We start from the raw sequence: 54855 nt of genomic DNA, 5'->3' as shown, positions 1-54855 counted from the left end.
GCTGCCCCTGACCGGAACACTGATAGACGTACCAAGCGCCTCCTGGCCCCTGCGCCGGCACCACATCCTGGGGCCTCGGACCGGCCAGTGACACGAACTGCACCGCATTAGAGCCCCAGCGGTGTCGGTGTAAGCGGATCGTCTGCACACCGTTTGCCGGTGGCTGGTAGTTACTGCGAACGTACGAGCAATCGGCTTGGTTGTTGTCGCCGCCGACAACCCGGTCGCCGAGCGGCGGAGCGACTTTGCCCTGGTTGCCTGCCCGCGATTTCGGGCCACCAGGTTTCAGGCCGGGAGCTGGGCCAGGGATGGGAGCGGAGTGGCCACCACGACCAGCGCCGAGATCACAGGACGGGTTTCCAGCTTCACCGCACCTGACGTTGCCCCAACCGTCGGCCAAAGCCGGACTTGCCGCAGCGAGACAAAGGACGATCGCCGCGGCCGCCGTCAGCGCGGTCCTGCTTATCCGGTGCATGATCCGACCTCGTGTACCGCAAAGGTCGTCACTTTCCAAGAACCGTCGACGGCCTTCTTCACCAAGGCCTCGATTTGCCTGCGTCCGCTTGGCCCGTCGTTGGCTGGTTGACCATTTTCAGCCCGGTACTTGAGCCAGTTTGTCGAGTCGCCGCAGTCGGTGATTGTGACCGAAGTCGGGTTGTCCAGCGGCTCTACCGAAGATGGCTTCGGGTAATTGACAGGCTGCCCTTTTGTGACAAGGCCATTGTAGTGATCGGCGTACAAACTTCGGGAAATGGTCTGCAGCGCCTCGCCTGTAGCGTTTTGAGCCAGTTTTGGTGATTGCCAGTCAGAGGTTGTCGCGGCTTCAGCCATGTCGCTCCACATGCCCAGGTAGGCGGTAGCGGCCTTCTGCTTGGCGATTTCGGAGGGCGAGGCGGGTGTGGCGCTGGGCGCGATTGGCGGAACTGACGGCGCGGATGCCGGGGTTGTACTGTCGTCCGAGCTGCAGGCGCTCAAGCAAAGTCCGGCCGCAGCGGCAAGGCCGGCCAGGGCGAGGCGGGTGCTGCGGCAGTGGGTCATAGCGGTCCCCCGTTTTGTCGACGATCGCAGATCAGTGTGGGCGAGCCGCATCGCCGTGACGCTCCACAGCAGCGGGTCCGCCTCGAGAACGACTTTCGTGGTGATGGCGCTCCGGACAGCAGCTCTCGCGTGAAGTTCACCCGTTGGGTTGAGAGCCGGTCGGCCTGAAGATCGGACGGGCAGGATGGCGTACAAGGTGATCAGACGAGGTGTGGAGGACTTGTGCAGCTGATGGCGAGCAGCTGGTGGTGGAGTTGTGGCGCCGCAGCCGGCCTGGTGCTCGGTGCGGCGGCGAGCGGGCTCACGCGCCGGTTCCTGCGTCAGGAGCGCAAGCTGGCCGCAACGTGGTGGTTCGGCGCGGTGCTCACGGCCGCCGCCCTCGGCTTGCTGGGCTGGCGAGTAGGAGCACGCGGCGAACTCGCCGTCTACGGGTTCGTGACCGTCCTGGCGGTTCCCCTGGCGGTAATCGATTGGTGCGAACACCGACTTCCCCGGGCCTTGATGGGACCTCTGCTTGCCAGCACCATGGTGGGGTTCGCGGCGCTGTGTTTGGTCCGTCGCGACCCCGCGCCGGGTGCACGAGCGCTTGCCGCACTCGTCGCTGCGGGTGGACTGTTCCTTATTCTCGCCGTGACCACCGGCGGAGGGATCGGTGCCGGCGACGTCAGCGCCGCTGCCGTGGTCGGTCTGGTGGCCGGTTGGATCGGCTGGGCCCAGGTCGCCGGGGCGCTGCTTACGGCCTCGCTGCTCGGGTCGGTCATGGTCGCTGTGCCCGGCGTCCGACGCCGTGCTGAAGACGGTGCCGTGGCAGTGCCGTTCGGACCGTGCCTTCTGGCGGGCGCGCTGGTTATGGTGCTGGCGAACGGTTAGAACGCCTGTCGCCGTGGGATGTGACTCAACGCGTGCCTGGCTCGTCATCGTACTTTCCTGCTTTCCTGACAAAGCTGGTAGCGAGGCTGTCCTACCTGCTGGCCCTGTGCACTTACGGGGGTGCTGGGGTGGCGCTTGAGGGGAGGGGCGCCACCCCAGCGGCTTCCGTCGGTCCCCCGGTGACACCGACGGAGCACTTATTGCCGAGCGGGCAGTAGGGGTGCGGCGTGACGGGCCAAACTGGGGCGGAGAGCTTGGATTCCGCCACGCCGCGTCCGGGGTGCCTGCTTCCCCGGAGCGCCAGAGCAACCGCCGATCAGCAAGTCTCAGACCGGTGATGACGGCTCTGGCCAGTCTTGATCACGCGGGGCCGTAATAGCCTGGGATGCAGCGGGTTCCTCCGTTCCACCACGCACCGGTCACCCGCCATCTGATGACCGGCTGAAGATTGGTCTTGCCGGGCCCGACGCAGTAGCGGTAGAGATTGCCCCAGATATCCTCGACGTCCAGCATCACTGTGGATCCGGTACCACCGTCGCAGTGCCGGTACTCTCCCCAGCCCAGATAGCCACATCCCTCGCTGACGGTGACGGGACCGCGAGCCGCCGCTTCCCTTGTCGTGGCAGCGTTCGCCGTCACACCTGACCCCGCGACCGCGAGCGCAGCGATCGCTCCAGCCAGACCATATCGAACCGCACGATTCCGCAAAATTCCAAGCATATCCTCAACCTTTGAGAGTAATGGAAGTGAAATAGCAGAACTTTGAGCCGCCGATCATGCGCAGACTAAATGAAACTGATCCGCAACGACCCGCCTTGTTCTGCCATTAACTATCCATCACTACGCGAAATACGGGAACCCGCCAGGCGAGCACAACGTTGTGCCGATTCTGTGTTGATCTTGCCATGACCCTGTCAAGGCGGAAACGGTTTTCATCAATTAGGAAGGAAGCTGGACTTCACACGACAACAAGGCGCTGGGCACTGGGCGCTGGGCGCTGGGCGCTGCACAGCCAGCCTTTTATTACCGGTCTCCGCTAAATGCCAGATTTATAGACTAGAGAGTGCGTGCCCAGATTGGCAGCACGACCAGCTCGAACCAAGACGCTAAACCGCGCCTACGACGCTTTACCGCACCAACAAAAGAAAGCGACGTACTGCACCTGCAGCCTCGTTCTTCGCTGCCTACTCAGGCTTTCCGCTCAACACGGCGCGCGCGCGAACTTCGTGGGCTCGGGAGTCGCGGAGGATTTCTAGTATATCGGCGGCTTTTTCGAAGGCGGCAGAAGCCTGCGGGCGAAGTCTCAGGACTAGCAGGGAATCCGCTCGGGCGATCAGCGTGTCAGCAAGGTTCCATTGTTGCCACGGACCCTGCCGAAGGGAGGCTGCGGAGTCGAAGTGCGTTAGAGCCGTCCTATGTTCACCTCTGCGCTGCAGCAGAAGGCCGAGACTGTGGTGCGCAAGGCTGTGGATGCCGTCAGAGTTGTGCCTTTGTGCGAGGCTCAGTGCCTCGCGCGCGGTGTCGATGGCTCGCTCGCGATCACCGACCTCGTGGAAAGCAAGCGCGAGTGCCGCCCGGTTCATGACGACGCCGATGCCGTGGTGAAGTGCCTGCAACCGGTCGTCCGCCGCGAGGAACTGAGCGATCGCGTCTCCGTGCCGCCGACTATCGGCGAGGGCGAGTGCCAAGCCATGTGCGCTCCATGCCGCGGGCAGCTCGTCGCCCAGCCCGGTGAAAAGCTCGAGGGCTTGCGTGAGATGTGAGATAGCTTCAGTCGTCCGGCCGAGGTCACGCTCGGCCCAGCCGAGGACCTGCAGGCTGCGAGCGGTACCTGCGGCGCTTTCCGCAGCGGCCGCGGCGTCGAGTCCGTCGTTGGCGGCAATGAGCCAGTCCGTCCAGCTGCGAGTGATGGCGAAGTATGGGAGAAATGCCGTCGGCAGGGCCCACAGGAGGTCCTTCGCGAGGTGGCTGCGGGTGTTCTTCGCGATTTGCAGAGCGGTCGCGACCTCGTTCTGACACCATGACATCGCCTCGTCGAAGCCAGTCCTGTTTTGGTCGAACTCCGCGAGCAGGCTGTTGATCGTCGAGTCACGCCAGTTCGGGATGAGCGAGTTGTTGGCGGCAAGCGCTCGTGCCGTGTACCACCTGAGAACCCGGTCTTGGGCCCTCTCGATATCGCGGAGGTGTTCCTCGACCATGGCGCGCTGATGTGCGTACGCCCGGAGAAGGTAGTCGATGCGGTAGCGACCATCCGGCGTGGGCGTTACCAGGTGAGCCTGCCGAAGCACGGTGAGAAGTGATTCCGCGCGGTCGGGTTCGATGTCGGCGAGGACGGCAGCGGAGCCCGCACTGACGGTGTACGCGGGGCTGATCCCCAGCAGGCGGAACAGCCGTGCCGCAGCCGGTGGCAGAGCGAGGTAGGACAGGTCGATCACGCCATGGATGTTGACCGTGGGATCCGGTGAGGTGAAAAGTTCCAGCCGCTGCCGGTCGGTCGCCAGCTGGGCAGCGATCTTGCCCAAGCTGCTACCTGGCCGCTGTTGGACGTGTTCAGCGACGATCAGGACCGCCATGGGCAGTCGGCCGCAGCGCCGTACGACCGCTTCCGCAGCCACGGGGTCCGCGGCTAGCCGATGACGGCAGGCTCGGCTTGCGAGCAAGGTCAGTGCGTCGGCGACTGGCAAGGCGGGCAGGTCGAGCGACACGCCGCCAGTCCGCAGCAGCAGGGTGGCTTGGTGCTCGCGGCTGGTAGCAACGACGACACTGCCGCCGCCGGGCAGCAGATGCCGCACCTGGCTGTAATCTGCGATGTTGTCGAGGACCACCACGGCGGGGCGTTCGGCGAGGATCGATCGGAATCGTGCGGCCCGGACCTCTAGCGCGCCGTTCAGGTGTGCCTGACCGGCGCCCAATGCCTGCAAGAAGCCGTCGAGTACCTCCTCCGGCGTCCTGGGTGCACCAGGGCCGAGCCCGCGCATATCGGCGAAGAGGCAGCCGCCGGGAAACCGATCCAGGTTTCGGGCGACCCAGTGCACTGCCAGGGCCGTTTTCCCGACCCAGAAGCCTCCCTCGATCACTATCGTGTGGGCGCCCTCCTCTGCCCGGCTCGCGAATGCGGCGTCCATCGTGCGCAGGGCATCTGCCCGTCCGACGAAGCCTGGGACCTCGGCGGGCAACTGCATCGGCTTGTCCCCGCCCGCTGCCCCTTCGGAGCGTTGTTGTTCGGCGAGGCGTTCGAGTTGCCCCTTCGCGTCGAGGACCGTGTCGATCTGCCGCACGACCTCCGGCAGAAGGCGCCGGTGGCCGTGGAGCAGCTTCGATAAGTAGCTCGGGCTGTAGCGAGCTTTCGCGGCCACATCACCCAGGCTCATTCCCCGCTCACGGCGCAGCCGATGTACCGCCTCGGCAAAGCTGTTGATTTGTCGCATCTGCGCCTCCCCATCCGCAGAGCAATCGACCGCGCTAGGCGCGAGCCGCTCTTGCCCCGCTGCGCCGGGGCGAGCCCGGACCTGCCTCCTGCACTGGCGCCATTGCGGTCACCATCAACTTCCTCCGACCTTGAGGCTCCAAGTTCGCTAGCCCACCTGGGTGGCGAACTTTCTCCTCAGTTGAGACTTCGTAGCCCCGAGACTATTCTCAGGAGAAAGTACTTTTCAACTGACGAGAAAGTGATCACCCGATTGGGTGTCTCATCAGTGAAGACACGGCGGTTGTCATGGAGGCCTGGGGTGGCAGAGCAAGCGACGCGAACGCTCGCCGCGAAGCTGAACGACCTCTTCGCGACGAAGAAGCGATCAGAAGGCAAGGAGTACAGCAACGAGCAGGCCGCCGAATTCATTGTTGCCGGTGGGTACGCCAGGACAGCGTCTCAGAGCTACATCTGGGGACTCCGTAACGGCACGAAGACCAATCCAACGAAGAGCTACCTGGAAGGGCTAGCTGCCTTCTTCGAGGTCCCGGTCGCATACTTCTTCGATGACGACGACGAGTTGGTGCGGCAAGTCGACCAGCAGCTGGAAGCGCTGAAGGCGGAGCGCGCCAGGATGGCCAGCGTCTCGGGTGATGAGGAGATTCAGCTGCTGGCGATGCGCGCCGGTCAGCTGTCACCCGAACGCCTGAAACTGGTAAAGGACATGCTCGAACTCGTCTACCAGCAAGAACAAGCCGAGAGGCCTCCGCCACCCGATGGAGGGCTTCCAAGCATCTAGGACAGACCGGCCGTAGCGATTTCTGAGATGCTGCCTGAAGTCGCAGCTGCGAAGGGAGGGTGCGGATGTCAGAACGGCGCATACGCCGACAATGTCGTGAGATGCTGAGCAAGCTTGATATTCGCCCGCCCCTGGACGTCACCGAGCTGTGCCATCAGATGGGCGAGATCCGCGGCAAACCGATCCGTCTGATCGCCTATCCCATCCCAGTCCCCGGCCCTTTCGGCATGTGGATCTCCACACGAGAAGCGGACTACATCCTCTTCCAGCAGGAAACGTCCAAACTGCACCAGGACCACATCGTCCTGCACGAACTCGGCCACATCCTCGGCGGCCATCAGGGCGCTCTCGACAGCGACGTCCTTCCCGAGGGGCTCACAACGCCAGGCACACAGTCACTGAGCGAGCAGTACCCGGATATCGGTGATGACGCGGTGAGACGAGCGCTCCGGAGAACTGCCTACGACACCGAACACGAACGGGAAGCCGAAGCAGTCGCGACGATCATCCTCGAATGGGGGTCCATCCTGAACATCGCGGCCCCACGGCCCTCTGACGGAGCCGCGCGCGGCATGGACACAGCCCTCGGGGCCCGGATCGGCTGGCTATGAGCTGGCTCATCAGCGCCGCGCTGATCTGCTGCCTCTTCGGCGGCCTCGTCTGGAAGGGCTATCAGCTCAGCCGGCAACCGTGGAACCTCCCCCTCCAGGGCATCGTCGGCTTCCTAGCCTTCGCACTTATTGGGCGCATCCTGCGTGACATAGTCGGCGATGCGTCGCTCGTGCGCGGGGGTCCGGTGTGGTCTGCCGTCGCATGGCACGCTCCCACGTCGGCCGCTGTTTTCTCCCTCCTGTTCTTCTTCGATGCGGCGACGCTGCCTCGACAGGTGGCCAAACGCCGCACTCGTCGCAACCTGATGGTGCTCGTCACCGCCGAACTCGTCATGATCGGCACGGCCGCCTCGGCGCCGGCGTCACGGTCCGTTCCGCACATGTCGATCATCTACTTCGCCGCCAATCTCTTCATGGGCTGCGCGCTCGCAGCATGCGCGGTCTCGGCACTGCGCTACGCGCGCCAGGCCGAACGACGGCTGAGCATGGGACTCCGCGTCGCAGCCGTCGGCTTCGTCCTGGTTGCGGTGACCAGCGGAATATTCGCCGCGATCGACGTCGAATACTGGTTCACCGGGACCCTGTTCATGGACATAGTCGGCGTGAACGGGACGCTTTCGTTCACCGGCATCGTCGCGATCGTCGGCGGCCTCCTCTATCCGGCGGCCCGCATGCGGCTGACCGCCATACGTATCTGGTGGCGGCAACGTCGCGCCTACGAAGCACTTGAGCCATTGTGGACAGCTCTCCACCGCGCATTCCCTGAAGATGAATTTCTCCGTGCCTCCACCACGCCGTGGGACTCCCTCCGCGTATGGGACGTACACCGGCGCTACTACCGTCGGATGATCGAATGCCGAGACGGACTCGTCCGAATCAGCCCACGCGTAGCGAAGCTCCGCGAAGATCACCCAGCCGACACACCGCTGTCAGAGCTCATCGCCGAAGCGCTCCACGGATCCCCCAACGACCACGGTGAGCATCAGCGGGCCGTCCCTCTCGCAATCCCGGACACCAACTCAGCACACGACGAGGTCGACGAACTCGTAGCGCTCTCACGTGCTTTTGCTGCCAGACACTCAGCTACCTCAGGGAGGGCCGCGTGACGCATCACGCGATCATCGTCGGCGGCGGCATCGCAGGATCCGCAGCCGCCATCGCGCTGCGCAAGGCCGGCATCACAGCCGAAGTCTATGAAGCTCGGCACGACGGAGGCGACTACAGCGGAGCCGCACTACGTCTTCCACGCAACGGTCTCAACGCCCTGCGCGCCATCGACGCACACGACATCGTCGCCGACATCTCCTACCCCGTCGCCAACACCGAACTCAGCTCGGGCACCGGCCGACATCTCGGCACGGTCTCCTTCACCGGCAACGGACACGACGACGTCCCCCGCACGATGCCCCGCGCCCGCCTCGCCCGCGTGCTGCGCTCCGCGGCCGCCGACCGCGGAGCGGCCATCACCATGAACAAGCGCCTGATAGCCGCTACGAGCCGCTCCGGCAGCGTCATCGCAACCTTCGACGACGGATCCACTGCCGAAGGAACCGTGCTCATCGGCGCGGACGGACTCCACTCCACAACCCGCAGGCTGACCTTTCCCTCCGCGCCAGAACCCCACTACGCCGGAAACCACCTCGTCTACGGCTACGCCCCCGCGAGCACCGCCGCACCTCCGTCGCCGGACGCCTTTCACATCTACTGGGGGCGGAAGGCAACGTTTGGCTACACGACGGCCGGCGGCGACATCTACTGGTATGCCAATATCGCTTCACCAGAGCCTCTATCACCAGAGGAGCCGCGCGACACCAGCACCTGGCGCCAACGTCTCGTGAAGCTCTTCCGGCGCGACCGTACGCCAGCTGTGGACATCATCCGAGCCGCCACTGTCATCCTCCCCTCCAGTACGCGCACGCTCGACACCCTGCCGACCTGGCACACTGACCAGATCGTCCTCATCGGCGACGCAGCCCACGCCGTCCCACCAGCCACAGAACAAGGCGCAGCGCTAGCCCTCGAAGATGCAGTTGTCCTCGCCCAGCAACTCGTTAGCAGCCGGGTAGCGACGGCACTCGAAGCGTTCGAAGCCATGCGACGCGAAAGAGTAATTCGAGCCGGGGCAAGCCGCCGCAGCCGCACGACACACCGACGCGGCAAACCACGATGGATCGAACAGCGAAGCCGCGATCGCAGAATCGCCCAAGCCGTCCAAAGCGGCGCCATGGACCCACCAACGTGGCTACACGAGCATCAAACCGTTTGGAACTAAGCAGATTCAATCATCTCTGCCTGAATCATTTCTATAGCCACCGCACCGCTACAGAATTCGACCGAACTCAGCATAATATGTCGAACCTTCAAGAAGTGCTCGATGCGCCAGGCTCACTCGTCGAGCCATTGATGGGCGAAGGTGTTGTTTGGCTGCGTCAACGTGGAGGAACTCAAGACGGCTGACCTCGTTGGCCGCCGGTCGAATCGCGTCGATCTGTTCGCCGCTTAGGACACCGCCGTCAAAAATGAGCTGGACACTGTCTCGCCACACGCCATGAGTCGGCATCCAATCGAGAAGTAGCTGCCGACCGATCTGCAAATCGATCCCGAGTTCCTCTTGAACCTCGCGATAGCAAGCGGCAAGCGGCGATTCCTCGTCCTCTGTCAAGCCTCCCGGTATGTCCAGAAACGGCTTGTAGGTCGGTGATATGAAGAGGATCCGACCCGAATCGTCACGGATGAGCACACCGGCTGCAACGTTCTTTCGCGGCAGCCGCTCGGCGATTCCCACGTTGAACTCAGGCTCTGGATCGCCTTCGTCCTTCAAGTCGTGCTGGAAGACCGTGCGATCGCCGCAGTGACTGGGCTGCTCATGCGTCAAGGTGCCTCACTTGGTAGGAGCGTGGCCACCGTCTCTGTCAACTCGCGTACAGGCCGCAGCTGCCGATGCCCTTCAAGCTGGCTGAGCAGGTCGCGGACGATGTGATGCGAGCGCTTCGAGTTGGCGGCCGCAGCGGCTTCAGCCGCCATCGTGCCATAGTGAGCACATCGCTCCACATCCTGTTCGAGCAGGGCAGCCTTAGCGCGTTGCCCAGCTGCGAAAACCTCGCGACGCACCTGCCCCTGGGTCCTGCCCGCCAAGACCTCCAAGTACGGTTCCGCCGCGCGGACATCGCCTAGCTCTAGCCACGCCGAGCTGGCGAAGCTCGCAAGCACCGCGTCGTCCCAGTGGGCCATCCAGTAGGGCGTTTCTTCTGCTGAACCGTGATGGTCGTACGACTTCTCACCTCGACGTAGGGCCTCGGTACTCCCCCTGTAATCACCAAGGGCCGCTGATGCAGTTGCTTCGAGCATGGCCGCTTCGGTCTTTACTGCCGCGATGGAGCCGGACGATGCAGTCTCCTGTGCAGCCCGCGCAAGGGTCAACGCCTGGTCAGGTCGATCAAGGTATAACGCCTGATGGCTCATGGTGGCGAAAACGAACGATCCATATGCAGGATTACCCGCTTCTTTGGCAAGCCGGAGAGAGTGTATAAAATAGTGCTGCGCGAGACGGTGAAGCTGAGAGTCATAAGCCATGTATCCGACAACCTCGGCTAATACTGCCGAGGCTTGGAATAGCTCGCGGCGCACCGAATCAGATGCAGGCCTCCGAAGCACTGGCAAAACACGGCTGACTAGATACTTTACCGCCAACCCGCGGCAGTAGTCTCCACCAAACTGGCGGTCGAGGCGATCAAGCGCAGCGGTCGTCGCTTTGATCTCGTCGATGTCGCGCACGCTTGCCGGGGCCCCGGTCGTCGGCACATCGAAATCCTCCGCACCTAAACGCCATGCGCGGACCGCCTGAGCAGGAAGGCGCCCCTCAAAGACACGCATACTGGGCTTCGTGTCCGCCCCATTGTCAACGCGAACTACTGCTTCCAAGGTACTCAAGGCATCATCAAGTGACTGGGCATACCGGGGTGACGCCGTTAGCTCTGATGACGGAGCCAGCCGGGAAGGGAAGAGCAGGACCTCCAACTCGGCCAGGCTCACTTTGAGCAGCTGGGCAATGCGCGGCCGTCGGTACGGCTGCGGAGTCAAGGCGCCCCGTTCCCAACGCCCGACGGTTGAGAACTCCACCCCGACTGCTCTTCCGAAGCTCTCTTGGGTGTAGCCCATCTGCTCGCGCCGGTCAGCGAAGGCAACTCGCTGGTCCCCCATGAACATCACCTCACCCGTCGGTCAACGTCACGATAGCCAGCTATCCGTCAAGTCTGATCACCCGCTCGATGAGCTTTACCCATTCGGACTACGAGCCCACATTAAGGTATTTGCGCAGTTCAGACCCAGTGACGCCTCATGGTCGCCTCATAGTCGCCTACTAGCCGCTCTGGCTTTCAGGTGATCATCGAGCGTTCACTAGCTTCTCCGCAATCTGGACGGACGTGCGCCGCGCGGGGTGGATGAGCGGCGTCCGCGGATGTGGGCGTCTCGCTTGGTAACCCAACTGCGAGTGCACCCACAGCAACCCGTGTCAGACGATCCGGAATCGGCCGCAGGCGTGCGTATAGCGCTGACGTCAACACGCCTCTATGGAGGAGTAAATCCATGCCCCACTCGCACGATGCCGTCACTACGGCTCAGCTTCACACCGTTAGCGGCGTCGACTACGCCGCCGTGTTCACCGCCGCTGCCGTGTGGTTCGCCGAGCCGGCGCAAGCTGACGTGGCGATTTGGAGCCTTGAGCTAGACCAGCAAGGTCGGCTGTACGTCGAGTCCGACGAACGTCTCTATCTCGAAATCTATTATCAGCGCTTTGACAAACCGCACCTCCAACGGGAGGCGCATTGAGCTGGGCAGCAGGTGCACCGATGCTGATTTCCCATCCGCAAAGCTTCGAAAACTGGGCAGGTCAGCGTGGGAAACGACCTATGTACGCCCCATCGCCGCCACATATCCGCTCTGGACCAGGACCTATCACGAATGTTTAGCTAATCTGCGCCCACGGACCGCCGCCAAACCGGTACCGCATAAGTACTTAACACCGTGAGGCTTACAAGAAGGCTTTAATAAACCTGCGCGGATAAGAATCCGACGCAACAAATCAATTAGGGACTCGCTGACTATTGGAGTACTGATGCTCTTCCAGCGATTCGTGGCGCCACGCGCGTCACGATACCCAAAGACTCAGCTCGCTGTGTCGTGTTTGTTCGTGCAGCCGGTGTGTCGACGGGAATGGAGTAGGGACACCGCGCGAGGTGGTGCCGAATGACGAACACCGAATCCTGGTCCATCGCGTGCCGTGACGTGACCGGACGTGAACGGGAGCTGCGTGTTGCCGTGCGCGACTCGGAGGTGGTAGTCGTGACTCCCTCAGGGGGGAGCGCGATCCTCGACTACGGGGCCGCCGTGGAGTTCCGCTCTGCCGTCGTGAAAGCCACTGAGGTGGTAGCCGCGCCCATGTCGGCCACATCTGACGCCGTAACAACCACGGACACGACGAGCACGGCAGAGCAGAACCTTGGCGACCTTCCCCCAATCGCCGAGGAGCGCCCTGATCTGTCGTCATGTCGCGGCGGGGCCATGACCCCGCTATCTGGTCCCGCCGCGATCCCCGCCGCCGAGGGCGAGGGCGCATGATCCCCTTGGGCATAACGGCGAGCGCCGCGCTGACCTTCATCTGTTGCCTGCTGCGGATGGCATGGCGGCGACGGCAACGAGCCGAGTCCGCCTACGCGGGTGCGCACCGCCGCGCGCCGCGCCAGCCCCCCAACCGGGTCCTGAGGTATGCGATCGCGACCGCCGGGACCCACGGCCTCGGCTTGATCAGGAAGACCGAAGGCTCATGAGGCGGCCAAGTCCCACCCTGCCCGCCGCCGCCTTGCTTCGTCGGCTGGGTTGGCAGCACCGCAGGGTCCACTGCCGCGACGGCGACGGCCAGAGGTCCGCACTGCACCTACGGCGGCGCACTTCCGCGGACGTCGAAATCGAGCTGCCAGGCGGGCGACTCGCTCGGCTGACCAACGTTGAGGCCGGGCAGCTCCGTGCGGCGCTGCGCGACGTCCTGCTCGCGGATCAACCGTCGCACCGAGCGGGCGCCGTCTAGCCAGACCACGCGGGCCATGCCTTATCGGCTGAGCACGTCCGCGACACCGACTGCGGTCGGGCGGGAGCGGTTACACGACGCCTCCCGTTCGGCCGCGCCCAACGCCCAACTCTTTCGAGGAGAAACGAATCATGACCACCGTCACTGACGCTCCACCCGCGCGGCCCAAGCAGGAACCCTGCCAGCGTGTGCGGGACTACCGCGACGTATTCGCGTGGCCAACCACCATCGACAGCGTCTCCGGCGACGTCTACCTCCAGCTCGGCACCACCGTCGACGCGCTCATCATGCGCGCCGGGTTCGGCGCGGAGGTCAACGGCTTCCTCACGCGGCACATGTTGCGCGTGCCCGTCATCGTGGTTCCAGGTGACCCCAGTTCCTGGATCTTCCTTACCCAGCCACGAACGACCATGCGCATGTCATCGTGGGGTGACCTGGTGCGTACTCAGGTCGGTTGGAAACGACACGGCGACACTGTTCTGCTTCCCGCGTCGGACAACGTGACTGACGGTGTCCGGTGGCTTGAACGACCACAGCCGCACATGACACTTCCGTCGTGGACCACGGTGGCCGACGCTGCCCGCTGGACGTCCTCGCCGTGCGGGACGTGGTGAGTATGCCGTTCGATCCTCCTGACCAGCACCCGCGGCACGCCATCGTGATCGCTTCGGGAGGCCTGGACTCGACTGTGCTGGCGTACTGGCTCGCTGCGCTCGGTACCAAGCTGACGCTGCTGTCGTTCGATTACGGTCAGCGGCACCGGGTCGAACTCGAACATGCGGCGGAGATCGCACGGCTGCTCGACTGTCCACACGAGATCGTCGACCTGGCGGTGCTCGGCCAGCTGCTGGCAGGTTCGGCCCTGACCGACGGCGACGTACCGGTGCCCGATGGCCACTACACCGACGCGTCGATGCGGGCGACGATCGTCCCGAACCGGAACGCGATCATGCTAGACATCGCGGTCGCGCTGGCCGTCGTCCGCAAGGCCGACGTAGTCGCGTTCGGCGCCCATGCGGGAGACCACGCCGTCTACCCGGACTGCCGCCCGGAGTTCGTCAAGCAGTACTCCAGGTCCGCACGTATCGCCAACGACGGGCTTCTGGACGACAGTTTCGAGATCCTCGCCCCGTTCATCACCCAGAGCAAGACCGACATCGTCCGCCTCGGCGCGGCATTCGGCGTGCCGTTCGAGAAAACGTGGTCGTGCTACCGAGGTGGGGCGACGCATTGCGGGACCTGCGGGACCTGTACCGAACGCAGGGAGGCGTTCCAGCGGAACGGCATCTCCGACCCCACCAACTACGGCAGTGCGTGAGGAGATGACACCGATGGTGGAGGCGGAGTTCGGATCACCGATGGGGCCTGGGCGGGGCCGTCGTTCCCGGTCCCACGGCTCGCGCGTGTCGGGTAGCGAGCCGGTACAGCGTGGCAACGGGATCGTTCCTGCCGCCCAAGCACTTAGCACGGTAGCGCACCGGGACATACTCGCGCCAGCGTCCCCGGCCGCCCTGCCGCAGTCGCACTCGCTGATGCCCCTGCTGTCCGAACCGCGCCTGCGCCGCGCGTTGCGCCAGTGCGGCCGGCGGGCCTCCTCCCCGGGTGCCGACGGCATGACCTGGGGGCGTCTTCGCGGCGAGGCCGACGTGCTGCTGCCGCATTTGGCCCTCGAACTCGCCGAGGGCACCTGGCTGCCCGGTCCAGTCCGGGAGGTGGAGTTATCCACTTATACCGGCAAACGGATGCACACCTTTATCCCCACCGTGCGGGATCGCCTGGTGCACCGCGCGCTGCGCAACGCGATCGAGCCGGTGCTGGAAGCCAGTGCTTTTCACGACTGGGTCTCGGGGTTCCGCCGACGCCGCAATCGCATCACCGCGTTGCGCCAGGCCGTCGCGCATCATCAGGGAGGATTCCGATGCGTCGCCGATCTCGACGTCGCGTCGGTGTCCGAAGGTGCGACGATCGACGAGGTCATCGACTGGCACGCCGAGCACATCCACGACGGCACTTTCCTGGCCCGGTTGCGTACAGCGCTCGCCGCGATGCCAAGCCCGATCACGGCAGGATCCGGCCTGGCTCCGCTGCTGATCAACCTGCGTTTGTCCCAAGTGGACAAGCAGTTGGCGCAGCTTCGGGTCGTCCGCTTCGCCGACAACTACGCAGCTTTCACCCCAACGCGCGAGGAAGCACACGCGGCCTTTTGCACCATCAGCGACGCGCTGCTGAGACTTCGGCTCCGCCCCAACGAGCGCAAGAGCCGTATCCGGAACGACGCCAATGTCGAAGACCTGTTCCTGATCGGCGGCTGAGCCATGCACCTGGAATGGATCAAGATCACCGGCGGGGTGTGCGCGTACGGGGACGCCGGGCGCCCCGTCAAGGTCCCGACCCTGCTGTGGACACGCACCCCGCTCGCCTACGGACACCTCCCGAGTGATCAACCTGGTTCCGGGTGGCGATATCCCGTCACCGAGATCAGCCACGCCGAAGCGATCCAGATCGCCGGTCGCTTGGGCGGCCGGCTGCCTCGCTCCGCGGAATGGGAATGGATGGCCGCCGGGTCCGTCCGCCGCCGCTGGCCGTGGGGCGACGCCTCCTGGCAACCGGCGCTCGCGAACCTGCGCGATTCCCTGCACGACACGGTTACCCCGGTCGACACGCATCCTGCCGGGGCCACACCCGAAGGCATGCTCGACGTCGCGGGGAACGTGTGGGAGTGGACCGTCAGCACCGCGATGGGCGACGGAGTCATCATCCGAGGCGGTTCCTACTCGGCGCCGCCGCTGTACGCGCAATGCACGTTCCTCAACGCCGCCCCCGCTGAATTGCGCTCGCGTGGCATCGGCATGCGGGTGGTGCGCGAACTATGACACCTCTTCCGCCTAACGGGCGCGTCCTCGAACCCGGCCGCGGGCTGATCATCCTCAGCTGCTCACGGCGCAAGATCGTCACCGCCGCGCCGGTCGCGGCGCTCGACCTCTATCAAGGCGGGTGCATCCCGAGCGCGCGGGAACACTTCGCCGCGGACGCCGCGCTCCGAGCCCGGATTCGCATCATCTCCGGCGCCCACGGCCTGCTGCGCCCTGAGACCCTGATCAGCACCTACGATCACCGGCTCACGACCCGAGCCGAAGCCACCCGCCTGCACGAGCAGACGGTCGCTGCGCAGCTGGACGCCGAACTCGCCGAGACACCCTCGCCACGGCATGTGCTGATCCTGGTCGAGCCGCTGTACCTGCACGCTCTCCAACGTGTGTTCGACCACACCGCCCGATTCCGACAGATCACGATCATCCCGGATCCGAGTGCATGGCATGACGGACTGCCGCATCTTCGAGACTGGGGATGGGCATGAGCACGCTGCACGAAGGATTACTGCACCGCAACAACTTTCACACCAGCAGTACCCGAAGCTGGGAAGCGACGTCGGGCATCGGCTGGCACGAACCCACGCCCTCAAGCCTCCCGCTAGCCGCCGTACGCGCCCTCTCGGTCGTCATCCCGGCCCGCAACGTCGGCTACTGCCTTCCGGCCGTGCTCGACGCCTTGGAGGGCCAGCACCACCGGTACAGGTTCGAGGTCATCGTCGTCGACGACGCCAGCACCGACGCCACAGTCGCCATCGCCGCCGTGCACCCCATCGTCACCACCGTCCTGCGGATCCCCGAACGCGCCGGCGCGGCCACCGCACGCAATCTCGGCACCGCGCTCGCCCGCGGGCAAACCGTCCTCTACCTCGACGGTGACATGGTCCTGCCTCCGCACGTGATCACCGACATCGCCGCCCGCGCGACCGACACCACAGTGCTCGTCGGGTTCCGCCACAACCTCCCCTACGACCTGCACCAGGGCGGGCGCCGGGTGCTGGCCGAGCACCCGGACCTCGCGGCGGACCACCGCGTCGTCTGGAGGCCACCGGTCGGCCGACCGCTGCTCTACACCGGCATCACCCTGGACAAGCCCCTCGACGGCCGTCCACTGGATCACACCCACGACTTTCTTGACCTCGGCTACGGCCGACGCTACGTCGACTGGGATCTCCCCCGCATGGTCGTCACCGCCCTTGCCGCCGTTCCCCGCGCCGCCGTCCTCGAGGTCGGAGGGTTCGACCCCGAGTTCGGACGAATCGGCTGGGGCATGGAAGACACCTACCTCGGCGCGTGCCTGATCGCGGCCGGGCTGCTGGTCATCCCGCTCCGGCAGGCCGTCGGATTCCACCTCGATCCCCCGGACGCCGACCGGCAATGGCAGCACAAACTCGCCAGCTGGCCCGCCACCCTCGCCCGCTACTGGGACCTCATGCGGTGCCCCGCCCCCTCCGGCCGCTCCCGAGCATTCATGTCCGACATGACCGAACTGCTGCACACCTGCGAGGTACTGCGATGACCCCGTCAATTCCAGCGATACCCACCACGATGCGCACCTTCGCGGCGCGCAAGCACGGCAACGAGTACGTCGTCCATGACCCCCTCAGCGGACTGACCCACCGCGCTGGCGCCGCACTCGGCTCCGGACGCGTCCGGTTGTCCAGTACTGAGGTCGCTTCCTGGCCGGAAATCCACCCTGCGGCCGTCCAGACGGGCATGCCGATCAGCGTGTGCTGGTCGCCCCTAGTGCGCTGCAACCTGGCGTGCCCGTACTGCCTGGACGACAAGGCCGTGCCCGAACTGGCCGGGCCCGAGCGCTACCGCATCGCGAACCTGCTCGCTGAGTCCGCGATCCTGGGTGTGGACATCTCCGGCGGTGAACCGCTGCTGCTGCGCGACCTGCCCGAACTGATCGACGTACTCGTCGCAGGCGGCAGCGCCGTCAGCGTGACGACCAACGGAACACACCTGGCCCGCCGAGCCGACGCCCTGGCCGCCCGCGTGGACGCCGTACGGGTAAGCCTGGACGGACCAGATGCGGAACGCCACGATCGGTGGCGCGGTGCAGGCAGTTTCGATCACGCCATCGCCGGTATCCGCGCGGCGATCGCCCTCGGCATCCCCACACAGATTCAGGCCGTGCTCCTGCGTTCCACGGCCCGGGGCAGCGTCCGAGCGATGGTCGACCTGGCCGCCACTCTAGGGGTGACCGGGGTGACCTTCCTGCAGATGCTGCCCCTCGGGGAAGGCGCCGCCCTGGCCGAAACCGAGCAGCTGACCGATGACGAAGCTCTCGCTCTCCTCGCCGAGCTGAGCACCGTGACCATGCCCGTACGCCTGCGTACTCGCGAAGCCGCCGGAGGCTTCACAGTGATCCGCGCCGACGGCCAGATCTGGCGCAACCAGCCGGGCGCACACGCCATCAGCTCCCTCTATCCCCTGCGCACGGCCAGCGATCTCGCACTGACCACACGGGACGGCTCAGCGTGAACGGCCCAGCAGACCACGTCGAATCGGACCAGCTCGCAAGCACACGCCGCATCACGGAGGGCAGACCATGAACACGCCGACAAGCGAACAGCTCGACCAGTTCGCGCGCGCCCTGGGCGATACCCTGCGGTCCGCGCGGCGTGAACGCGGCTGGACACGCAAGCAAATGCGAGCCGCGATGTACGCACGCGACGATGACCTTTCCTTGCAAACGCTCGCCAGCTATGAGCTCGGAACACGCCGAATATCCGTCGAGCGGTTGATCGAAGTATGCGCCGTGCTGAAAAAGCAACCGGACGAGCTACTGCGCCACGCGACCAACCTGGCGTTCAGCGGTCACTACGGCACTCGCATCACCGTCGACCTTCTTGGCCTCGCGCACACCACTGATCCCAGGTTGCGGCCTCTCCAGCAATGGGCGCGGATCCGGGTCCAGCAGTCCCCGGCGGCGGAACGGGCCCTGGTCGAAGAGTTCGACGCCACCGCGCTGTCGGCGATGGCCAGCATCGCCGAGACCACTGTGTACGACCTCGTTCAAGCCCTGCAAGAGCTCCGTACCACCCACGACCGAAGCTCCCAGCCAGCTGAGGCGCTATCTCCCGCACTGTAAGGAACGAGCCGCGAATGACCACAGCACACCGCGACTTCGATTACCGCCAGGTCTGGCGTGTGACACCAGAGACTCTCCGCGACGCCACAGCGCTCCTGACGGACGCGATCCTGCGTGATCACGCATCGATCGAGCGTGTCATCGGTCTTGCCAACGGTGGGATCTCACCCGCGCACCTCATCGCCACCACCCTGGGGATGAACGCCCGCATCGTCCGTGCCCGCCACAACACCAGCGACGGCGCCTACCAGCAGGCAACGGGCGAGGTGTCCCTCGATCTCACCCCGCTGACCCGCACCCTCAACGGTCAACGGCTCAAAGGCCGTGTGCTGGTAGTGGACGACATCTGCGGCAGCGGCGCCACCCTGCGCCGCGTCCACGACGACCTCACCCCCTTGCTCAGCCCGGGCGCCCAGCTCCTGACCGCGGTCCTGTGCCTCAACACCGGCGCGAGCACGCTGCCCGACTACTCGATCTGGACCGTCTCCGACTGGGTCGTCTTCCCCTGGGAACAGCCACCCGCCGACCACGACACCACACCGCTGCCACCGCCGAAGAAGGCCCTCCGCCATGCCTAGCGCTCCCCCGCTGACCGTCGCGTTCGTCCTGGCCTCCTACACCCCGAACGCGCCGGCCGGGATCGAACGCGCCACCGCCGCTCTCGCCCACGGCCTGCGCCGGCTCGGCCACCGCAGCCTCATCCTGACCGCCGCCCCCATCGACACCCCGGACGACACCGTGATGCGGGTGACCTCGGTAGGCGTCACCTTTCCCTGCGACGACAACGAACTGCGCGACGCGATCACCACCCACGGCCAAGACGCCCTGCTCGCCGCCGAACTCTGCGAGATCTACCGCGAACACCGGGTCGACGTCGCCGTCTACACCGACGGCTTGTGGGGACTCGGCAGAGCCGCACCGGTCAGCCGGGCCCGCACGGTACTGGCGATGCACGTCGTCGGGCACGACCAGGACCTCGAGCCCGCCCTGAACCGTGCAGACCTGGTCATCGCGCCGTCTCAGACGGTGCTCGCCCAGGCGCGCGGTCGCGGTTACGACACCAGCGGCTGGCAGGTCGTGCCCAACGCCTTGCTGCACGCCCCGGCACCACCACCCGCCTCGCGACGCGAGGCTCTGCGACGGCACGGCCCGATCCGGGTCCTGTCCAGGCTCGGGCCGGAGAAGAACGTCCGGGCCTTACTCGACGCCGGACGGCTGGTTGACCGCACGGTCGAAGTGATCGTCGGAGAGGCAGGGTTCGAGACCACTGCCGGTGGCCAGGCGGCCGAACTGGACCAATGCCGCTACGCGGCGGCGCACCTCACCCTCGGCACCGTCTGCGGCGACGGCCTCGACTGGGATCGGGTGCCGGCCTGGCTCGCGCAGGCGGCGGTGGTGATCGTGCCCTCGCTGCGCGAGACCTTCGGGCTGGTCGCACTGGAGGCCATGAGCGTCGGGACCCCGGTCGTCGCCTTCGACGTGGGCAACCTGCCCGCCTTGGTCGGCACCGGCGGCGACGCGGGCGGAGCGATCCTCCCCCGATCGTGGGGTGAGCACGGCCTCTGGCGCGCCGCCGAACAACTACTCGCAGATCCAGTACGCTACGCACACCTATCCAGGGCTGCGTACTACCGCTCGCGGGACTATCTGCCCACCACAGTCGCCGAGACATTCGTAAAGGCGGTGCGGTGATGCCTGCTGGTGTCCCTTTGCTCCTCGTAGACGGTCACAACTTGCTCTGGCGCGCGGCGTTCGGGTTCCCCGCCGCGATCCTCTCCCGCGACAAAACCCGCGACCTCACCGCCGAGTTCGGGTTCTTCGCCCTGCTCCGCGTCGCGATCCGCGAAGAACTACCGGAACCACCAGAGGTTCTCGTCGTGTTCGACGGCGAGCACGGCGCCGCCGACCGCAAGGACAGCGACGCCGACTACAAAGCCAACCGCGTCATCGACGAGGCCGCCCTCAAACCGTTGCGCGCGATCCCGCACGTCCAGCAAGCCCTGACCGGCTACGGCATCGCCTGGATCGAGATCGACACCGCCGAAGCCGACGACGTCATCGCCACCCTCGTCGCCACCACCCGCGCACGCGAACCCGGCCGCCGGGTCTGGATCATGTCCGGCGACCGCGACTTCTACCAACTCGTCGACGAGCACGTCCGCGCGCTCAACACCGTCATGAAACGCGGCCGGCGGCACATCGGCCCCGCCGAGGTCACCGAACGCTACAACGTCACTCCCGCGCAATGGCCCGACTTCTGCGCCCTCAAAGGCGACCCCGCCGACAACATCCCCGGCGTGCACGGGATCGGTGAGGGCACAGCGGCCACGCTGCTGGCAGGCGGGCTGCACCTCGACCAGCTCTCCGGCTCCGGACGACTGACCGGCGCCAGGAAGGCCAAGGTCACCGAGACCTGGGAACAAGTACTCGCCTGGCGCGAGCTCATCCGGATGCGCGCCGACCTCACGCTCCCACTCCATCCGACCGGCGATCCCACGCGCGAACTACCCAGACCAGCCGACGTCATCGAGAAACTCGGACTCTGGTGAGCAGCGTGCCGTTCACCACGCCAGCGTCCGTGCTGACCGTGATGGCTCACCCCGACGACGCCGAACTCTGGGCCGGCGGAACCCTCGCACGCTGCTCCGCCTCCAGCGCCGCCGTCACCATCGCCGTACCGCACCACACCGAACCAGGACGGGATACCGAAGCCGCGGCAGGGGCCGCGGCTCTGGGGGCCACGCTGTACCAGTACGACCACCCCGCCGCGGCCACGCTGCGGGAACTCCTGCTCGAGGTCCGGCCCGAGGTCGTCATCACCCACCCACTGCGCGACGTGCACGCCGAACACCGCACGATCGCCGACACACTCGTCGCGGCCCTACCCGACGTCGTCATAGCCACCGGATATCCACGCCGGGTCTACGCCGCCGACTCCTACAACAGCCTCACCCTCGACGGGCCCATTCCCCCGCACACCATCATCGACATCACCGATACCCACGAACAAAAACAGCGCGCCCTCGCCAAGCACGCCTCCCAGCCGATCACCGATCACTTCGGACCGATGGCCGAGACACTCGCACGCCTGTGGGGAAGCCGCATCGGCGTCACCCATGCTGAGAACTTCGTCCCGCTGCCCGTACTCGGACGCCTCCCAGCCGCCCCCACGCTGTGATCCGCTGCTTCACGTCGTGTAGCGAGCAACCTCATCTGTCCATATCGGACGTGACTGCGCCGCGAAGGGCGGAAAGAAGGTGCGACCAGTCGAAGGTGGCCAGGCCGTCCTCGGCACGGGTGGTGATCGTGTCCGGGTCAAGCAGCGTCACACCGGCTTTCGCGAGCCGGGCGACGCTGTCCACGTAAGCGGGATGCCTGCGAAGGGCAGGTTTGACGCACGGAGCCGCGACGATGGGGGCTTCAGTGCCGAGCATCTCGTTGAGCACGCCCAACGCGAACGAGTCGCTGATACCTGCAGCCCACTTGTTCACCGAGTTGAAGGTCAGTGGCGCGGCGAGAACAGCATCGGCTCGCGGAAGCGACTTCTCCTTCTGGCGAGGCGGCCGCGGATGTACCCGTGTCACACATCCCGTCGCCGCAGCCAGAGCGTCGAGGTCAACCCATGAGGCGGCCGTCAGTGTCGCGATCACGCATACTGTCCAGCCGTCGGCCGACAGCCGGGGAATGAATTCCTCGAGCCGCAGCACCGGCGGCGCTGCCGAGGCCACCAGATAGAGACACTGTTGCGCAGGGGTCACACCGCGGCCCCTGCTCGCACCGCGAGTCCACGCAGAGCGGGCACCTCGACGCGGCGCTCGCGGGCCAGCAACTCCGTGATCAGCGATCGCGCGTTCGAGTTGGCCTGAACCAGTTCAGGAGCCACACGCTCGGTCTCCAGCAGATGGATCACCGCCTGCGGGTCTTCATTGAGCCGTGTATGCGCCCACGCGCTGTCCAAGTGGAACTGCGCCTGGCGACCGTTCAGGCCGGCCGGCAACCCAGTGATGTCCAGCTGCTCCGCTGTAGCCAGCGCCCGATGGGGATCGTTCAGAGCGACAGACACCGCCGTACGATGAATTAGCACGTTCGACGGACCGAACGCGGTCCACCCGATGTTGCCGTCAACGCCGAGTCGCACCGCGAGTTCGTCAGCGTGGTCGAGCCGTTCGTCCGCTTCGGCGTGATCAGCGCGGCGCGCAGCGATGACAGCGCCGATCAGGGTCAACGCGCCCCGCCAGGTCGTGCTCGCCGCGTCCTGATCTCGCAGAGCGGCAGCGGCGGACACCGCCAGCTCCTCGGCGTCCCTCATCTGTTCGGATCCCTCTGTGCCGCTCGTGCGCAACAGAGCACAAGCTCGTTGATACGCCGCCGCAGCAAGACCGAAGGTGTCCTCAGCGGTTTCAGCCGCCATGCGCGCTAGCTCAGCGGCAGCCAGCCCCGCTTCGCCGTCACCCCTTTTCGTCGCCAGCTTGGCCGCGACGATCTCCAGGCTGCACTGCAGCCTGCGTGCTTCCCGTCGCTTCTGCGCTGGTATCTCGATGATCAGGTCGTTGACAGCTTCCCGGACCGATGGCAGTCGCTGGGCGACATCGGCATAGCGGGCGGCCTGATATCGCCGGTGAAGGTCCGCAATCCGCGCCGACAGTCCCGCAGGGTCCAGCCGGCTACGCCGCGAATCCTCGCCGCGCTTGCCAGCACGGTGGCTGGCCGGCCCCTCCGCGAGAAGAGCGTCATCCACCATGACCTCGCGCCGGTTCGACGTGGCTGCCCTAACAAGGTTAGACGCCGGGTTGAGGAGGACGTCGAGTTCGTCGAGAGATACACGAAGTAACTCCGCTATACGAGGACGCCTCCAGGCCTGCGGGGTCTGCGTCCCGCGCTCCCAGCGCCCCACCGCCGAGAGTTCCGCCTTGAGCTGCTCGGCGAAGGTCTGCTGGGTGAAGCCGAGCGCCTCGCGCCGTTTCGCAAACGCTTCTCGCTGATCGCCCATGAATGTCACCTCGCCTCGCCGGTCGCACGCCACCCTAACCGGCTACTGATCAAGGCCGAGGACCTGCACGGCGAGCTGCACCCGTTCGGACTACCACACTCCAGCAGCCTGGTCGAGAGATCGCCATATCTTCAGCGCATCGTGCGCATCTATCGCGCTATCCCACATTCGACGACGCAGCGTATAGCACTCAACGCCGCACAAACGCCTCATGATCGCTTCCTGCGCGCTCTGGCAACTCACGGCGGTAGGCATTCTACTGGCACTCTCCAACTATATCGGCGATAAATCAGAACGGCAGCCCACGGTTCCCCAGTTCACATCGCGAACCAATGCGCGGAAGCAATTTCTCCGCGCGACTATTTCAGGAAGGGAAGGAATTCGATGCACGCGCTCGCCCTAGAGGTGCGATACGGCAGCATGGCCTGTCTTGCGGTCGTCGTCACCCGTAGCCGCTCTCATGGGGAACGGACGTCCGCATCAGCATTTACCACGCTCGGCGACGGGCGATCAGCGCGATCGAGAACGACCGTGTGTCACGCAGGGAGCAGGCGGGCATGACATCAGCCTCGAAGGTCCCAAAAGGAAAGCAGGTCACCGGGGCCGCGAGATCCCGTATGTGCTCGGAACTGAAGAAGATGTACGAGCGCGGGTCCAGCATCCGCGATTTGACCGAGCTGACTGACCGCTCCTACGGCTTCATTCACCAGCTGTTGCTTGAATCCGGCGTACAGCTGCGTGGGCGGGGCGGCCGCCCTTTCACTCACTCGCCGAGGCGTCGCGCTGAGCGCGTGGCTCGCCGGAATGGCGCCAGGTAGATGCCGCACGCTGTGTTGCGCGGTTACCGCTGGGGTGGCGCCAGCGCGGAGTATGATCAAGGCGTTGAGCCCGCAGCTCGGTCGACGGCCCGGTTCGAGTGCTCGCGCGGTCACGTGTTCACCGTGCCCTTCGCGGCGGACGCCGAGCTTCCATCGCGCTGGAGCTGCCGACGACATGGGCTCGAGGACTGCGCACGGATCAAGGACACGGCCGTCGACTCGATCGGGGGCCATCGGCCCAAGCCGCGTCGGACGCACCTGGACATGCTGCATGAACGGCGCAGCGCGGCCGATCTGGAGAAGCTGCTCGCCGAGGCCCTGACGGCGATCCGGCGGCAAGGAGGTCCGCGGCCGGGCCGTGTACATGTCGGAGATAGGACGTACTCGTTCAGTTACGACAGCTGACCTCATTCGCCCGAATCGCCCGTCGTAAGAACACGACCCGGTGAATGCACGCCAGCGAATATGCCCTTCGCCGTCGCCTCGCTTTCCTGGTCATGGTGAGCGACGCACTGTCGACGCCTTATCAACGCCTCGTCGGCGCTCTGGATCACGCTGACTATCCGTCGTTGACTGTCGTGGTGTGCGGCGGAAGACCCCTCCCGCCCCTCGATCTTCCGCCGCACACCACAGCCATCTTCCACATGGCGAGACAAGCGAACTGCACTCACGGGGAAAGGATCCGACACTCACGATGCACGCCACGAACGCAAACGGGCAGACCAGCCCCGCGAGCGAGCAATCCGCGGTGGCCGCTGTCGCGCCGGTGGCTCACCAGATCAGCATCGAGCACAGCTTCGAAACCGCGCATCGGCTACCGCAGTTGCCGGGCAAGTGCGCCAGCCTGCACGGTCATTCCTGGCAGGTCACGGTATCCGTGTCCGCTCCCGCTCTGTGCAGCGACGGGACAGTCGTGGAGTTCGGCGCCCTTAAGGCCGGAGTCCGGCAGTGGATAAACACCCATCTTGATCACGGAACCATGCTCGGCATCCGGGATCCTCTCGCGCTGCACCTGTACACCGCTGGATCCAAAGTCTTTCGCTTCGGCGCCGATGACCGGGAGGCCGTCGGCGACGAGGAACGGCTGGCCTTCGACTTGCCCTGGCCGACTGTCGAAGCAGTAGCCGTGCTGCTGCGGCGAGTGAGCCAAGCCGTGCTCGTCGCGCTGCCCAGCGCTCCCAACGCCTCGATCGGACGGGTACTCGTCCGTGAAACGCACCTCAACACAGCGGCCTACGGCCCGGCGGACGCGCTGTGAAGCCACCCACTGTGCTCGATCCGGACCGAGACCTGGTGGTCAACGAAACCTTCGGCCCTACCTTCCAAGGTGAAGGACCAAGCACCGGCCGCTACGCGCACTTCATCCGCTTGTTCGGCTGCCACCTGTCGTGCACGTGGTGCGACACCCCGCAAACCCACGACCCGAACCGGTACGACCTCACCGCCGAGCAGCGGATTCTCTCGATCGACGACATCCTCTCCTGGCTCGCCGCCGCTCCGGTCGACCTGCTCGTGATCACCGGCGGCGAGCCGTTGCTGCAGCCGCGCGTCTTGGAGCGGCTGCTGCGTGCGATCCGGGAGAGTTCGCTCGCCACCGATATCGAGATCGAGACCTCCGGCACCATCCCGCCCACGGACCTGATCACCGCGGCGGTGACTCAGTTCAACGTATCACCGAAGCTCGCGCATTCGGGGCTGCGCCGACATCAACGCATCCGCCCAGCAGTGCTGCGCCACTTCGCCGGCACCAGGAAGGCCGTCTGGAAGTTCGTCGTCCAAGAGATCGACGACTTGGACGAGGTCGGAGAACTGGCCGGCGCCTACGATCTCCACCCGGTCTGGATCATGCCGGAGGGCACCGACAGCTCCACCGTATTGGCACGGATGCGACTGCTGGCCGAGCCCGTACTGTCGCGCCGCTGGTATCTATCTCCCCGACTTCACACGCTGTTGTGGGAGAACGATCGCTGCCGCTAACACCGGCATTCCTTTTCCTCAAGCAAGTAGTGCACCTCCGGGCGGCAGAACCGACAACGCGAAGTCTGAGGAATCACATGGCACATCAGCTTGATCTCACGTCGGCACTCTCCAAGGCCCACAACGCAATGGACCTCGCTGTAGAGCACGTGCTCGGCCACCGTCCACGTCAGATCCGCTACAAAGGCGACCGCGACCCCGTTTCGGATGTCGATGAGACCGTCGAGCGGCTCGTACACCAATACTTGGCTACCGACGACACCGACACAGGTTTCCTTGGTGAAGAGACAGGACCGATCGGCAATCGCGACACCTACTGGGTCCTCGATCCCATTGACGGCACGATCAACCACCAGCACGGCAACCCACTCTGCGCGATCGCACTCGGCCTGGTCCACAACGGACAACCGTGCTAGGGGTCACCGCCTTGCCGTTTCTTGGGCACCGGTACTCGGCGGCTGAGGGCGGCGGAGCCGTTCGTGACGGCGAGCCGATCACGCCCTCGGGCACCGATAGGCTGGATAAGGCTTTGATCGGTCTCGGTGACTACGGCAGCGGTACCGACGCGGGTTTACGTGACGTCCTGTGAGCCTCACTGGACCACTCCTTTACCGCACGCGCACAGGGACTTCGCCGGTACGGATCCACCGCGCTCGACATGGTATGGGTCGCCGACGGCACCCTCGACGCCTGCGTTCTGCTCGGCAACCGCACCTGGGACACCGCGGCCGGCGCCGTCATCGCCCGTGAGGCCGGAGCTCTCGTTCTCGACTCCGACGCCACTCCACACTCCGTGCAGTCCCGTTGCGCCGTAGCCGTCAGTCCAGGACTGTCCGAGGAAGTGATGCCCCTGTTACGCCTCCTGCGGGGAAGCCCGTTTTGGCCCAGCCACAACAAGGCTGACCGAGGTCGTCTCGCCTCCCCAACGCACATCGGCACCGAACCGTCGAGCCACGACTTCCCTTGAGGGACAACGTGAACCATGAATCCTTCCTCCAGGAAGGCCGTCTATAGGCCATACCTATGCATCCCAGCGGGTGCGGGACCGTCGAGTTCCTGTGCACCCACGCCATACACAGCCTTCAACCACCCGTGATCCACGACTGGATGCGTGCCTGATGTCCCAAAGCAACCGGGCTGGCGATGAACCCGGCCCTGCCTGTGTGCCTCGTGGCCGTCCTGCTGGTGGCTGGCGCGGTTCTTGCCCTTCGAGCCCGCGCCCGCCATCGACGTCGGTGCTGGAACGCCCGCCCAGACTCCGTAGCGGGTATCACCGAACGCATCGCGGCCGAGAGCCAGCAACCTCACCCGGCCTGGCCCGAAGCCGACCGCGACCTCCGGCGGACCACGGCCGAACACGACCCGCCGACTCTCCGCTTTCCCCGCATCCGTCAGCCGCGGACACAGCAAAGACCACGATCCCCCTAGCAACGACGTCCGCACCTTCGGTTCCCAGGCGGAGCAGGACGGCGAACTGGGTGGGCCTTCACTCGCCGCGAGTAGAACACCCCGGACGTGCGCCGCCCTGCCACAGGTAGCGGCACCTCAACGCACGGTTCACACCCCTTCATCAACAGGAAGACAGCACCTTGCTCAGAAAGACTTGGTCGTTCGCGACCGCCGTGGCGATGGGCATCGCCACCACGCTGGCCGCCCCTACTGCGACGGCCGTTCCCGCCACACCACCGCCACCGATCGGACCGATGCTTATCGGTGCCCACCCCGCCGCGATCGCGCCGCCGGGGATCACCTCGCTGCAGTACGACGCACCGGTCCACGGTGAGCAGTACGTCGACTACCACACCTGCGGCGCCGCCCTGGTGTTCCGCGGCTGGGTGTTCACCGCCGCGCACTGCGTCACCGACCCGCCCACCGAGGCAACAGCCCGAGCGACCGCCATCCAATGGTTCAACGCCGACCCCGCGCCGATCCCGACCGCGGACAAGAACTTCCACGTCCGGGTCGGCAGCCTCGACCGGCTCGCAGGCGGCGAGACCGCCACAGTAAGCAAGATCGTGATCCACCCCGGCTGGCAATGGGGCAAGGACGCGCCCAAGAAGAAGACCTTCGATGGCGCGATGCTCAAGCTTGATCATTTGACCCAGCAACCGACCGCGCAACTCGCCCGCGACGCCGCCCGGCGCGGCGACAAGATCTCCGTGTACGGCTGGGGCGTGACCGAGCCCGACAGCACCCGCTCCGGTCTACCGAGGCATCTGCAGCAGCTCGACACTCGCGTCACCGCGCCGTCGCGCTGCGCGGCCGCCTTCCTGTCCGCCAGCGAATTCTGCGGCGACAATCCCAGCGGCACCGACGGCAGCTGCTACGGAGACTCCGGGACACCCGCGCTGGCCACCATCGACGGCATCCCCCAGCTCGTCGGGACCGCCAGCCGCTCGGCCGACCCCAGGTTCTGCGGAACCCAGCCCGACGTCTTCACCAGTGACCCGGAGCTTCGGGACTGGATCTACCACGTCGCCCGCACCGGCAACGCCACCTAGCAAGCGACCTGGGGGTGCCGCCTCGTCGTACGCGAGAGGCGACACCCCCAGGCTTGAGACATTTCAGCGCCAAATGAACGGCTCAACCAGAACACCCCCAGTCACCGTCACCTGCACCCCGGGGCCGTCATGGGTAACCAGAACGCGCACACCGCCTCGTCACACCGCCGCCGGAACCTACGCCCGCCACCGGGGCTGAGCGTCCGCTACCAGGCAGGTGCCAGCCTCCGCGAGCTCGCGGACCTCTATCGCATGTCCGTCCGGACGGTGCGCGCCTTCCTGATCGCGGACGGAGTCCAGATCCGTCGTCCTGGCCGCACACCCACTCTCACTGCCGCCACAGCGGCCGAACGTCATCCCCCACGTGGTGCAACGGCGGTGCTAGTGACCGTGCACCCGCTCCGCCCGCTTGCCCGGCCCCCTGAACCACAGCTCGGCACGGACACGCCGTACTGGCCGCGCTTCGATCCCCCGCACGGGCCGGGCGCGACACAGCTCCTCGCGGCAGCCACTCCAGGCCAGCAGTGTGTCGGTCTCACAGCCCCGTATGACGTGCATCAGGTCGACGACAAGCCGATGCCGATCCACGCCGGCGAGTACACCGCGGTCCTGACCCGATGCGCACGCATCGGACTCGTCGACGCACCCCTGCCACCGGACGCGCAGCTTTGCGCCGCATGCCACCCCGAACCGCCCACCCCGTGAGAGACCACCGTGCCGAACCCGCTCCCGTACGACCTGACGAACGACGAAGCCGCCGAGCACTACATCCGCGACGCCTTCAGACCACACCACCGCGGCAGATGGGACGCCCTGCTCGCCGACGACCGCGTCACGCAGACCTACCGCGTACTCAAGAACATCGAAGCCAACGCAGACCACGCAGCCACCCTCCGCCGCGACCAGATCAAGCTCGCCGAGAAACAACGCGACGCCGGACTCATGACCCCCGTCGAACACACCCTCCGATATCGCGACTTCGTCGCCTGGCGGGAGCGCGCCAGCCTGTTCGGCACCGCCCTCCACCAATACCTCGCACTGGCCGCCGACCGGGTCCGCAAGCTCCACCGCGACAGCGTCGTGGAGTCCCTGCGGCACTCGCTGCTGGCACTGGCAGTCGCTGTCGACGACCACCGCCAAGCCCACAACGGTGAAGAATCCCTCGCCGACACCGCGCTCTGGGCCCGGCTACAGCTCCTCCCCTGGCCCACCTCCGACAACTCCAGCCACCTGCTCGCCGACGCCGTAGAGGCCGAGCGCAGCCGCCGCGGAGCCGCCCGCCACATCGAGAACGGGCTCATCGAGTTCCAAGGCACCTACGTCACCGGCGAAACCGTGGACATCGCCGACCTCATTCTCCAGGTCACCGACCACACCCAGCCAACCTGCGACCGCACCCACCTCATCGAACTCTGGCACCAGCGAACCCCAGACCTGCTGGACTCGCCCGCAGCGAAATTCGCAGCGACCAAGCACAACGGCCGCTACTCGACCCAACGACTCAGCAAGTCACTCGCCTATCTGGAGTCTCAAGGACTTATCGTCCGAACGACGCGCGAGAAGAAACCCGAGATCACGGTGATCAATCGAGCCGCCCTGATCAGGCTACGGCAGCAATGGAACAAGGAGTACTTCCCACTCGACGACGCCGACTTCTAGAAGTCCCGCCTCGCACCAGAACTTACTTCGCCGACACGCTTGACCGCAGTAGCAACTGAAGGCTGGATGCGGAGCCACAAAAGACCCGGCAGCGAAGGGGAGGGGCTGCCGGGCCACTAGCTAGGTCGCGGAAGGCTCGGCGGGTGTTACCGCGTTCCGCGCACCTTTCCACGTCTCGCAGGCGAGCACGTTCACCGCGATGTCACTCCTTGCCGGGCCCCGACAGTGCAAACCTCAGCCCGCACGAACGGCGGGAATCCTGACATAGGTCATGACCATTACGCCCCCGGAAATCGACGGCAATGCACGTCGCGGACTTCCGAGGACACCTACGGCGGGATGTGCTCGCGCGGCGTGGGCCGATGGCAAACGGATCTCGCCGACCGGTTCTACCCGTGTCCCGATCGCATCCGATCGACAAACGCAGCGAGTCCACGGCGGCGGTTGCTGCCGCTGCCCTCTGCGGCGCCGATGTAATGCGTGAGGTCTCAGCGCGCGGGAATCAGTACTTCGCTCATACGACAGGCGATTCCCCGACCTGTGTCCGCAGTGACTCGGTGATGCAGCGTGGATCACGCCTTGCCACCGCCTTGCTTGCCAACGAACCAGCATCAGGTTGCGCTCTCGGGCTCCCTTACTGCTTGGCCCTCGCGGTGTGGCGGCGTAGCGTTCCGGGCGGGTGCCGGTGACCCGGATTCTGCCAGGGGCGGGCTTTCCGGAGGGATCGCCTGCGTTGCAAATCGTTGCAGCATCATTCAGGTTGGAATACCGGCTGGTAGAGGTTGCGAGTGGTACCGCCGCTCCCGGAGTATCGGCGACGCACCAGCAATCAACAGCTTGGCTCGCGGCCGGCTGTGCAGTGCTTGAGGAGGGCGGGAAACCGTGGCGAGCATCAGAAGTCACCTCGGATGGGTTCCACAGCCGGCGCGTGCGGTTGCCATGACGTCCGCGGGTGGCACGGGGGGCTTCCTCTTCGTGGAAATGATGGCTCCTGCGGCGCCGATCGGCCGGCTCTTCTCTTGGTTTTCGAGTATGTCGGTACATGTCCATTCCGGACCGTCCACAGAGGTCGTTCCAAGGCATGCGCTCCGGATGGCTTTCCATGATGAAGTCGAGTCGCGCGAAGCCGAGGGCATTCGGGCGTTGGTGAGTATGGGGATGGATCTCGTGCTCTCGTCTGCCTTATCATTTGCGGTGATCGTGCCGGAGCAGGAGCTGGGTCCGAATCGCCTGCCCGACGCGGTCCGCTACTCGCCGCGCTCCGCGCCAGGGCAACCGCCCGCACGGATCGTCAGGGATACACCTCTCAGCAGCGCCGGTCCGGGCTCTTGGCCGCTGTGGCCACTGCGGCGGCAGGATGCCGGCCTCTCGTGCGGATGCTGGGCAGAGAACTCTCACTACTTCTGCCCCGACGCAACCGGTGGCGGAATGGTATCGGCGATTGCCAGACTTGTGGATCCCTCCTTCCGAGAGCGGAATCCACTGCCAGTGTGGCTTGAGGCCCTCTCTTTCATTCTCGAATGCCAGGACGAACTCGGGATCGGAGGGACAGATCGAACGAGCAGGCGAGGCTCGGTTGCTGCTGCGGAGAACCAGGATCTCGGAATACACCACGGTCACATCCCGTTCGACGACTCCGCTCAACGGTCGGACAGTTCTCCGCTCGACGTGTTCGTCAGCCTCTCCGGTCGCGGCAAAAGCCACTTGCTGCAGTGGCTATGGCTGGAGCGCCACGCAGAACACGCCGATCAACTCGCCGCACTAGACCAGTGCAACCGCCGGGCCGCCCGCATACGGCGCCACAACAAGTACCTGATAGGCATCTCTGGTGCCGAGCCTGGCAGAGGGTCCGGCCGGCCGGTGTCCGGGAACGAGCAGTACGAACGGATTGCCGTGCAGAACCCACCGTGCCGATCTCTGGCTGGACAACGACAAGCCAGGCCTTCGGGCCACGCTGGGATACTCGGGGTGACAGGTTTGCAGGCGGATGTGGTCGCGCTCGATTCCCAGCCTCAGCTCGGTGCCCGAACCAGCGGAATCGTTGTCATCGACCATGGGGCAACCAACGTCGATCGTCTGGACCTCTTCCGGACCGCGCTGGTGGAGTGGCCGCCGCCCGTTGGTGAAGAACTACGCGGAAGTCCGTTGCTCCCCAATCTCTCAAACACCGTAGTCACGGTCGCGGCAATCGGAGCCAGGCCAGCGGCTGAAATCGACGGAGCACATCGGGCCTGGGGGCCACAACGCTGGCACGAATCGTTGGCCTCGCAACGTGGCAGCTGTGCCACCGTCGGCGACGTGCCCCTCGGTCATCGAGGAATGCGAGGACGCCGGACTCGAGTTCGTTCTTGCGGTCGGCGAGTCAGCCAGCCGCGTCGACGTGCACGAGCCGGTCGGTTCGCGATCTTTCACTGCGACGGCATCAGTCAGCGGTCCCGGCCGACGCCGGGAATTAGTAGGCGTGCGAGTCGACCCGGGCACCCGGGGAGTCGGCCCGACCGAGGAGCGGCACGCGGCGATCGGGTCCGGTCGTACGCCGCGCGTGCTGGGACGGCTGGCATGGTGCGGGGGTTTACACCGACGCCGGGAGCCCGCAGCGCGCGACCAGCATCCTCTCTCGCTGCGATGTCGGCGTCGGCATCCGCAGGTGACTGGCTGCAGCCGCGGATCGCGCTGGGGTCGGCTGCGGCACCTGCGATGACATGCCCGGTCGAGGGTCTGTAGTGGAAGTGTTGTTGCGGCTGCCACCTTTCGGACGTACCGTGGGAATGGGTAACCATGACCTCCGCAGGAGTTTCTGACCTGCGCTGATAGAACTCCATAGTCTCCCGTTCAAATCCAATCCGTGGTGCGGTTGAGTTTGCTCGGGGATCAGGAAAGCCTCCGCGTCTCGTCAGCGCAGGGGGCTTTCCCCTTTTCGAGGCAATCGTTTTCGCTATGCGAACCTCGTGACGAGGCGACGGCCGATGGTCCGAAATATAGAACGTTCCCAACTGTCGTCATGGTCATGACATTTTGTTGCGGACGCACTCTGCGAGCCCGTCACGTTATTGGGCCAGAATTGACCCAAATTTAGGCTACCCATCTTTCGACATCGCTCGAATTTGGAGAGCTACTTTCCGGTTGGCTGACGCGAGGGGATTCTGAGCGCCCGCTCCGGATGCAGCTCGATTCTTACTGAACGTGACATGCGGTTGTCGATGAATAACCGTCCGCCTTTTCATGGCGTCTCAGAACGTTCCAGTTTCCGCTCATCCTGATATCTGACTAAGAGTTGGGCCTGCCCCGATTGCCGGGATCGAAGCGATTCAGGTATTAATTGGGGTGGCGAGTCGGTTGCTTTGACGGGCAGCCGATGGTCTCGCCGAAAAATCCGCACCACGGACTGGATTGAATGGGAAGGAGGTGATCTTCCATGAACATTCGCATCATCGGTGTCGTCCTGGTACTCGGGACGATGCTGCTCTTCCTCGCGGAAGCGATGGCCTTCGGGCATGACCTGGGTACCGCTGTCGGCTTCGCCGGCGCGGTGGCCTTGGTGGCCGCAGAAGTTGTTCGCCGAGGGCTCGGCGGCGGAGACGGTGACGGGTTCGTCCCGGCTATCCGTCAGCGGTAAGTCCGAGTGAATGCCGTGAGGTGAGAACGTCCGGCTGGACGTTCTCACCTCACGGCGCGGCTACGCCATTCTTCAGTCGCATCAGGGAGATCACCATGTCAGACCGTAAGTTCAGGCCAGACGTCGGCGAGGTCGTGCAGTTCCTGCGCGACCTCGGAACGATCAAGGTGTACGCCGGCGATCCGTCGCTGGCGACGATCAGGAAGCGCGGCAAGGACCTCACGATGAACGGCCGGAAGGTCACCGAGGTCTCGAACGCGACGCTGAGCCGGATGTTCACCGGGACGGCGTTGCCCAGATGGGAGTCCGTCGAGTTCTTCCTGCGCGCGTGTGGGATCGACGAACGAGAAGTCGAGACTATCTGGCTGCCGCGGTGGGCCGTGCTGAAGGCCGGGCCGGACGCGGCGGCCCGGCCCGGCGCGGAACCGTCGCGACCGTGCGGGCACGTGTGCGAGACGTGCGAGACGGAGACGTCCCCGAGCACGGCACCTCGTCCACAGCTGACCGTCGTGACGGCCTAACCGGACGCACTGCCAGCAGGGGCCCCGCCGACGACCAGTCGACGGGGCCCTGTCGTTTCACGGCAAGGAATCATGAGCCTCCGACGCGCTCGTCCGGGTCGAGCGTCCACATGAAGCCGACCAGCGAAGTCTCCGCCGCCCCAGCGATTCCTATGGCGCGACCGTCGAGATTGACCGCTGTGGTCTCGGGAGCCAGAACCAGGTTCGACCATCGTCTGCGGTTCCGTCGTTGTCAGGCTTTGGGGATCACGATGGTCCGGTGGTCGGTTACGGTGATGTCTTTGCCTCCGGGAAGACCGTTCTTGTTGCGTGGATCGGCCTTGTTCGTGAGCGAGCATCGGCCATCTCCGCAGTCGTTTCGGTTCTGATCGAGTTGTGCGCCGGCGAAGAGGTCTTCCACAAAGTGCCGTGTCTGGGCGGCGGTGACGCTGAGCACGGTGAGGGTGACCTGGCGGGAGTTGCTTTTGTCCTGCGCCAGGGTGACGGGGCACGTGAAGATGATGCTGCTGATGTCGACGGTGCATGGTCCGCGCAGGAGCGTGAACTTGCCGGAACGATCGGCGTCAGGGTTGCCCCCGTCATTGGCGAACACCCAGAGGGTGTCTCCCGCGCGCAGCGGGCCCAGGAGCCTGCCTCGCAGTTCGAAGCCGCCGGTGACCCGCTGATTGTCCACAGGAGATTCGATGGTCAAAACGGTCTGTGCGCTGGGGTTCGGCCCAGGGGGCGGAGGCGATGCGGTCGCCGCGCTGGGGCTGACGATCGCTACCGTGACCAGCGCGCTGCCCACGGATCCCGCGACGAGACAGCTCAGCACCCTCCAGGTCGTCAGCCTCTTCTTCGCAATGGCGCGCACGGAGAAGGCGACGCAGAGGATCACCAGGCCGACGCCGACGACCAAGCCCTGGAGCGGGTCGCTGCTGTAGGGCCAGATGTGGTGGGCGGAGGCGAAGTTGAGGCAGGCCACGGCTCCTGGAATGGCGCCCAGCACCGTGATGAGCGGGGCGATCTCCTTGACTTTGTCCAGCCTGGAACGCTTCGGCGGATCATCCAGGGCTGTCTGGGGACTGTTGTGATCACCCATGGGCGGCGTGACGGGATGGTGGTCGCTGTTCATCTACTTCCAGACCTGGTCGATGGCGTATCCGGTGCCGGCCCCGGCGACAGAGCCGGCGATGACCAGTACCGCGATCCCGACAGGACCGGTGCCGACGCCGAGCCCGATGAGCGCTGCGGTGGCCAGGCTGGAGGCGGCGAAGCTGGCCCCGCCCTTGACACCGGCCTTGACCGGCGGTGTGCCGGAGGCGACGTCGAGTCCGACACCAACCGCGGCCAGGACTCCGTTGGAGACCGACACGGAACCAGTGAGAGACTTCAGCCCGGCTCCGGCGGGGTGGACGTAGTTGCCCAGTCCATAGGTCAGCGGCCCACGGGCCGCCCGGGTGGCATCGTCGACGGCGACGGCGGGCCCCGTGGAGAAGACGGTGTCATAGGACGCGGTACGCAGGACTCCTTCGAAGTTGTCGGCGACTATCGCCGCGCCGCGCAGCGACCGAGCACGATCTTTCACCTGCTCCAGATACTCTTCGGTCCCGGTGGAGAGTGTGAAGACGCTTTTACCCGCACTGTAGGGCCGTGTCGCGGAGAACAGCGCGTCGAGGAATGTCTGATGCTTCTTCAGCGCTGCCGCCAGGGCGTGGTGCGCCGCCTGTTCGCGTAGCCGGACGGCCGAGACGATCCCGGTCACCGCGCCGCTGGGACCACCGAACGCGGGGTTCGCCAGCGGGATGGGGAACTGGATGGCCGTGTCAGTGACGCGGGCTCCGGTGCTTCTGGCGAGCGCCTTCGCGTCCGCCATGGTATTCCTGACCGCGGCGATCTCATCGGCAAAGGTGTGGATCGCCTCCGAATAGTCGACCGCGGCGCAGTGCAGCTGATCGGCGCGTTCGCGGGCGCGCGCGAGCTTGCCCCGGAACGCGTCACCGGCGGCGCCCCGCCACCCGGACTCCGACTGGCGTGCCGAGCATGTGAGGTCGTCGATGAGTGTGGCTACGGTCTGCGCGAGCGCGGCGAGCCACGCCGCCGCAGCGTAGAGCTGGCCGGTGTCGCCGTCGACGATCACGCTGAGACTGTGGGCACCGCGTGACGCGGCTGGGACGTGGAACAGACCTGCGGGTCGTGTCACGGAAGACGCCTCTCTGGATCGAGCGGGGCCGGATACAGCCCGGGCGGCGAGCTGGTACCGGTGATCGTCCGCAGCACGTCACCCCGGGCTCGCGTGTCGGCGTCTTCGTACCAGGTTCGGGAGTGGCCGAGGTTGCCGATCAACTCGTCGAGGTCGTCGAGTTGGGCCGAGGCGCCCGCGATGACGCGGACCAGTGCCTCGCTGAGTTTCTCGGTACTGATTCCCGCGTTGGCAGGGCCGGGCGGGAGATGGTTTCTCTGCTGGTTGAGCATGTCGCCGGCACTGCGAAGTCGTTTCGACATCGCCTGTAATTCACCGGTGTCGACGTCGAAGCCGTGACCCATGTACCTATACCTCAGTTCGACGGATTTCGGGTGGAAGCTCGGTGTCCCAGATGATCACGTCGGCGCGAGTCATCATCTGGAGCCGTTCGACAGGAAGCTCGGATTTGATCGCGACCCACGGCTGGGCCCGGCCCATGCACGACACCAGGCTGTTCAGGGACGAGAAAGCGAGTAAGGCAACCCTTCCGTCCTCCAGGGGGAAAATTTCGGCTTCGACGTTACCGTCGGCGTCCGTGGTTCCAGGAAGAAACGTCGAGCCTGCGATCAGCGTTACCGGGTCCTCGGCGACGCGTTCCAAATCAGCGGGGTCGAAAGCCTTGGGAAGGCCCTCGCTCCAGAACGTCGGATCCTGCTGGCTCATCGGTCAACTCCGACCAGTCTACGAGTGATGGGTGCCATCATGGACGCGGGCTCTGTTGCGCCGCTATTCGATCCGCGTTTTCTGAGGGAAGATTTAAGGTTACTGATCGGTCGCTCGGCGGGCCCGGAAGATCGTTTCTGGGATTCAAGATCGGTTCTATTGGGTAGCGGGGCCGAATGTCCGTTCAGCGCGCACGTGAATCGATTTCACTAGTGGCCGCCTTGGTTTCGCCGCGTCGCGCAGGTCCGCGGCAAGCACCAGCGCAGCCGTTCTACGGACCCCAAGTACAAGAACGCCGGTCCCAGTCGCGTGACTAGGACCGGCGTTTGTCGCACCCGGCATGCCCGTACCGAGGGATCGCCGCCAGACACTCCGTCACTCACGTTCAGCGGAGCAGGCCGGAACGAGGGCCTGGACAGGATGACCGGCCTCGTGGTCGTTACCAGATGCACCCCAGCGGGGCGTCGGAGCAAATGTGGCGGGTGGCGCTGCGTCCGAAGGTCGGTCGGTTGACGCCGAAGCTGGTCTGGTACTCCGTGACCTGGCCGCCCAGCACGCCCTTGCAGCCGACCTTGACGGTCACCTGAGTGCCCTCCCGGGACACGTTCGTCAGATTGATCCGGTAGGACTTGATCTTGATGACCTTGAGTGCACCCGGGACCAACCGGTTGACCGACGTCCACAGCGACGTGTCGGCCCAGCCGCGCTCGCCGTTGGATGCCTCGTACCAGACCCAGGTCGCCTCCTGAGCGCCTCCACAGTCGAGGTGACCGCTGAGGTTGACCTGCGGATCGTTCCAGGTCGCCTGGGCAGGGGCGGCCGTCACGATCGTCCCCGCGACGATGGCGAGGCCGGCGACGAGAGCTTTCGCTTTCATGATTCCTCCTGTTTTCGGGTGTGCTGAATTCCAGACACACCGAGGGTGTGTCTGAAATAGGAGATGGTTGACCCCTACTTGTCGCGACGCGGTGCGCGCATCGCCTGCTCCACAACGGAGAAGTAGTAAGCGAGGACGGGGAACCCGACCTCCCGGCTGATCAGCCCCCAGCCCTCGTTGACGTCCACAGCCCGCGGGTGGACGCCGACGCCTGCGCGCACTCGCCATCCCGCGGCCAAATCGACCTGCAGTGGCGGCATCGACGGCTCTGAGCGCCGGGTCGTCACCACCACGCCGTGGCGAAGGTCGAGGCGTTTGTGCCACGGGCTCCACAACAGCGTGGCGCTGTTCTTCTCAGCCTGCCCGGTGAGCAGGAACTGCACCCATACCGGCCCTACCCAGTAGGAGGGGAAGGTAATCTCGGTAAACCGCCCGGTACCCTGGATGCCGGTGACCTCGGCGGTGCACGTCCGTCCGTCCGCGCCGAGCACCGTGTCAAGACGCTCCACCAGTTGCGTGACACGCGGCGTTGCCCCGTGCTCGAGCCGATGGATGTGGTCTTTGGTGACCGGTGCCAGCGAGGGATCCAGGTCGGAGGCGAGTTCGGCAGTGTCCTGCAAGCTCAGACCACGCGCATTCCGCAGCTGTCGATACCGTTCGCCACCCCAGTGACGCGGCACCTCCTCCAGCGACGCGAGCGAAGAGCTGACATCGGACTTCGTGGACACCGCAGCCTTCGCAGCGGCCGACAACGCGCTTCTGGCCACCTCGACCCGGCGGCCGAGATGCTTCTTCAGGCTGGTGAACCACCTAGGGTTGCCCTGGTAGCGGTGTGGCAGCCACGACCTCGAGGCCACCGCGAACGCCTGTTCGAGCTCGGCCCGTGGTCCGACCACCGCGACATCGACAGCGTCCACCACCAGCGTCCCGATACCAGTCGGCACGATCCCATAGCCGAAATCGACCCAGCCGCCGCCATCGATCCGCACATGCACCGCCGGATTGCTGGCAAACGCATGAGCCTGCAAGAACACTCCAGTGTCAGCGGGGATCTCGCAGTCCACCCGGAACGGCCCAGCGTCAACGTGCGCGGTGCCGGGCTGACCGCCCGGCACCCGCAGCCACGCCCAGCACGGCCCGGACTCACCCTGGAAATTGCACCACCATTTCTCCGCCGAGTTCAGCGCGTCGGGCGTGCGCAGAGCGAGATAAACGTCGCGTAGCGTGCCACCTGCGTCGAATCGTTCATCCACAGCGGCCAACTGACGCAGGCTGGGGCCGTCCGTGTGGCCAGCCTCCCAGTTGTGGATCGTCGTCGGGCTTTCCACCCCGGCAGCCCTGGCCACAGCGTCCAGCCCAAGTCCTGCGAGCTCAACCCGCCAGTACCGCAACAACGCCGGCCTGCTCAGCAACTGGTCAACCATGTCCGATTCCCATCCATTGGCAACCTTGTGATGGACCACCTTGCGAGACGACGGAGCCGCAGGCAACTGCCAGACGACCGAAGTGCGACGGAAACTGAAAAGCGTCCCTCAGCGACGAAGAGCCGGACGAGGTCTGGGGCGGCGTTGTCGGGATAGCCGGATGCTGGAAAGTTTCCGCGTCCGGTGAGGATGGCGGGCTTTCACTGGGGGAGCTCGGTAAAGAATGCCGGTGGCGGGGCCAGTGTCCGACGCTCGGGTAGCACGTTGACGTTGTCGAGGTGAGCGAGATCGCGCGCTACCAGCCGGAGAAGGCAAGGGCCCCACCTTCTCAGGTGAGGCCCCTTTGCGTTGTTAGGCGCGATCGTCTCGGCACGTTAGAGCAGCAGGACGGCGAGCCCGTCAGGGACCTCGAACCTGACGGCGGTCATACCGTCGTAGATCGGAGTCAGCAGGTCGCTGGCGTCCTGCGGCAGCTCGCCGGATTCCTTCATGGCTTTGATGATGCGCTTGACCGGCCTCGTGATGCCCTTCAGGAAATGGGTGTCCTCGTTGCCGCCGATCTCGTACACCGTTCTAGCTGGAGAAGCAGTGGGACGAAGACTCGATCGACAGCGAACCACGACTGGCCGCGGAGGCCGTGATGAAGCTGGTCGTCAGCGATGAGCCGCCGCTCCCGCTGTTGCTGGGCAGGGTGTGGGAAGCCGCCAGCCGAGCCGCGGAGAAAGCCGTTCCGGCGCCGCGCTGACCTTTCCGCACCGGCCCACTCCGATCATCTGCGTCTCACCTCCTGCGAAAGGATGCAGGTCAGCGCGTCTGGAGTGCGTGCGCGATCGGGCGTCGCGAGAGAGCGAGTGCCGAGATGGCCGTGCACAGGGTGATGGTGAGCAGGATCCCGAGTCCGGGTGCGAGAAGCCAGGAACCGGGCGGGTACTGGGGCTGGCCGCGCCAGGCGAACAGGAAAAGCCCGAGGCCACAAGGGATCCCGGCGGCGGCGCCGGGAAGGGCGGGGAGCAGCTGGGCCACGGTCAGGCCCAGCCCGGTCTGCCCGGGTGTGGCGCCGAGCGTGCGGGCGACGGCCAGTGGGTGCCTGGTGTCGAGGACGGCGGTCCACGTGCTCACCGCGGTGTTGATCACCGCGAGGACGAGCACGACGACGGTGACGACAAGCACGGATTGGCCGGTCCGTTCGGCGAGCGGGTTGGCCAATTCCGCGTCACCGACACGGAACGGCCGGTCTTGGGCCTGGTTCATGAGGACGGCGACGAGCGCTGCCGTGGTGATGAAGGTGTTCACCGTGACCAGCCACGCGCGGTGTGGCCGGCGCGCGTTCATCCGCACTCCGATCAGCAAAGTGACGGGCAGGCGGCGGGAAAGCCGGACACGCCACCGGCTGCGGCGCGGCGGTGCCGCGCTGTCGGCGAGTGCCGCGGTGGTGCTGATCGCGACCGCGCGCGCCGCGGGCGCCAGTGTCGCCGCGACGGCGATCGCGAAGGCGAGTGCTGCGGCGACGACCACCATGCTCAAGCTGGGTGGCGGAGGGCCGTCCGTGGTGAGGAGGCCAGCGTTCGGCTGGATCAGCGCGGGCGCGGCGAGCCAGCTCGTGACGAGCCCGGCGCCGGCGGCGGTCAGTCCCACGACGAGGTACTCGGCGAGGTGGACGAACGCGACCATGGCCGGGCCGGCGCCGACGGCCTTGAGCAGGCCCACGCGGCGACGCTGCCCGGCGATCCGGCCCGCGACGATCCCCGAGACACCGGCGACGGCGAGTGCGGTGAGGAGCCAGCTGCCGATCAGCAAGGGTTCCTGTGCCCGTTCGACCGGTCTGCCGTCAAGGTCGGCGATGTCCTGCCAGGTGGTGAGGGTGAGCCCGCCGTCGAAGTCGGCACGGTCGAGCGAGGGCCGGACCCTGCCGATGAAGCCTTTGCTCGCGGCCGGGTCGTCGAGCGCGAGATTCATGGTGTAGGTCGTCTGCTCGCCACCGGTGAGCGTCGCGATGTCCTGGTCGTGGACCCAGACCAGGCCGCCTCGCTCGCTCAACGGGCTGCCGGGAAAGTGCCATCCCGCATAGGGATAGGTGGTCCTGGCCGCCGTGACCGCGATCCCGAGGACGCGCAGCGCGTGGCCGCCGACGTCGACAGTGTCGCCGGGGTGCACACCGAGGGCTTCGGCGAACGCGCGCTCGACGACCACACCGCCGGGCCGTAGCCAGGTCCCGACAGTGATCGCCGGTCGGTCGAGGGCCGACGGCGCGGTGTCGCGGCCTTCGACGACGGCCTGCACGGCCTTGCCGCGTGCGGTCAGTTCGAGGAAGGCGACGGGATACGGTCCACTGTGGCCGGTGACGCCGGGCGCGGTCGTCAGCGGGGCGAGGTCGGCCAGCGCGTCGTCGCCAGTGGACAGCGGTCTCGCCACGACGTCAGGGCCGGCGGTGGCCGACCGGGTGTGTTCGTAGGGCAGGGCGGCTCCTTCGTCGAGCGCGAGGCCGAGGGTCAGCGTCCCGGTCGCGGCGGTGATGGCGATCAGCAACAGGAGGGTCTCGGCGGGACGTCGGCGCAGGTCTCGCACCAGCAACCGGAGTACGAGCAGCAGGCGGCCGGCCACGTCAGCGCCACCCGTCGTGCAGGAGCCCCGAAGCGACGCCGGCGAACTGGCTGTCGTCGGCGAAAGCCCCGTCGCGCATGGTGATCATCCGATCGGCGACCGCGGCGATCCGGCTGTCGTGGGTGACCACGACCAGCGTCTGTCCCGTGGAGCGCAGATCCTCGAACAACCGCAGCATCTCCAGGGTCGCCGTACTGTCCAGGTTCCCGGTGGGTTCGTCGGCCAGCACGACGAGGGGTTCGTTGCACAGGGCGCGAGCGACGGCGACCCGCTGGCGCTGGCCGCCGGACAGGGCCGAGGGCAGGTGACCGGCCCGATCGGCGAGCCCGACCCGCTCCAGCAGATCCCTGGCACGCCGCCGCGCCGCACGGGGAGACCGCCCGCCCAGCAACCCGGCCAGCTCGACGTTCTCCACCGCTGTCAGTTCCTCCATGAGGTGGAACGACTGGAACACGAACCCGACCGTGCTCCGCCTCAGCCGGGCCAGCGCCCGCTCGCCGAGCGTGTCGATCCGGCGACCGGCCAGCCACACCCGTCCCGCGGTGGGGCGCTGCAGACCGCCCAGCAGATGCAGCAACGTGGACTTCCCGCAGCCGCTGGGGCCCATGATGGCCAGCGTCTGCCCGGCGGGCACGGAGAGGTCGACCTCGTCGACCGCGCGCACCAGCCCTTCACCCTCGCCATACCGCATGCTCAGCCGGTGCGCCCGGAGCAGTTCCTCGGTCATGTGTCAGTCCTTCGCCCTTGCCAGGTGCGTTCGCACGCCTCCAGCCACTCCAGGTCGGCTCGCAACCGGAGCACGACACCTTCCAGCAACAGCGCGGCGACCGGGTCCACCGACCTGTCCAAAGCTGCCCGCTGGGCGTCCCGCAGCCTGCGCAACACCTCACGCCGCTGGGCGTCGACGAGCGCCACGGGATCGGCGAGGCGCGCGGTGGCCGCGGCCACCAGCTTGAGGTGGAACTCCGCGAGATCGGGCTTCGGCCAGCTCACCTCCGACAACCACGACGAGACCCTGTCCTGGCCTCGCGGGGTGAGCGCGTAGACGCGCCGGTCCGGCCTGTCCGGCAAGCCCTCGGCACGTTCCGAGGTCACCATCCCGGCCTTCGTCAACCTGGCCAGCGTCACGTAGATCTGCCCGGCGTTCATGGCGTCGCCGAGTGGGCCGAGCGCGTCACGCACCCTGGCCCGCAGCTCGTACCCATGCGCCGGCTCCTTCGCCAGCAGCGCCAGCACCACGTCCTGCATCCGATCGCACCTCCATCAGCGGTATAGATAACGGTTATCTATACCGCTGTCAAGATCGCCAACCTGCTCAGGCGATACGGCGCGACGGGCTGGGAACGCGCGGCGGACGTGCTACAGCGGCGAGGCGCGTGGGCCGTGCCCCGGTATCCCTAGTGGACAGTGCACGAAACTCCGACCCGCAGTGCGCGTGGAGGACTTGCGACCGAGAGCCGGCGAGTCGTCCGGTTAGGACAGTGCGGTAGTCCTGTCTCCCGTCACGTCTGATGGCCGCTCGACTCGGCGAACAGCTATAACCTGCACCGTTGGCCCCGAACGGGTGAGGTGCGCGAACGTTTACGACAGGTGAGGAGGGGAACCTTCCGGGGAGCCACCTCGGCTGGGGTGGCCACCCGCGCCCACACCCGGGGGATGCTGTGACCATCGCCGAGGATACGGATCGTGCGCCGGAGTTCGCGTCCCGCGCGGCGCAGGCGCGGATCCGTGCTGCCGACGCCGGGGTTGTCCACGCTGCCGAGTTCATCTGGCTGCTCGATCACCTTCCATCGTCCATGGCTGTTCCGGCGCCGCGGCAATCTCATGTGGGCACGTCATGACCGGGGGTGATGTGACGGTTCACCGGGTTCGGCAGGTATCGGTGGTCGCTGCTCCGGTTTGGGTGTCGGCCGAGACCGACGTCGCGGATCGGATGCTGACCTTGACCTACCGTGTCGCGACCGGCGCCGGATACTCGCGGGCGGAGTGTGAGCGGCTGTGCCGGCAGGTCACTGCACTGCCCGCCGTCGTGCAGGTCATGGATTCCGACTGTGGACGCGCGGGCTGGGAAAACCCTGCTCGGTCGCTGCGAGCCCAGGTGGTGGAGTTCTTGCGCGCGGACCTGGGCCAGCGGGTCGACGGGGAAAGTCTCGACGCCGTGCTGCGCGGTGCGGTGCTCCTGGACGAGCTGGCGCTGTTGCCGCCGCGGCAACGCTTCGCACTGTGGTCCACAACGCTGTCCTCGTGCACCGCCGACGACCTCGGGATCCGGACAGGCTGGACCGCGCGGCAAATCGCCCGCCTCGTAAGGGCGGCCCTGCGCACCGTGACCACACACGCCCGACTCTGAGAGGTCCACGATGACTACCACGCTCGGCGCCGCAGCCATGCCGATACGCACCGGCCTGCCCGCCGGTCAGCCGTGCCCGATCACGCGGGTCGCCGACGGCGCCGCGATGAGCCGGGCGCTGGACGACTACCTCACCTCCGGCTACGACATCGAGCGCGCCTCCGATGGCTGGGTTCTGTTGCGCGCCGGTGGACGGCGGATCGCCCTCACCACCCTCGGGCGCTGATTGTTTCGCCGCGTCCCGGAGAACTCGTCACCGCTTTCGATGACAGGGTTCTCATCGGTGCGGGTTGAGTTCCTCGGGGCCGCCGCCCGCGGCGATATCCGACGCGAGGTCCCGTATCTTCAGACTTCGCCGACGCGAGTGGGCGCGCAACCGGCTGAACGCCTCGCCCACCGAAACACCGAAACGCTCGGCCAGCACTCCTTTCGCTTGCTCGATCACGACGCGGCTGTGGAGCGCGCTCTGAAGCTGTTCTACAGTCTGTCGGAGATCACGGATCGAGTGACGCTGTGTGAGACAGGCGGTGGCAGCGCCGGCGAGGGTCCGGGCTACCCTCACCTCCAGTCCCGATAGCACCGGCTCCGTGGTGTTCACGAGCATCAGCACGCCCGCCTTCGCGTTCTGAGTGCGCAAGGGAATAGCCGTGACCGCGGTGACACCGGCGGAGCTGGCATAGAGGTCGAACCGCGGCCACCGCGGGTTCCTGGAGCCACACCTGACCGGTCCCAGGGATTCCTGGCTGTGCAGGCTGTCCCAGCACGGCCCCTCGGCCAGCTTCAGCTGCATGGTCAGCAGATCTCGGCACAGCCTGGTCGACGCGACCGAGCGACCGGCCCTGCCACGCCCGTCCACCTGGGCGACCGCGACGGCCTGGACAGGCAGAAGATCGTGAAGGTGAAACGCGAGACCACCAAGCAGATCCGAAGCATCCGGCTCCCCCGCACAATGGGAGAGTTCGAGTACCGCGTCGGCGATGCGCGCCTCGCGTTCCGTGGCCACGGCTAGCTCCCCCATACTCCGGACGTCCACCCACACCCTCTGTCCGGGCGCGGGAAACTTGAAGGCTTCACGATGAACCGGAGAGATACTTTAATGTACTGACCAGGCGGAAACCATGGACACTTCTTCACAATCCAATGATCATCCTCGGATCGGTGTACTGTCCGCCAGCTGAATGACATCACTTGATCCCAAATTTCCGCGTCTTTAAGCTCTGATTCCAGAGTGAGGTCTTGCAACCAGCCGTCACCACTGGGCTCGGCTGCCCGGATCTGCTTCCGAAGACCCCGGCCTGAGTCGCACGGTGTGCCTGACCTCGAGGTTGGAGGCAGGATGACGCCAAACAAGATCGACCTCGCCCGGTTTGGCGTGGACGGGATCACCCACTCCCTGACGACCGCCGCCATCCTCGAGATGACCTGGTTCAGCGACGAGACCAGCGCCCGGCTCGACGACGACCAGTACGCGGCGGGAGAAGGGCCGGTCTTCGACGCCACCGCCGGCCACGAGCCGGTTCTGTGTCCCGACCTCACAGCGACCTCTCGCTGGCCAGGATTCACCGCCCACGCCCTGCGGCTCGGCGTGCGTGCTGTCTTCGCCTTCCCCATGCGCCTCGGATCGAGTTGCGTCGGCGTAATGATGTGCCATCGGCGAGAGACCGGACCGATGAGCGACAAGCAGTTCGCCGCAGCCCTGGCACTCACCACCCTGCTCAGTTACGGAACACTGGTATGGAATTCCGGCTGCGGCGATGCAGAGGGCACTACGTTTCATCGGGCGGAAGTACACCAGGCCGCCGGGATCCTGAGCCACCGCCTTGCCGCCCCGGTCGACGACGCCCTCGCCCGCCTCCGGGCCTACTCCTTCAGCCACCAGTGCCCGATCACCGACGTGTCCCGCGACATCATCGCCGGACGTCTCTGCCTGCCCCAGGACGACATCTGACACGATCCATTCCGAGCCCAAACGCAACCCACGAGACCAACCCGCGCCCGGCGGAACAACCGAATCTTCACTGACATGGCAGACACCGGAACGCTGTCAGGCACGGAGGCCCTCGCGGCCGTCAGGGTCAAGGTCACCATCGTCCAGTCTGGACGGCTACTGGACCGATCTCTACGCCGGCAGCACGACAGCCACCCGAAACCGGTCCGGACCGACGCGCCTCGGCTTCGCGCAGGATCCAGCCCGCCATCACCCAACCGATTCGGCGCGAGGCCGGACCGGAAACGATCGAACGTAAGGAGCGGGGGCACCGGATTCCGGTGCCCCCGCTCGTTGTTCGTCCTGTGCCCGTCAGACGGTGCTCAGGTGCTGCCCGACGGTGTTCCAGCCCATGACGAGCACGTCGGCGTCGCCGCCGTCGCCTGCCGGGCCGGAGTTCCCGCCGGTGGTGACGCTGTGGTTCATCGCGTCGCCGGTCGCACCGGTGGCGCCGGTGCTGCCCGAGTGACCCGAGGTGACCGTCGTGCTCGAGTGGTCACCCTGGTTCCAATCACCGTGGTGGCGGCCCTGGTCCTGGCCCCGGACGGACTGGACAGCGGTGTTGCCGCCGGTCGAGCCCGAGTTCCCGGAGTCACCGGAGCCGCCGGTCACGGCGTTGTTCTCACTCGTGGCGTTCCCGGCATCACCGGAATCACCACCGTTGCCGCCGACGGCCTTGCCGGTGGCGTAGCCGAGGACGCCGGTCTTGCCACCCTGGTGGTGACGCGACCACTTACCGCCCTCGTGGTTCATCGCGGAATTACGGCCCGAAGCGAGGACCGCGGCGTCGCCGCCATGCCCTGCCGGGCCGGAGTTCCCGCCGGTGGTGACGCTGTGGTTCGCCGCGTCGCCGGTCGCACCGGTGGCGCCGGTGCTTCCCGAGTCACCCGAGGTGACCGTCGTGCTCGCGTGGTCGCCTTCGTGCTTCGAACCGTGGTGCTTCCAGCCACCGTGACCGAAGTCCCGGCCGCCGATCGCCCACGTCACCGCGGTGTTCCCGCCGGTGGACCCGGAGTTGCCCGAGTCACCGGAGTTCCCGGAGACGGCGTTGTTCTCGCTGGAGGCGTTTCCGGCGTCGCCGGAGTCACCACCGTTGCCGCCCTTCGCGGTCCCGGTCACGATGCCGAACACGCCGGTGCCGCTGTTGCCGTGGCGCCGGTTCCAGCCACCGTTGTTCGTGGCGGAGTTCCGGCCGGACGCGGCGGTGGTGGCGTCGCCACCGTCGCCTGCCTGGCCGGAGTTCCCACCGGTGGTGATGCTGGAGTTGTGCGCGTCACCGGTGGCGCCGGTGCTGCCGGTGTCCCCGGAGTCACCCGAGGTCACCGTGGTCTCGCACCGGGCGAGCACGCAGAGCCCGTAGGCGCTGTTGCCGCCGGTCGAACCGGAGTTGCCCGAGTCACCGGAGTTCCCGGAGACGGCGTTGTTCCTGCTGGAGGCGTTCCCGGCGTCGCCGGAGTCACCGCCGTTGCCGCCCTTCGCGCTCCCGGTCACGGTGCCGAGCACGCCGGTCTTGCCGCCGCGGGCGCCCCGCGAGTCCGCGGTGTTGTGGCCGGTCGAGCCGGCGACGGCGTCACCGCCGTTACCCGCGGAACCGGAGTGGCCCCCGGTGGTGGTGCTGGTGTTGGAGGCGTTCCCGGTCGCACCGGTGGAGCCGGTGTTGCCGGAGTCGCCCGAGGACACCGAGGTGGAGCAGCTCGCCAGGACACAGACGCCGTAGGCGCTGTTCCCGCCGGTCGAACCCGAGTTCCCGGACTTGCCGGAGTTCCCGGAGACGGCGTTGTTCTTGCTGGTCGCGTTCCCGGCCTTGCCGGAATCACCACCGTTGCCGCCCTGGGCGGTCGCCGACGAAACACCGGCCACCACCGAGTTCACCGTGTCACCGAGCGGGCCCGAACTTCCGGTGTCCGCACTCGCCACCGCGGTGCCCAGCAGGACGAACCCACCGGACAGCACTGCGGCTGTCAATCCGCGTCGCACGTACTTGTGCATGACTTCCCTTTCCTTACCTTCTGTCCACTGTGGAGTTGAGGGTGGAAAGGGGGCGTCAACTGGGATGATCGAGGCCGTACTCGTCCGGCCACGGAACGGATCTCCGGTCGTCCGGCGGTGCCCGCCACGCGCGATCGGTTCCGGGCATGCCGGTACCGGTTTCGGTCACCGCGTACTGAGGCCCAGGCGATCCGGTCGAACCCATCGAAGTCGAGCCACCGACTCCGATGGAACCAGGACCGGATGGCAACGAAGGACCACCACCCGCACCGGACACCTTGCCCGCGGAAATTTCCGCAGGCAGCACCCGCTCGGAAGACGACTGCTCGACCAAAGCCGACCGCGGCCCGGCGAACTCCCGTCGTCCGGAGGGTCCACTATGGACATCCAGAGTGGACACCATCTCCGAAGTCGCCGCGAGATCGGCACGTGGCCGCGACTCAGGTGCGGTCACCTCCTCCGGTGGCGACATCCGGCTGTCCACGGGTTCGATCACCCGATCCGCGCCCGCTGCTTGAGCGACCGGGCGGGTGATCGGAGCCAGCGCGTCGAGTACCGGCCGTGTGACCGGCGCGGTCACCGGTTCGACAGCTTTCAGCACCGGCTCGGCGACTTTCGCGACCGGCCGTACCACCGGTGCCAACACCGGTTCGACCGGCTTCGTCGCCTCCTCGACCAGCGGTGCCGCGGCGGACGCGACCCGGTGCACGGGTCGCTCGACTGATTCGAGGAGAGGCATCGCATGCTCTGCCGCTGTGTCGACGACGCCGCCGAGCAGGCCGGGATCGTCGGGTTTCGGGGACTTGTCCGAAGCGCTCGCCGTCCCGGACAACAGGACCGCCAAGAAGGCGAGGCCGAACAGTGAGCCGATCACCACGAGCACTCTTCGCAGGATTGTGGCGCTTTCCGCGATCGAGGCTCGCGACTGGGAAGTATTCATTCATGTCACCCCCTTCCGTGTCGGAACTTCACCTGTCATGAGGTATTCGTGCTGCCACTCATCACCGGATTGGGGGATCGATGAATCTTTTTTCTTTGCTTCAACGGAGTTTTGTACCGCTGAGTAGCGGGTACGCTAGCCCGTTTCCCGCTGCAGAACCGGACATGTACCGCGAACAGGTGAAACCAGGTTTCGCACAGTGACCCGGAAAGAGCAGGTGTCAGCGTGTGCCGAGCGGAACGCGGACGACGGGCAGTGTCGTGGGGTGCGGCGATCCCGCGGCCGGCTCGACGGTGACACCGACGTGATCGATATCGGCGGAAAGAGGCGCGGCGATGCTTCCGGTGCCGGTATGAAGAAGCCCGGCGGATCGCGTGCCTCCCGGTCCGCTGAGCCAGAGCTGGTAGGCGCGGCCATCGGTGAGTGGTGGCAGGCCCTGCGCGGTGATGACCGCCTCGCCCCGGAGCCGGGAGAAGTTCACGGTCGCGGTGCCGCCTCCGGTACCGGTGGCACGGACGGTGACCATGTCCGGCGCGGTCACGGGCTCGGCGATCTGCACAGGACCGGATCCCTGGTGGAACACGGCGACACCGACGGTGATACCGCCGGCGAAGACCGCCGCGGTCGCGGCGACCGCGGCCACGATCCGGAGAGCGCGGCTTCTCCGGTCCCGAGGTGGATCGTCGCCGAGCGGGACCACAGGCGGGAGCTGCCTCGTGGAGGCGATCTCACGGCGGACCCGGGCTCGCAGCTCTGCCCCGGGTTCGGCGGCCATCGCGACACCGAGTATCGCCGCGGTCTCCCGGAACTCGGTGACCTCTTGCGTGCAGGTCGGGCATGCGGCCAGATGCCGGGCGAAGGCGGCGCGTTCGAGGTCGGTGACCGCGCCCAGCGCGTAAGCGCCGGTCAAGGTGTGAACGTCTCCGGTGGTCATCGAGCAGCTCCCAGAGCGCCACGCAGGCGGATGATGCCGTCACGCACACGAGTCTTGATGGTGCCGAGCGCGACGCCGACCCGGTCGGCGACCTCTTGGCAGGTGAGCCCGTGGAAATAGGCGAGCAGAATCGATTCCCGCTGCAGTTCGGTCAGAACCGACAGGGCCTGGCGGACCTTGCCGCGTTCCTCCGTGGACAGTGCGGCTTCGGAAACGTCGTCGTAGGGACGGCGTAGGTCCAGCAGTTCGGCCCGGTCCTCGCGGGCGCGCCGCCTGCTCGGACCGGACCCGGTCGATGGCCCGGCGCTGCGCGATCGACCTGACCCAGGTGGTGGCCTTCCCCCGGGCCGGGTCGAAGTGAGCCACCTTGCGCCAGATCTCGAGCATGACCTCCTGGGTGACCTCTTCGGCGAGAGCCTGGGAGCGGAGGACCTGCACAGCGGTGCGAAAACCGGGACAGCGAGACGGTCGTACAACGTGGCGAAGGCTTTCTGGTCGCCGAGCGCCGAGCGGCCGAGGAGTTCCTCCGACGTCGGCGAGCAGCCGGAATCACCACGACGTCGTGGTGTGGCGTGCGCGGTGGCCATGGCGAAGTCCTTCCCGGCTGAAGCCGAGCCTGCACCTCGCGGCGAAGAGGCAGGGTCGCGAGCAAGCTGTCAGTGATTTTTCGTTTTCGACCGCCTCGCGTCTTGGTATCGGTGTGATCACAAGGCCGTGCCCGGCCGCGTTCCTCGCCGTACGGGTCAGAAGTCAGCCGTGAGAACGATCTGACCCCGTGGACCGAGTACGCGGAATCCGCCCGCGTCGGCGCGCAGCACGGAACTGTTGAGGTTGCACCGCATTTCGGCGGCGCCGGTCCCGATGAACTCGCCGGCGGCGAATTGAACGCCGGTGCCATCCACGATCACCACCCGATAGCTTGTGCCCGCCTCGAAGCCGCTCGCCGTCAGCTTGATCTCGACGCCCCAGGTGTGCGGAACCAATCCGGCGGAGGCGTGGATCGCCGGTGTCGACGTCGCGACCTGTACCGCTTCGAACGGTCCCGGCGCCGGAGCGTCGGGATGAACGGCCCACCCGATACCGGCACCGCAGAACAAGGCGATCCCCGCGGCCACGGCCCAGCGCGGTGGCCGCCACCGGTGTCGGCGCTGTCCCGCGCTGACGCGGCGGACGACCGCGTCACCGAGGCCGGGCGGAACGGACGACTCTTCATGCTCGCTGACCTGCGCCGCCTCGGCCAGGCTCAACGCGCGCACGACCGGGCTCAGCTCCCGTAACTCCGAACGGCAGTCCGCACACCCGGACAGGTGTGCGTCGATCCTGAGGCGTTCGTGCTCGTCGAGCTGGTCAAGCGTGTAGGCGCCCAAGGTTTCCCGCAGGATGCGGTGATCGTCGGATTTCACAGCTCGACCCCCATTTCCTCCATCGCGACGCGCAGCGCCCGCAAACCGTAGAAGAGCCTGGTGCGCAGTGTGCCGACCGGGATTCCCAGCTCCGCGGCGACCTCCGCGTACGGCCTGCCCCTCAGGTGAGTCTCGACCAGGCACACCCGGTGCTCCGGGCTGATCCGCCGCAACGCCTCCTCCACCAGCCAGGCGTTGACCCGCCTGTCATCGAATCCCGCCTCCGCGGGTTCCTCGGCCAGCGCGAGCCGCGTCGCCGGACGGACCGACCGACGGCGCATCTCGTCGACGATCACGTTCCTCGCGATCGCGAACAGCCACACCCGCAGACTCGCCACCTCGGGATCGAACCTTTCCGCCGCCCGCCACGCCCTCAGGAACACCTCCTGCACCACGTCCTGAGCCGCACCGTCGTCGTTCAACTGCCGCATCGCGAACCGGTACAGCTCCGGTCCGTGCGCGTTGTACACCGCACGAAGCGCGTGTTCCCCGGTCAGGCCGAGGCCGCCACTGGCCGATCCACCCATCCCGCGTCCCTCCTACCCCCTGTGTTCGGAGCAGACACGGGCCACGTTCATCCGATCGCGGAATTTTCTCAAAAGGGATGAACGCCAACGGCGGCGGCGCCGTACGCACTGGCCGTAAACCCTCTCCCGACGACAGGAGCCGTCATGCGTAAAACCGTCCGCGCGCTGGTGATCGGAGGCGTGGCAGTCACCCTCCTGGCAGGCGGCACCGCGGCCTCCGCCACGCCTTCCGGGAACAAGGGCTGCGACGTCCTCATCTTGAGCGAGAGCGGCAGCCTGAGCAGACACGACTGCGAGCGGCCGTTGCTGCCCAAGGCGTCGAAGAAGATCTCCGGTCTCGCCAAAGGTGACAGGCTGATCGGCCTCGACACCCGTCCGGCCACCGGCGCGCTCTATTCACTCGCCGCTTCGGGCCAGCTGTACCGGGTCGATGCGAAAACAGCCGAGGCCACGCCCGTCGGTTCCCGGATCGCGTTGCAGGGCAACGCGCTCGGCTTCGACTTCAACCCGACGGTCGACCGGATCAGAGTCGTCACCGACACCGGGCTCAACCTCCGGCTGCACCCCGACACCGGTGCGATCGCCGGAACCGACACGCCGTTGAACTACCCCGGCCGGTCAGAGGCGCCACGCGTGGCCGCCTCCGGCTACACGAACAGTGTCACCGGAGCGACATCGACCGCGCTGTACGGCCTCGACTCCGGGCAGGACACCCTGGTCAAACAAGGCAGCCTTCCCGGCGAGACGCCGGTCGTCTCACCCAACACTGGTCAGCTCGGCACCATCGGCAAGATCGGGTTGAACATCAGCTCCGTGAACGGCTTCGACATCGCCGGGGCCGCGAAAACCGGTGCGTACGATCCACACGGCTACAAGGCCTTCGCGGCCGTGCGAGTCCACGGCGTACCGCTCCTGGTCCGTATCGACCTCGCGTCCGGACGGGCCCGTGTCCTCTCACCCCTGCTCACGCATCCGGTCGGCCTCACACTGGCGAACTGACGCCATATAGAGCACGCGGCCTCATTTCGTAACTGTTCGGCCGAAATTCGACCGAACCGGTGATTCGACCAAGCCTCGTGGACGCCGAGCGCGAAATGGCCATACCAGGGCGTCCTACCGGGTGCCCAGGCGGACGAGCCCTCACTCGCCGACACCGAATGGGTTAGGGCTATTTGTCGATCCTTCTTCATCGGCGATTTCACACAACGCCTCCGCCGTCAAGAAATAATGAATCATTGACATCAGCGGGACAGCTACTGCTACTGTTCGGCACGAAGTGTCAATCGAGCGGTCTCGCAATAGCCCCGATCGACTCTGGGGGCTCATTGATCGGTGAGGTCGTTTTTCTGGGGAAGGAAACCGATGAAGATTCGCAACTCGCTGCTGACCTTGGCCGTGCTCGTGGGCGGCGCGATGACGGTGATGCCGGGGGTGGCCGGAGCCACCGTCACCGAGGACTGCACCTACAACACCAGCGCCAGCGGCGTGAACTTCCACGTCAAGTGCTCCCGCCTGCCCTCGGGGATCTCGCAGTACAGGGCGGTCGCGCAGTGCGGCAACGGCTCCACCACCTACGGGATCTGGAAGACCGTGGCGGAGAGCGTGTACATCGGCTCCGTGGCCGACTGCACGAACCGGGGCAACGTCGCCAAGGGCGGCATTCAGCTCCGCTGATCGCCTAGCCAGAGGAATGCACGCGGCGGCGGTGTCCCGGATTTCGTTCCCGGGACACCGCTGTCCTTTCTCTATTCGCCGCCGAGAATTCCACTGAGCAGAGCGGTTGTCGTGCGGCGGTCCTGGGCACCGAGCTTGGCTCGGATTCTCGCCATGTGATGCTCCACGGTCTTCCCGGAAATATGCAGTAGCTCGCCGATTTCGCGATAGGTATGGCCGTCGACGACGAGGCGGCCGATGTCGCTTTCCCGCGGGGTCAAGGCAGGTGGCTCAGCGAGAGCGGACGCCGCGGTTTCGGCGACACCGCTCACCGCGGACGGGAATCGCTTGACCGCACGCAGCAAAGTCGTCATGGCGGTCCGGTCGGTGGCGCGGATCGCGGCCTGCCCGGTCAGCCG

The 54855-nt window shown here is 66.2% G+C and carries 63 protein-coding genes and 1 pseudogene (1 of these 64 only partly in view); 36 read left to right on the top strand and 28 right to left on the bottom strand.

The window, feature by feature from the left end:
* Together ACFWMR_RS04570 and ACFWMR_RS04565 are read right to left on the bottom strand one after the other, a co-directional pair.
* Positions 1-94, bottom strand: partial view of a hypothetical protein gene (locus ACFWMR_RS04570; RefSeq protein WP_378376970.1) — the 5' portion only. 542 nt of this gene lie to the left of the window's left edge; 94 of the gene's 636 nt are visible here — the first part of the coding sequence; the start codon lies at positions 92-94; its stop codon lies beyond the left edge, outside the window.
* Between the two features lie 368 nt (positions 95-462).
* The gene (locus ACFWMR_RS04565) at positions 463-1089 is read right to left on the bottom strand and encodes a hypothetical protein (RefSeq protein ID WP_378376969.1); all 627 of its coding nucleotides are present in this window, start codon (positions 1087-1089) and stop codon (positions 463-465) included.
* A 180-nt stretch (positions 1090-1269) separates the two neighbouring features.
* Between ACFWMR_RS04565 and ACFWMR_RS04560 the strand changes: the two genes are divergently transcribed.
* The gene (locus tag ACFWMR_RS04560; RefSeq protein WP_378377107.1) at positions 1270-1908 is read left to right on the top strand and encodes a prepilin peptidase; all 639 of its coding nucleotides are present in this window, start codon (positions 1270-1272) and stop codon (positions 1906-1908) included.
* A gap of 360 nt (positions 1909-2268) precedes the next feature.
* Here ACFWMR_RS04560 and ACFWMR_RS04555 read toward each other — a convergent pair whose 3' ends face one another.
* Both ACFWMR_RS04555 and ACFWMR_RS04550 read right to left on the bottom strand, forming a co-directional pair.
* The gene (locus ACFWMR_RS04555) at positions 2269-2628 is read right to left on the bottom strand and encodes a DUF6355 family natural product biosynthesis protein (RefSeq protein WP_378376967.1); all 360 of its coding nucleotides are present in this window, start codon (positions 2626-2628) and stop codon (positions 2269-2271) included.
* Positions 2629-3092: 464 nt separating this feature from the next.
* Entirely contained in the window at positions 3093-5336 is a 2244-nt protein-coding gene (locus ACFWMR_RS04550) for a helix-turn-helix domain-containing protein (RefSeq protein ID WP_378376965.1), read from the bottom strand.
* A gap of 300 nt (positions 5337-5636) precedes the next feature.
* Between ACFWMR_RS04550 and ACFWMR_RS04545 the strand changes: the two genes are divergently transcribed.
* The 4 genes from ACFWMR_RS04545 (at position 5637) to ACFWMR_RS04530 (ending at position 8999) form a co-directional block, all read left to right on the top strand.
* Entirely contained in the window at positions 5637-6116 is a 480-nt protein-coding gene (locus ACFWMR_RS04545; protein ID WP_378376963.1) for an XRE family transcriptional regulator, read from the top strand.
* 65 nt (positions 6117-6181) lie between these two features.
* Complete coding sequence (locus ACFWMR_RS04540) at positions 6182-6727, top strand: hypothetical protein (RefSeq protein ID WP_378376961.1); 546 nt, start codon at positions 6182-6184, stop codon at positions 6725-6727.
* Entirely contained in the window at positions 6724-7833 is a 1110-nt protein-coding gene (locus ACFWMR_RS04535; protein ID WP_378376960.1) for an MAB_1171c family putative transporter, read from the top strand. The genes ACFWMR_RS04540 and ACFWMR_RS04535 overlap by 4 nt, the downstream gene beginning before the upstream one ends.
* Entirely contained in the window at positions 7830-8999 is a 1170-nt protein-coding gene (locus tag ACFWMR_RS04530; protein WP_378376958.1) for an FAD-dependent monooxygenase, read from the top strand. The genes ACFWMR_RS04535 and ACFWMR_RS04530 overlap by 4 nt, the downstream gene beginning before the upstream one ends.
* A 48-nt stretch (positions 9000-9047) precedes the next feature.
* Here ACFWMR_RS04530 and ACFWMR_RS04525 read toward each other — a convergent pair whose 3' ends face one another.
* Both ACFWMR_RS04525 and ACFWMR_RS04520 read right to left on the bottom strand, forming a co-directional pair.
* On the bottom strand, positions 9048-9602 hold the full coding sequence (locus ACFWMR_RS04525; protein WP_378376956.1) for an NUDIX domain-containing protein: 555 nt from the start codon (positions 9600-9602) through the stop codon (positions 9048-9050).
* A complete protein-coding gene (locus ACFWMR_RS04520; RefSeq protein ID WP_378376954.1) occupies positions 9599-10933 on the bottom strand; it encodes a helix-turn-helix domain-containing protein in 1335 nt (444 codons plus the stop codon). The genes ACFWMR_RS04525 and ACFWMR_RS04520 overlap by 4 nt, the downstream gene beginning before the upstream one ends.
* A 381-nt stretch (positions 10934-11314) precedes the next feature.
* On the opposite strand from ACFWMR_RS04520, the gene ACFWMR_RS04515 reads away from it, so the two are divergent.
* The 3 genes from ACFWMR_RS04515 to ACFWMR_RS04505 all read left to right on the top strand — a co-directional run bounded on the left by ACFWMR_RS04515 (position 11315) and on the right by ACFWMR_RS04505 (position 12555).
* Positions 11315-11557, top strand: a complete 243-nt coding sequence (locus tag ACFWMR_RS04515) for a hypothetical protein (RefSeq protein ID WP_378376952.1) — start codon at positions 11315-11317, stop codon at positions 11555-11557.
* 417 nt (positions 11558-11974) lie between these two features.
* Positions 11975-12346 (top strand): hypothetical protein, encoded by a 372-nt coding sequence (locus tag ACFWMR_RS04510; protein ID WP_378376950.1) that lies wholly within the window; start codon positions 11975-11977, stop codon positions 12344-12346.
* On the top strand, positions 12343-12555 hold the full coding sequence (locus ACFWMR_RS04505; RefSeq protein ID WP_378376948.1) for a hypothetical protein: 213 nt from the start codon (positions 12343-12345) through the stop codon (positions 12553-12555). The genes ACFWMR_RS04510 and ACFWMR_RS04505 overlap by 4 nt, the downstream gene beginning before the upstream one ends.
* 107 nt (positions 12556-12662) lie before the next feature.
* Here the strand turns inward: ACFWMR_RS04505 and ACFWMR_RS04500 are convergent, their stop codons facing one another.
* Positions 12663-12821, bottom strand: a complete 159-nt coding sequence (locus ACFWMR_RS04500; RefSeq protein WP_378376947.1) for a hypothetical protein — start codon at positions 12819-12821, stop codon at positions 12663-12665.
* Positions 12822-12943: 122 nt separating this feature from the next.
* Between ACFWMR_RS04500 and ACFWMR_RS04495 the strand changes: the two genes are divergently transcribed.
* From ACFWMR_RS04495 to ACFWMR_RS04440, 12 genes are all read left to right on the top strand, one after another.
* Positions 12944-13426 (top strand): hypothetical protein, encoded by a 483-nt coding sequence (locus ACFWMR_RS04495; RefSeq protein WP_378376945.1) that lies wholly within the window; start codon positions 12944-12946, stop codon positions 13424-13426.
* The gene (gene queC / locus ACFWMR_RS04490; protein WP_378376943.1) at positions 13369-14130 is read left to right on the top strand and encodes a 7-cyano-7-deazaguanine synthase QueC; all 762 of its coding nucleotides are present in this window, start codon (positions 13369-13371) and stop codon (positions 14128-14130) included. The genes ACFWMR_RS04495 and queC overlap by 58 nt, the downstream gene beginning before the upstream one ends.
* Positions 14131-14344: 214 nt before the next feature.
* Positions 14345-15124 (top strand): reverse transcriptase domain-containing protein, encoded by a 780-nt coding sequence (locus ACFWMR_RS04485; protein ID WP_378376942.1) that lies wholly within the window; start codon positions 14345-14347, stop codon positions 15122-15124.
* Positions 15125-15127: 3 nt separating this feature from the next.
* On the top strand, positions 15128-15685 hold the full coding sequence (locus ACFWMR_RS04480) for a formylglycine-generating enzyme family protein (RefSeq protein WP_378376940.1): 558 nt from the start codon (positions 15128-15130) through the stop codon (positions 15683-15685).
* Complete coding sequence (locus ACFWMR_RS04475; RefSeq protein ID WP_378376938.1) at positions 15682-16170, top strand: DUF6884 domain-containing protein; 489 nt, start codon at positions 15682-15684, stop codon at positions 16168-16170. The genes ACFWMR_RS04480 and ACFWMR_RS04475 overlap by 4 nt, the downstream gene beginning before the upstream one ends.
* Positions 16167-17201, top strand: a complete 1035-nt coding sequence (locus tag ACFWMR_RS04470) for a glycosyltransferase family 2 protein (protein WP_378376936.1) — start codon at positions 16167-16169, stop codon at positions 17199-17201. Before ACFWMR_RS04475 ends, ACFWMR_RS04470 begins: the two co-directional genes overlap by 4 nt.
* A gap of 29 nt (positions 17202-17230) precedes the next feature.
* On the top strand, positions 17231-18172 hold the full coding sequence (locus tag ACFWMR_RS04465; RefSeq protein ID WP_378376934.1) for a radical SAM protein: 942 nt from the start codon (positions 17231-17233) through the stop codon (positions 18170-18172).
* A gap of 67 nt (positions 18173-18239) precedes the next feature.
* Positions 18240-18782, top strand: a complete 543-nt coding sequence (locus tag ACFWMR_RS04460; protein ID WP_378376932.1) for a helix-turn-helix domain-containing protein — start codon at positions 18240-18242, stop codon at positions 18780-18782.
* A gap of 14 nt (positions 18783-18796) precedes the next feature.
* Positions 18797-19360 carry a phosphoribosyltransferase gene (locus tag ACFWMR_RS04455; RefSeq protein WP_378376930.1) on the top strand — a complete coding sequence of 188 codons (564 nt, stop codon included), beginning with the start codon at positions 18797-18799 and terminating at the stop codon, positions 19358-19360.
* A complete protein-coding gene (locus ACFWMR_RS04450) occupies positions 19353-20474 on the top strand; it encodes a glycosyltransferase family 4 protein (RefSeq protein ID WP_378376928.1) in 1122 nt (373 codons plus the stop codon). Before ACFWMR_RS04455 ends, ACFWMR_RS04450 begins: the two co-directional genes overlap by 8 nt.
* Entirely contained in the window at positions 20474-21331 is an 858-nt protein-coding gene (locus tag ACFWMR_RS04445; protein ID WP_378376926.1) for a 5'-3' exonuclease, read from the top strand. The genes ACFWMR_RS04450 and ACFWMR_RS04445 overlap by 1 nt, the downstream gene beginning before the upstream one ends.
* A complete protein-coding gene (locus ACFWMR_RS04440) occupies positions 21328-21960 on the top strand; it encodes a PIG-L deacetylase family protein (protein ID WP_378376924.1) in 633 nt (210 codons plus the stop codon). The genes ACFWMR_RS04445 and ACFWMR_RS04440 overlap by 4 nt, the downstream gene beginning before the upstream one ends.
* A 31-nt stretch (positions 21961-21991) precedes the next feature.
* On the opposite strand, the gene ACFWMR_RS04435 is transcribed toward ACFWMR_RS04440, so the two are convergent.
* Both ACFWMR_RS04435 and ACFWMR_RS04430 read right to left on the bottom strand, forming a co-directional pair.
* Positions 21992-22540 (bottom strand): flavoprotein, encoded by a 549-nt coding sequence (locus ACFWMR_RS04435; protein WP_378376922.1) that lies wholly within the window; start codon positions 22538-22540, stop codon positions 21992-21994.
* Positions 22537-23772: a helix-turn-helix domain-containing protein gene (locus tag ACFWMR_RS04430; RefSeq protein ID WP_378376920.1), complete on the bottom strand. Its 1236-nt coding sequence runs from the start codon at positions 23770-23772 to the stop codon at positions 22537-22539. The genes ACFWMR_RS04435 and ACFWMR_RS04430 overlap by 4 nt, the downstream gene beginning before the upstream one ends.
* A 557-nt stretch (positions 23773-24329) precedes the next feature.
* Between ACFWMR_RS04430 and ACFWMR_RS04425 the strand changes: the two genes are divergently transcribed.
* The 10 genes from ACFWMR_RS04425 (at position 24330) to ACFWMR_RS04380 (ending at position 34864) form a co-directional block, all read left to right on the top strand.
* Entirely contained in the window at positions 24330-24590 is a 261-nt protein-coding gene (locus ACFWMR_RS04425) for a helix-turn-helix domain-containing protein (RefSeq protein WP_378376918.1), read from the top strand.
* On the top strand, positions 24591-24995 hold the full coding sequence (locus ACFWMR_RS04420; RefSeq protein WP_378376916.1) for an RNA polymerase-binding protein RbpA: 405 nt from the start codon (positions 24591-24593) through the stop codon (positions 24993-24995).
* A 289-nt stretch (positions 24996-25284) separates the two neighbouring features.
* Positions 25285-25848: a 6-pyruvoyl trahydropterin synthase family protein gene (locus ACFWMR_RS04415; RefSeq protein WP_378376915.1), complete on the top strand. Its 564-nt coding sequence runs from the start codon at positions 25285-25287 to the stop codon at positions 25846-25848.
* Between the two features lie 11 nt (positions 25849-25859).
* Positions 25860-26567, top strand: a complete 708-nt coding sequence (locus ACFWMR_RS04410; RefSeq protein WP_378376913.1) for a 7-carboxy-7-deazaguanine synthase QueE — start codon at positions 25860-25862, stop codon at positions 26565-26567.
* Positions 26568-26644: 77 nt separating this feature from the next.
* The gene (locus ACFWMR_RS04405) at positions 26645-26983 is read left to right on the top strand and encodes an inositol monophosphatase family protein (protein ID WP_378376911.1); all 339 of its coding nucleotides are present in this window, start codon (positions 26645-26647) and stop codon (positions 26981-26983) included.
* 242 nt (positions 26984-27225) lie between these two features.
* Positions 27226-27534 carry an inositol monophosphatase family protein gene (locus ACFWMR_RS04400; protein WP_378376909.1) on the top strand — a complete coding sequence of 103 codons (309 nt, stop codon included), beginning with the start codon at positions 27226-27228 and terminating at the stop codon, positions 27532-27534.
* A gap of 622 nt (positions 27535-28156) precedes the next feature.
* The gene (locus ACFWMR_RS04395) at positions 28157-29068 is read left to right on the top strand and encodes a S1 family peptidase (RefSeq protein ID WP_378376907.1); all 912 of its coding nucleotides are present in this window, start codon (positions 28157-28159) and stop codon (positions 29066-29068) included.
* Positions 29069-29782: 714 nt separating this feature from the next.
* Positions 29783-30727: a hypothetical protein gene (locus tag ACFWMR_RS04390; protein WP_378376905.1), complete on the top strand. Its 945-nt coding sequence runs from the start codon at positions 29783-29785 to the stop codon at positions 30725-30727.
* A gap of 3415 nt (positions 30728-34142) precedes the next feature.
* Positions 34143-34343, top strand: a complete 201-nt coding sequence (locus ACFWMR_RS04385; protein ID WP_378376903.1) for a hypothetical protein — start codon at positions 34143-34145, stop codon at positions 34341-34343.
* A gap of 95 nt (positions 34344-34438) precedes the next feature.
* Complete coding sequence (locus ACFWMR_RS04380; protein WP_378376901.1) at positions 34439-34864, top strand: hypothetical protein; 426 nt, start codon at positions 34439-34441, stop codon at positions 34862-34864.
* Between the two features lie 232 nt (positions 34865-35096).
* Here ACFWMR_RS04380 and ACFWMR_RS04375 read toward each other — a convergent pair whose 3' ends face one another.
* From ACFWMR_RS04375 to ACFWMR_RS04330, 10 genes are all read right to left on the bottom strand, one after another.
* The gene (locus ACFWMR_RS04375; protein WP_378376900.1) at positions 35097-35978 is read right to left on the bottom strand and encodes a hypothetical protein; all 882 of its coding nucleotides are present in this window, start codon (positions 35976-35978) and stop codon (positions 35097-35099) included.
* Complete coding sequence (locus ACFWMR_RS04370; RefSeq protein WP_378376898.1) at positions 35979-37046, bottom strand: WXG100 family type VII secretion target; 1068 nt, start codon at positions 37044-37046, stop codon at positions 35979-35981. It abuts the gene before it with no gap.
* A complete protein-coding gene (locus tag ACFWMR_RS04365) occupies positions 37043-37390 on the bottom strand; it encodes a hypothetical protein (protein ID WP_378376896.1) in 348 nt (115 codons plus the stop codon). The genes ACFWMR_RS04370 and ACFWMR_RS04365 overlap by 4 nt, the downstream gene beginning before the upstream one ends.
* A gap of 4 nt (positions 37391-37394) precedes the next feature.
* Positions 37395-37751, bottom strand: coding sequence for an SAV_915 family protein (locus ACFWMR_RS04360; RefSeq protein WP_378376895.1), 357 nt, complete (start codon positions 37749-37751; stop codon positions 37395-37397).
* A 439-nt stretch (positions 37752-38190) separates the two neighbouring features.
* The gene (locus ACFWMR_RS04355) at positions 38191-38628 is read right to left on the bottom strand and encodes a hypothetical protein (protein WP_378376894.1); all 438 of its coding nucleotides are present in this window, start codon (positions 38626-38628) and stop codon (positions 38191-38193) included.
* A 74-nt stretch (positions 38629-38702) separates the two neighbouring features.
* Entirely contained in the window at positions 38703-40052 is a 1350-nt protein-coding gene (locus ACFWMR_RS04350; protein WP_378376893.1) for a helix-turn-helix domain-containing protein, read from the bottom strand.
* Between the two features lie 374 nt (positions 40053-40426).
* Positions 40427-40621: a hypothetical protein gene (locus tag ACFWMR_RS04345; protein ID WP_378376892.1), complete on the bottom strand. Its 195-nt coding sequence runs from the start codon at positions 40619-40621 to the stop codon at positions 40427-40429.
* A gap of 235 nt (positions 40622-40856) precedes the next feature.
* On the bottom strand, positions 40857-42653 hold the full coding sequence (locus ACFWMR_RS04340; protein WP_378376891.1) for an ABC transporter permease: 1797 nt from the start codon (positions 42651-42653) through the stop codon (positions 40857-40859).
* A gap of 1 nt (position 42654) precedes the next feature.
* Positions 42655-43380 carry an ABC transporter ATP-binding protein gene (locus tag ACFWMR_RS04335; RefSeq protein ID WP_378376890.1) on the bottom strand — a complete coding sequence of 242 codons (726 nt, stop codon included), beginning with the start codon at positions 43378-43380 and terminating at the stop codon, positions 42655-42657.
* Positions 43377-43901 (bottom strand): PadR family transcriptional regulator, encoded by a 525-nt coding sequence (locus ACFWMR_RS04330; RefSeq protein ID WP_378376888.1) that lies wholly within the window; start codon positions 43899-43901, stop codon positions 43377-43379. The genes ACFWMR_RS04335 and ACFWMR_RS04330 overlap by 4 nt, the downstream gene beginning before the upstream one ends.
* A gap of 413 nt (positions 43902-44314) precedes the next feature.
* Between ACFWMR_RS04330 and ACFWMR_RS04325 the strand changes: the two genes are divergently transcribed.
* The 3 genes from ACFWMR_RS04325 to ACFWMR_RS04315 are packed head-to-tail and all read left to right on the top strand — an operon-like array spanning position 44315 to position 45229.
* Entirely contained in the window at positions 44315-44494 is a 180-nt protein-coding gene (locus ACFWMR_RS04325; RefSeq protein WP_378376886.1) for a hypothetical protein, read from the top strand.
* Positions 44495-44535: 41 nt separating this feature from the next.
* Positions 44536-45003: a hypothetical protein gene (locus tag ACFWMR_RS04320; RefSeq protein ID WP_378376884.1), complete on the top strand. Its 468-nt coding sequence runs from the start codon at positions 44536-44538 to the stop codon at positions 45001-45003.
* Between the two features lie 10 nt (positions 45004-45013).
* Entirely contained in the window at positions 45014-45229 is a 216-nt protein-coding gene (locus tag ACFWMR_RS04315; protein ID WP_378376883.1) for a hypothetical protein, read from the top strand.
* 51 nt (positions 45230-45280) lie between these two features.
* Here ACFWMR_RS04315 and ACFWMR_RS04310 read toward each other — a convergent pair whose 3' ends face one another.
* Entirely contained in the window at positions 45281-46006 is a 726-nt protein-coding gene (locus ACFWMR_RS04310; RefSeq protein WP_378376881.1) for an ANTAR domain-containing protein, read from the bottom strand.
* Between the two features lie 333 nt (positions 46007-46339).
* On the opposite strand from ACFWMR_RS04310, the gene ACFWMR_RS04305 reads away from it, so the two are divergent.
* Positions 46340-46951, top strand: coding sequence for an ANTAR domain-containing protein (locus ACFWMR_RS04305; protein ID WP_378376879.1), 612 nt, complete (start codon positions 46340-46342; stop codon positions 46949-46951).
* 351 nt (positions 46952-47302) lie between these two features.
* Here the strand turns inward: ACFWMR_RS04305 and ACFWMR_RS04300 are convergent, their stop codons facing one another.
* The 7 genes and pseudogenes from ACFWMR_RS04300 to ACFWMR_RS04270 all read right to left on the bottom strand — a co-directional run bounded on the left by ACFWMR_RS04300 (position 47303) and on the right by ACFWMR_RS04270 (position 52783).
* A complete protein-coding gene (locus ACFWMR_RS04300; protein WP_378376877.1) occupies positions 47303-48979 on the bottom strand; it encodes a beta strand repeat-containing protein in 1677 nt (558 codons plus the stop codon).
* Between the two features lie 55 nt (positions 48980-49034).
* Positions 49035-49919 carry a hypothetical protein gene (locus tag ACFWMR_RS04295; RefSeq protein ID WP_378376875.1) on the bottom strand — a complete coding sequence of 295 codons (885 nt, stop codon included), beginning with the start codon at positions 49917-49919 and terminating at the stop codon, positions 49035-49037.
* Positions 49920-50139: 220 nt separating this feature from the next.
* Complete coding sequence (locus ACFWMR_RS04290; RefSeq protein WP_378376873.1) at positions 50140-50853, bottom strand: anti-sigma factor; 714 nt, start codon at positions 50851-50853, stop codon at positions 50140-50142.
* Positions 50850-51053 carry a sigma factor-like helix-turn-helix DNA-binding protein gene (locus ACFWMR_RS04285; RefSeq protein ID WP_378377105.1) on the bottom strand — a complete coding sequence of 68 codons (204 nt, stop codon included), beginning with the start codon at positions 51051-51053 and terminating at the stop codon, positions 50850-50852. Before ACFWMR_RS04285 ends, ACFWMR_RS04290 begins: the two co-directional genes overlap by 4 nt.
* A 133-nt stretch (positions 51054-51186) precedes the next feature.
* Positions 51187-51240, bottom strand: a pseudogene (locus tag ACFWMR_RS04280) (hypothetical protein); the annotation flags it as partial.
* Between the two features lie 356 nt (positions 51241-51596).
* Complete coding sequence (locus tag ACFWMR_RS04275) at positions 51597-52256, bottom strand: anti-sigma factor family protein (RefSeq protein ID WP_378376871.1); 660 nt, start codon at positions 52254-52256, stop codon at positions 51597-51599.
* Positions 52253-52783 carry a sigma-70 family RNA polymerase sigma factor gene (locus ACFWMR_RS04270; RefSeq protein ID WP_378376869.1) on the bottom strand — a complete coding sequence of 177 codons (531 nt, stop codon included), beginning with the start codon at positions 52781-52783 and terminating at the stop codon, positions 52253-52255. The genes ACFWMR_RS04275 and ACFWMR_RS04270 overlap by 4 nt, the downstream gene beginning before the upstream one ends.
* A 144-nt stretch (positions 52784-52927) precedes the next feature.
* On the opposite strand from ACFWMR_RS04270, the gene ACFWMR_RS04265 reads away from it, so the two are divergent.
* Together ACFWMR_RS04265 and ACFWMR_RS04260 are read left to right on the top strand one after the other, a co-directional pair.
* Complete coding sequence (locus ACFWMR_RS04265) at positions 52928-53782, top strand: DUF4394 domain-containing protein (RefSeq protein WP_378376867.1); 855 nt, start codon at positions 52928-52930, stop codon at positions 53780-53782.
* A gap of 363 nt (positions 53783-54145) precedes the next feature.
* Positions 54146-54457 (top strand): hypothetical protein, encoded by a 312-nt coding sequence (locus ACFWMR_RS04260; RefSeq protein ID WP_378376865.1) that lies wholly within the window; start codon positions 54146-54148, stop codon positions 54455-54457.
* A 71-nt stretch (positions 54458-54528) separates the two neighbouring features.
* Here ACFWMR_RS04260 and ACFWMR_RS04255 read toward each other — a convergent pair.
* The coding region (locus ACFWMR_RS04255) for a helix-turn-helix domain-containing protein (protein ID WP_378376863.1) at positions 54529-54855 on the bottom strand (327 nt) is incomplete at its 5' end.

The sequence above is a fragment of the Amycolatopsis thailandensis genome (assembly GCF_042723255.1).
In the GTDB taxonomy this organism is placed as follows: domain Bacteria; phylum Actinomycetota; class Actinomycetes; order Mycobacteriales; family Pseudonocardiaceae; genus Amycolatopsis; species Amycolatopsis thailandensis.
This window is presented reverse-complemented; position numbering and strand designations above follow the sequence as displayed.

Coding starts and splice junctions, on each gene's coding strand:
- ACFWMR_RS04565 (WP_378376969.1), bottom strand. CDS start 1,089: ATGCGGCTCGCCCACACTGATCTGCGATCGTCGACAAAACGGGGGACC.
- ACFWMR_RS04560 (WP_378377107.1), top strand. CDS start 1,270: ATGGCGAGCAGCTGGTGGTGGAGTTGTGGCGCCGCAGCCGGCCTGGTG.
- ACFWMR_RS04555 (WP_378376967.1), bottom strand. CDS start 2,628: ATGCTTGGAATTTTGCGGAATCGTGCGGTTCGATATGGTCTGGCTGGA.
- ACFWMR_RS04550 (WP_378376965.1), bottom strand. CDS start 5,336: ATGCGACAAATCAACAGCTTTGCCGAGGCGGTACATCGGCTGCGCCGT.
- ACFWMR_RS04540 (WP_378376961.1), top strand. CDS start 6,182: ATGTCAGAACGGCGCATACGCCGACAATGTCGTGAGATGCTGAGCAAG.
- ACFWMR_RS04535 (WP_378376960.1), top strand. CDS start 6,724: ATGAGCTGGCTCATCAGCGCCGCGCTGATCTGCTGCCTCTTCGGCGGC.
- ACFWMR_RS04520 (WP_378376954.1), bottom strand. CDS start 10,933: ATGTTCATGGGGGACCAGCGAGTTGCCTTCGCTGACCGGCGCGAGCAG.
- ACFWMR_RS04515 (WP_378376952.1), top strand. CDS start 11,315: ATGCCCCACTCGCACGATGCCGTCACTACGGCTCAGCTTCACACCGTT.
- ACFWMR_RS04510 (WP_378376950.1), top strand. CDS start 11,975: ATGACGAACACCGAATCCTGGTCCATCGCGTGCCGTGACGTGACCGGA.
- ACFWMR_RS04505 (WP_378376948.1), top strand. CDS start 12,343: ATGATCCCCTTGGGCATAACGGCGAGCGCCGCGCTGACCTTCATCTGT.
- ACFWMR_RS04495 (WP_378376945.1), top strand. CDS start 12,944: ATGACCACCGTCACTGACGCTCCACCCGCGCGGCCCAAGCAGGAACCC.
- ACFWMR_RS04485 (WP_378376942.1), top strand. CDS start 14,345: ATGCCCCTGCTGTCCGAACCGCGCCTGCGCCGCGCGTTGCGCCAGTGC.
- ACFWMR_RS04480 (WP_378376940.1), top strand. CDS start 15,128: ATGCACCTGGAATGGATCAAGATCACCGGCGGGGTGTGCGCGTACGGG.
- ACFWMR_RS04475 (WP_378376938.1), top strand. CDS start 15,682: ATGACACCTCTTCCGCCTAACGGGCGCGTCCTCGAACCCGGCCGCGGG.
- ACFWMR_RS04470 (WP_378376936.1), top strand. CDS start 16,167: ATGAGCACGCTGCACGAAGGATTACTGCACCGCAACAACTTTCACACC.
- ACFWMR_RS04465 (WP_378376934.1), top strand. CDS start 17,231: ATGCGCACCTTCGCGGCGCGCAAGCACGGCAACGAGTACGTCGTCCAT.
- ACFWMR_RS04460 (WP_378376932.1), top strand. CDS start 18,240: ATGAACACGCCGACAAGCGAACAGCTCGACCAGTTCGCGCGCGCCCTG.
- ACFWMR_RS04455 (WP_378376930.1), top strand. CDS start 18,797: ATGACCACAGCACACCGCGACTTCGATTACCGCCAGGTCTGGCGTGTG.
- ACFWMR_RS04450 (WP_378376928.1), top strand. CDS start 19,353: ATGCCTAGCGCTCCCCCGCTGACCGTCGCGTTCGTCCTGGCCTCCTAC.
- ACFWMR_RS04445 (WP_378376926.1), top strand. CDS start 20,474: ATGCCTGCTGGTGTCCCTTTGCTCCTCGTAGACGGTCACAACTTGCTC.
- ACFWMR_RS04430 (WP_378376920.1), bottom strand. CDS start 23,772: ATGGGCGATCAGCGAGAAGCGTTTGCGAAACGGCGCGAGGCGCTCGGC.
- ACFWMR_RS04425 (WP_378376918.1), top strand. CDS start 24,330: ATGACATCAGCCTCGAAGGTCCCAAAAGGAAAGCAGGTCACCGGGGCC.
- ACFWMR_RS04420 (WP_378376916.1), top strand. CDS start 24,591: ATGCCGCACGCTGTGTTGCGCGGTTACCGCTGGGGTGGCGCCAGCGCG.
- ACFWMR_RS04415 (WP_378376915.1), top strand. CDS start 25,285: ATGCACGCCACGAACGCAAACGGGCAGACCAGCCCCGCGAGCGAGCAA.
- ACFWMR_RS04405 (WP_378376911.1), top strand. CDS start 26,645: ATGGCACATCAGCTTGATCTCACGTCGGCACTCTCCAAGGCCCACAAC.
- ACFWMR_RS04400 (WP_378376909.1), top strand. CDS start 27,226: ATGGTATGGGTCGCCGACGGCACCCTCGACGCCTGCGTTCTGCTCGGC.
- ACFWMR_RS04385 (WP_378376903.1), top strand. CDS start 34,143: ATGAACATTCGCATCATCGGTGTCGTCCTGGTACTCGGGACGATGCTG.
- ACFWMR_RS04380 (WP_378376901.1), top strand. CDS start 34,439: ATGTCAGACCGTAAGTTCAGGCCAGACGTCGGCGAGGTCGTGCAGTTC.
- ACFWMR_RS04375 (WP_378376900.1), bottom strand. CDS start 35,978: ATGAACAGCGACCACCATCCCGTCACGCCGCCCATGGGTGATCACAAC.
- ACFWMR_RS04365 (WP_378376896.1), bottom strand. CDS start 37,390: ATGGGTCACGGCTTCGACGTCGACACCGGTGAATTACAGGCGATGTCG.
- ACFWMR_RS04360 (WP_378376895.1), bottom strand. CDS start 37,751: ATGAGCCAGCAGGATCCGACGTTCTGGAGCGAGGGCCTTCCCAAGGCT.
- ACFWMR_RS04355 (WP_378376894.1), bottom strand. CDS start 38,628: ATGAAAGCGAAAGCTCTCGTCGCCGGCCTCGCCATCGTCGCGGGGACG.
- ACFWMR_RS04350 (WP_378376893.1), bottom strand. CDS start 40,052: ATGGTTGACCAGTTGCTGAGCAGGCCGGCGTTGTTGCGGTACTGGCGG.
- ACFWMR_RS04335 (WP_378376890.1), bottom strand. CDS start 43,380: ATGACCGAGGAACTGCTCCGGGCGCACCGGCTGAGCATGCGGTATGGC.
- ACFWMR_RS04330 (WP_378376888.1), bottom strand. CDS start 43,901: ATGCAGGACGTGGTGCTGGCGCTGCTGGCGAAGGAGCCGGCGCATGGG.
- ACFWMR_RS04315 (WP_378376883.1), top strand. CDS start 45,014: ATGACTACCACGCTCGGCGCCGCAGCCATGCCGATACGCACCGGCCTG.
- ACFWMR_RS04305 (WP_378376879.1), top strand. CDS start 46,340: ATGACGCCAAACAAGATCGACCTCGCCCGGTTTGGCGTGGACGGGATC.
- ACFWMR_RS04300 (WP_378376877.1), bottom strand. CDS start 48,979: ATGCACAAGTACGTGCGACGCGGATTGACAGCCGCAGTGCTGTCCGGT.
- ACFWMR_RS04295 (WP_378376875.1), bottom strand. CDS start 49,919: ATGAATACTTCCCAGTCGCGAGCCTCGATCGCGGAAAGCGCCACAATC.
- ACFWMR_RS04290 (WP_378376873.1), bottom strand. CDS start 50,853: ATGACCACCGGAGACGTTCACACCTTGACCGGCGCTTACGCGCTGGGC.
- ACFWMR_RS04270 (WP_378376869.1), bottom strand. CDS start 52,783: ATGGGTGGATCGGCCAGTGGCGGCCTCGGCCTGACCGGGGAACACGCG.
- ACFWMR_RS04265 (WP_378376867.1), top strand. CDS start 52,928: ATGCGTAAAACCGTCCGCGCGCTGGTGATCGGAGGCGTGGCAGTCACC.
- ACFWMR_RS04260 (WP_378376865.1), top strand. CDS start 54,146: ATGAAGATTCGCAACTCGCTGCTGACCTTGGCCGTGCTCGTGGGCGGC.